Raw genomic sequence first — 55,003 nt, forward strand, 5'->3', positions numbered from 1 at the left:
ACGATTGACCTTAATGAACCGGCGTAAGGTGTAACCCATGTCCTGGCACACCTGTTACCTATGTCCCGGCACGGAACACGTACGCCGGAATGACGTAGAGGGAATATGGATTCCCTCGAACTATCTGACCCTCACCGTCAATCCGGCGTACGCCGGAATCCGCGGCGATCCCGCATGGCGAGCGATACCGGTTACCCAACGTCCTTCTTCGCCCGCCGGAACGGAAACATCTGCTGCTTAACGAACCCGTCGGGCATGTAATCGCCCACGACGCCGTATTTCTCCGGAAACTTCTTCGTCGACTTCACCGCCGTACCGAACAGGTAATCGAGGAACGCGTAATGCGCGGCGTAGTTCTTGTCGATAGCCTCGTCATCCGACGCGTGATGCCAGTGGTGGAAGTCCGGCGTGACGACGATGTATTTCAGCGGTCCCCACGGCAGATGAACGTTGGCGTGATTGAAGACGGCCTGGAAGCCGACCACGAGGATGTACGCATTCATCACGCCTTCGCTGAAACCGAGGACGTACAGCGGCGCAAGTACGAGCACGCGGGTGACGATGAGTTCCAGCATGTGCTGGCGCGAACCGGCCAGCCAGTCCATCGTTTTCACGCTGTGATGCACGGAGTGGAATCGCCAGAAGAACGGTATCTCGTGATACGCGCGGTGCGTCCAGTACTGCGATAGATCCGCCACCAGAATGCACAACAGAAGCTGTGGCACGAAATGGATATTGCGCACGAACTGCTGGAAGTCGCTGTTCGTCAGCCAGCCGAAGGCGTGGTGGATAAGGAAGTTCACGACCAGCAGCGCGAGGCCCACGATGAAGTGGTTCACCGCGAAATGCTTCATGTCCGTCTGCCACTCGAAGCGGAAAATGGACTGCCCTTTGTACAAGGGGAACAGCTTCTCGATAACGACGAAGATCAGCGTCGATCCGAGCAGGTCGAGGATGAACCAGTCCAGGCCGATATACGGGGTATGGTCGGGGAAGGCGCCCACCGGTACGCGGGACCCGCCGCAGGCGACGGCAATCACGACGATGGCGAAAACGCCGATGTTGAGATTGCGCTGGCGATTCAGGATGACGTTGGCGAGCGACATGCCGCCGGAAATCAGCAGCGCGCCGAGCAATAGCTGGCGCAGCACGTCGACCGAATACTTCGCGCGAAGCTGCGGCGTCGTCAGGTATTCCGGGTAGTGGAAGGCGGCGACCGCAAGCAGTGCGAGGATAGCCAGCGATAGCGCGATGGCGGTGCTGACCATCGCCTTGCCGGGCTTCAGTTCGCCGCTGCGGCCGAGAAGGCCGCGGGTTTCCTCGACGACGGCGCCCGCGCGTGTCACGGGCGCGACAGCCACCCGCCTGGCGAAGTCCCGTTTCTTTCCCTTGCTCATGTTCCTTCCTTCCCCAGTGGTGATCGAGGCGCCCGAATAGGCCGGTGCCCGTGGCCGCATATTAGCGTCATGGCACCTCAAGGACGCATCGCGTTCGCCCACGGGGGCTCGCGGGGTTTAAGCTCATGGCCTTCGCCCCCAACTTGGGGACTTCCGGACTCAACTGGCTTTGTCTCGATGGATTCCCTGATTTCGCTCGCCGAACGCCGTCTTCTCACTCCGGGTGGCCTGGCCGCCAACGATCTCGACCGCGTATTTTCCCAGTTGATGGGCCCGTCGATCGATGCCGCGGATATCTATTTCCAGCATTCGCGAAGCGAATCGTGGGTGCTGGAAGAGGGCATCGTGAAGGAAGGCTCGCATTCGATCGAGCAGGGCGTGGGCGTGCGCGCCATGTCGGGCGAGAAGACCGGTTTTTCCTATTCCGACGATATCGTCCTGCCGCAGCTGCTCGAAGCGTCGCGCGCGGCCCGCGCTATCGCCCAGGGCGGAGCGGGTGCCGGCCAGCCGCTGGCGCTGCGTAGCGGCCGGGGCCTGTACCCGGCCATCGATCCGGTCGAAAGCCTGCCGAACGAAGACAAGGTGACGCTGCTGCGCGAGGTCGACGCCTATGCCCGCTCCCGGGACCCGCGCGTGAAGCAGGTCGTGGTGAGCCTTGCCGCGACCATGGACACGATCCTCATCGCGGCATCCGATGGCACGCTGGCTGCCGATGTGCGTCCGCTGGTGCGGCTGAACGTGCAGGTGATCGTCGAGCAGGGTGGCCGGCGCGAGCAGGGTCATTCGGGCGGCGGCGGCCGCTACGGTTACCGCGAACTGATCGAGAACGGTCGCGCGCAGGCCTTCGCGGCCGAAGCCGTGCGTCAGGCCCTGGTGAACCTGGAAGCCGTCGATGCCCCGGCCGGCAGCATGCCGGTCGTACTCGGTCCCGGCTGGCCGGGCGTGCTGCTGCATGAGGCCATCGGTCACGGTCTGGAAGGCGATTTCAATCGCAAGGGAAGCTCGGCATTCGCCGGCCGCATCGGCCAGCGCGTAGCGGCCGAAGGCGTGACCGTGGTCGACGACGGTACGCTACCGGGTCGTCGCGGTTCGCTGTCCATCGACGACGAGGGCACGCCCACCGAATGCACGACGCTGATCGAGAACGGCATCCTGAAGGGCTACATGCAGGACAAGCTCAACGCACGGCTGATGGGCACGAAGTCCACGGGTAACGGCCGTCGCGAGTCGTTCGCGCAGTTGCCCATGCCGCGTATGACCAATACTTACATGCTCGCGGGCGAGCGCGATCCGGAAGAGATCATCCGTTCGGTGAAGAAGGGCCTGTATGCCGTCAACTTCGGCGGTGGCCAGGTCGACATCACCAATGGCAAGTTCGTGTTCTCCGCCAGCGAGGCCTATCTGATCGAGGACGGCAAGATCACCCGTCCGGTGAAGGGCGCGACCCTGGTCGGCGCCGGTCCCGAAGTACTGACCCGCGTATCGATGATCGGCAACGATCTGAAGCTCGACGAAGGCGTGGGCGTGTGCGGCAAGGACGGGCAGAGCGTGCCCGTCGGCGTGGGGCAGCCGACGTTGCGCGTGGATGCCATGACGGTGGGCGGTACGGCGGCCTGATCGCCGGTCGGCAACAAGCGCTTTTGATCCCTGTGGGAGCGCGCCTGCGCGCGAAAGCCCACAGGGCGAGGAAGACGGATATTCAACTCCGCAAGCCCGGTCTTCGGGCTGCGGATGCCACCCGCGCCGTCACCGCTTCGTAGGTTTTCGCGCGCAGGCGCGCTCCCACAGCGATCAAGTGCGCGGGGCCGGGCTCATTCCTGGGCTTTGTCTTCCGGGTCGTGGGCTTCCACGTCCACGTCCCCGTCCGCGTCGTCCTGTCCCTTCGCTTCCAGATCCTTCAGGATCTGATACAGCTCGCGGAACGCGTGCGGCGGCTTCGCCTTTTCCTTTTCGATACGCGCCTGCCGTATCAGCGAACGCATGTGCTGGCGATCCAGCTCCGGGTGCTGGTCGAACAGTTCGCCGAGGGCGACGTCGCCGTCTTCCATCAGGCGCTCGCGCCGGGCCTCGATGCGGTGCATGAAGGCGGCGTCCTCGCGCTGACGCTGGCGGTCTTCGCCCAGCGCGGCGCGGGCGTCGGTGAACGCCTCGTCGCCATGCTTGCGCATCTGCTTGGCGAGGAAGGCGAGCTGTCGCTTGCGGGCGATGTGCGCGGTGATTTTCCGCGTGCGGGCGATTTCGTCGACGATGTCGTCCGGCAAATTCAGCTTGGGAATGCGGCTGGGCGGCAGCTCCATGAGCTGGCCGGCCAGCTTCAGGATGTCGAGCGCTTTGCGGCGATTTTCGCTGCGGCCGCGCCCGAGGTCTCGTCCTTCGTCGTACGTTTCGTTCGTCACAGCGTATTTCCAGTCAGTTCGTCGAAGCCGGGCGCGTCGTTTTCGTAGGTGAAGCGGGGGATGACCTTGCCGTCGATCTCGACGGTTTCGGCGAACATCCCCGCGGGACGTACCCAGAGTCCGTGGTCGCCGTAGAGGGCCTGGTAAACCACCAGCTCCTCCATGGTTTCGCTATGCCGGGCGGTGCCCAGCACGCGATACGGATTACCTTTGTAATGGCGGTAGAAGCCGCTGCGTACGGTCGTCAATGAAGGTTCCATGGCACCATGCGCGGCGCGGTTGCTTTTATTCGGGCCGCCAAGACCCCATTCTTGCGGTCGATGAGGCGTCGTAAGGACGCATTCTACCCGCCCCCCTTCAGGAAGCCCACGTGAGCGAAGTCGCAAGCATCGATACCAGTACGCAGGATCTCGACCGACTGGCCCAACTGGCCGAAGACGTGATCCGGCGCGCCCGCGCCGCCGGCGCGAGCCAGGCCGAGGTATCGGCAAGTATCGACGTCGGTCTGAACGTGAATGTGCGCCTGGGCGAGGTGGAAACCGTCGAACACACGCGCGACCGCGGATTCGGCCTCACGGTGTACTTCGGAAAGCGCAAGGGCTCGGCCAGTACCGCCGACCTGAACCCCGATTCGATCCAATCCACGTTGGAGCAGGCCTGTGCCATCGCCCGCTTTACCGAGGAAGACCCCGATTCCGGTCTGGCCGACGCGGCGCGCATGGCGACCTCCCAGCCCGACCTCGATCTTTGGCATCCCTGGAACATCGACGTGGCGGACGCCATCGTCCTCGGCCGGGAGATCGAGGACGCCGGTCGCGACCGCCCGGGCATCGACAATTCCGACGGCGCCAGCGTCAATGCCGGCCGCAGCATTTCCGTCTATGCCAACTCGCATGGCTTCGTCGGCCGGGAGCGCGGCACCCGCCATTCGCTGTCCGTCGCTCTGATCGCCGAAGACGAGCAGGGCATGCAGCGCGACTACTGGTACGACAGCGTCCGCAACGCGGGCGATTTCATGCAGGCCGCCGCGATCGGTCGCAAGGCGGCGGAACGCACCCTGTCGCGCCTGGGTTCGCGCCGCCTGTCTACCCGCCAGAGTCCGGTGCTGTTCGCGCCGGAGGTCGCCCGTTCGGTGCTCGGTCACCTGCTTGGCGCGGTCAGCGGCGGTTCGCTGTACCGGCGTTCCAGCTTCCTGCTCGACCATGTCGGCAAGCAGATCATGCCTTCGTGGATGCGGATCGAAGAAAAGCCGTTGCTTCGGCGCGGCCTCGGTTCCTCGTCGTTCGATGCCGAAGGTGTCGCTACGCGCGAGTCGCCGCTGATCGTCGATGGCGTACTCCAGCGCTACATCCTCGGCAGCTATTCGGCCCGCAAGCTTGGGCTGGAATCCACGGGCAACGCCGGCGGCGTGCACAACCTGGTCGTGCGGTCTGGCGAAGACGACTTCGCGGGGATGCTCCGCCGGATGGGAACGGGGCTGCTCGTGACCGAGGTAATGGGGCAGGGCGTGTCCATCATCACGGGCGACTACTCGCGCGGTGCGGCGGGTTTCTGGGTCGAAAACGGCGAAATCGCCTACCCCGTCGAGGAGATCACCATCGCCGCCAACCTGCGCGACATGTACGCGAACCTGGTGGCGGTCGGTGCCGACGTCGACCCCCGCTCGCACATCCTGACGGGCTCGCTCCTGGTCGAGAAAATGACCATCGCGGGCGAATAGATCGCGGCGACTGCCGGAGCCGGTTTTTCGCCGGGGGTAGTACAAGGGTGAAGGGCCGCCTCGGGCGGTCCGGGGGATTTTCCCTCTTCGTTGGCTTCTCGCCCGCGAAGCGGGTTCCCGCCAGGCCGGCCCCGTGTTGCGGATGTTCTTGACACGGCCCCTGCGACTCTCGAAAGTGTCTGCGAATCTATCAAGGGAGTCGCCGCACCATGAGTACGCCGTCAGACCAGATTCCACCGGCTCCACCCCCGTCCTACGACCCGCCGCCCGCGTCGGGCACGTCGACCGACGATCGCAATATCGCGATGCTGACCCATCTCTCGGGCATCATTTTCAGCATCATCGTTCCGCTGATCGTATGGCTGATCCATAAGGACCGCGCCGAAAAGGCTTACCTCGTCACCGAGGCGAAGGAAGCACTGAATTTCCAGATCACGGTCCTGATCGGTTACGTCATCTGCTGGGTTCTCACCTTTGTCGTCATCGGGGCCTTCCTGACACCGCTGCTATGGATCGCGAATCTTATTTTCTGCATCGTGGCCGCGATAAAAGTCAGTCAGACCGGAACCTACAAGTACCCGTTCGCCCTGCGACTGGTGGCCTGACCGTTTCATCGCTCCGACAAAAAGCCCGCCCTGGCGGGCTTTTTGCTATCTGCCTTTTGTGCAGGGATCGCGGTCAAGTCCGGTCCTACAGCTATGATGGCTCCTGCCGATAAGCAGGCAGACCGTTCGGTTCTGTTCCCAGGGGGGGAGTCATGACTACGACGCACATGCTGGACCAGGCGCGCGCCATTCTTGCCGTGGCGGACGCGAAGCTCGAAAAGTTGCGTAACGTCAGGCCCTACCTGATCGATCTGTCGCTGCGCGAGAATCCGGTGGGTTCCGCGATCGGGCAGACCCTGGCCGACAAGCTGGCCATCCTGCCGAAACTGCGTGAGTTCGGGTTTACGAATATCTCGCTCGGCACGCTCGATTACGCGATGCCCGACGAACTCGAAGTCGACGACGACTTCATGATGTACCTGCGCGACAACCATATCGACATGACCGGTTGCTTCGCATTCACGGCCATGGGCATCGCCGCGCCGGACGGCACGTTCACGCCGGATGCGTCGCAGCTGAAGCTCGCCGCCTATACCGTGCCCAATACGGTGCACGAAATTTATCTCAGCAAGCTCGGCATGCAAGGCAACTACGACCTGCCCACGCTTCGCCGCAGCCTGCCCGTCAGTGTCCAGTGGCTGCATGACAACATGCGCGGCGACAACGGCGGCAAGCCCCGCATCCTGATCAACATCGTGGACGGTTGCGACGCGTTTTCCGAATCGCTGGAAACGACCTGCGAAATCCTCGCGCTTCTCGCGACGTTGCCTATCGAAGGCATCACGATGGAAGACGATCGGGGTACCTATCTGCCATTCCAGGTCGGCGCTTACGTCGCCGTGGCGCGTAACTATCTGCCGCCGCCATTCAAGATTCTTGTCCACGTGCATTCGGGCGCCGGCTTCGAAAACGCCTCGGTGATGGAAGCGTTGCTCAACGGAGCGGATGGTGCATGGGGCGGTCTGCCGAAGCGGGCGGCGGTGATCGGTCACGCGTCCCTCGCCGAGTTGATCGCCAATCTCGTGCGCGTGGGTAATCCCTATATGCGCACCTACCGTCTGGACCAGTTGCTGCCGCTGGCGACGGGATTGCAGGAACTCGACGAAATGGCGCCGGTTCCCGACGACCTGCCCATCGTTGGCCACAACGCTTACCGGCTGTCGCTGAGCTTCTTCGCGCAGCGTGCCGATCGCTTCATGGATCTGCCTCCGGAAGCCATCGGCGGAACCTACGGTTATCGCGTCTGTCCGGTGATAAGCGATTCGCCCGTGTTGGCCGGCCGGCTGGCCGAAGTGACCGGCAAGCCCCCATCGATATTCGGTAGCGACGTGACGACCCAGATGATCCGCCTCATGCGTCGCGATCTGCGCGCGGGCGAGCGTATCGATTACGACGAGCCCACGGCACTCATGACGTTGTACGAGCGCGCATTGGCCAGTCTGCCGTTACCTGACGTTGCGGCCTGAAACCTGAGGGGACATCCGGATGAGCGAAGCGATCGGGTTCGAGATTGAAAACGATCTGGCCGTCTATAAGACGCTGCTGGAATCGACCCAGGCCATTCCCTGGAAGATCGACTGGGACTCGAAGAGCTTCTCCTACGTTGGACCGCAGCTGGAGAGCCTGCTCGGATGGGAGTGTTCGAGCTGGGTCAGCGTCCAGGACTGGGTCGATCGCATGCATCCGGAAGATCGTGCGTGGGCGGTGGATTATTGCATCGCGCAGTCGATCGCCGGCGTGGATCACGAAGCCGACTACCGGGCACTGACGAAGGGCGGCGACTACATCTGGATTCGCGATGTGGTGCATGTCGTACGCAAGCCGGATGGCACGGTCGATTCGCTGATCGGTTTCATGTTCGACATCAGCGAGCGGAAGCAGACGGAACACCGGTTGCTTGCGCTGCAGAAGGAACTGGAGGAAATGTCGTTCAAGGACGGACTGACCGGTGCTGCCAACCGCCGCCGCTTCGACCTCGTCCTCGATCGCGAATGGGCCGATGCCCGGCGCAGCCGCGAACCGATCTCGATGATCATGCTCGATATCGACTACTTCAAACAGTACAACGATCACTACGGCCACTTGCAGGGCGATGCCTGCCTGAAGCAGATCGCCGCGCTTCTGTCGGGCGCGGCGACCCGCCTGCGCGACTTTTACGCGCGCTTCGGTGGCGAAGAATTCGCGATGGTGCTTCCGGAAACCGACGAGGCGTCGGCGCATGCCGTCGCAAGCCGTTGCCGCGAGTTGATCGCCCGCGCGGCCATCGGCCACGGGGCGTCACCTTTGGGCAGTGTGCTTACCGTCAGTATTGGCGTCGCCACCGCGATACCGGGTCGCAACGACGAACACTTCGCGTTTCTCGATCTGGCGGACCGGCGTCTGTACGAGGCGAAACAGCAAGGTCGCGATCGCATCGTCTGATCGACGAGGCGGGGCCTGTCAATGCGCGCGCTGCGCCGCGTAGCGTGCCAGGTCGGCCAGCCATGCACCGCGTTCGCCCAGCGGTTCGATAGCGGTGAGCGCCGTGCCGATCAGTTCGTCCAGATGCGCGCGCGATGCATCCATACCGATGATCGACGGGAACGTGGGTTTGTCGGCTGCCGCATCCTTGCCGGCGGTCTTGCCGATCACGGACGCATCGCCTTCGACGTCGAGGATGTCGTCGCGGACCTGGAAGGCCAGGCCGACCGCATGGGCGTAACGGTCCAGCCCATCCAGCAGGGCGGTATCGTCGCAGCCGGCGGCCAGCGCGCCCATACGCACCGAAGCGCGGATCAGTGCTCCGGTTTTGTAAGTATGCATGCGCTCAAGTTCCGTCAGGGTGAGCGTCATGCCCACGGCGGAAAGATCGAACGCCTGGCCGCCAGCCATGCCTTCCGCGCCGCACGCGGCCCCAAGGACCCGGAGCATGGTCAGGCGAGATACGTCGGATGCATCGGGCACGGGCGTGGCCAGAATTTCGAAGGCCAGCGCCTGCAAGGCGTCGCCCGCGAGAATGGCCATGGCTTCGCCGAACACGATGTGGCAGGTCGGGCGACCGCGGCGCAGGGCGTCGTCGTCCATGGCTGGCAGGTCGTCGTGCACGAGCGAATAGGCATGGATAATTTCGACGGCGCAGGCCGGCGCGTCCAGCAGGGGCGCATCGCAGCCGAACGCGTGGGCCGCCGCGTAGACCAGCAAGGGGCGCAGCCGCTTGCCGCCGCCGAGCACGGCATAGCGCATGGCACGGTGCAGCTCGACGGGAGGTACGTCGTCGCCGGGAAGCGCGCGCGCAAGAGCCGAATCCGCCCGCGCGATAAGCGCCTTCAGCGGACCCGGAAGATCAGTCGTTGTGGGGCTCAAAGGGCGTGGCGCTTTCGGGAGCTTCAGGGTCTAGCAGCAGGCGAACGCGCAGTTCGGCCTGTTCCAGCGCGGTCTGGCAATGGCGATAAAGGCCGATGCCGCGCTCGAAGGACTGCAGGGATTCGTCGAGACTGAGTTCGCCGCCTTCCATGCGCGCCACGAGCTGTTCGAGTTCGTCGAGCGAATGTTCGAACTCGGCGATCGAGGACGTGGGAACGGCGGACGAGGAGGACTTCGACATGGGCGACAAACTAGCTCACGCAGGCTTTCTAATCAATCGTCGGACTGCCATGACGGACGTCCGCCCGACGCCGCGAACAGCGTTTCGCCCGCTTCCGAGGTCCACCGGTCGGCTATCGCGACCAGTGTTTGTCCGGCATAGATAAGCGGACAGCGCGGACGGAGCCACGGCGGCATGGCGCCTTGCTGGAACAGATCGCGCAGGTCGCGCGTGTGCCGGTCGCCGTCGGGCTTCAGGCGTTCGCCGCCGCGGCGCACGCGTACGGTCAGCGGCTGTGCGAGCGTGCCGGTCGTCAGACGCAGGGTGCCGCCGCCGGGCAGGGGTAGGGGCTCGCCCGACCAGGACGCTTCCCAGGAGGCGTCGACGGGGCGTTGGCGAGGCATCGCCCACAGCCGCGAACGCCACACCCGCACCTCGGTTCCTCCCCAAGCCACGCAGGGCAGGCGCTCGACGCCGGCTTCGCGAATCTGCCGTTCCAGGGCTTCGCGTTGCCCCGTGGTCGGCGCGGTAAGGCCTGCGTCGTGAAGCCAGTGGTCGAGCAGCGGAACGCGCAGTGCGGGATGCAGTTCCAGCCAGCCGATCGCATCGAGCGTGCCGTCGCGCGCGCGCAGGCGATCCAGTTCGCCAAGCCATTGCGTGCGCAGGAAGTCGGCCGCGTCGGCGCACAGGCCGGCGCTGTGGGTCAGGCTCGCGGCGGTCTGGGGCCAGTGGCGCGCCAGTGTGGGCACGATGCTGGCGCGCAGGAAGTTGCGTGCCATGCGCGGATCGTCGTTCGACGGGTCGTGGATGGTACGAAGTTCGTTGACGCCCGCGTAGTCCAGCAGGACGGCGCGAGGCAGGTCGAGCAGCGGCCGCCATAACGCGCCCGTGCCGAACGGTCGCAGCGAACGCATGCCCGCGAGTCCCTCGGGGCCCGCGCCGCGCAGCAGTTTCAGCAGCACCGTTTCGACCTGATCGTCGCGATGATGGGCAAGCGCGATGCGTTCTCCCGGGCGCATCGCGGTCGCGAACGCGCCATAGCGCGCGCGCCGGGCAGCCGATTCCACGCCTTCGCCGCGAGTCAGGTCGACCGATACGCGCACGCGTTCGAAGGGGACATCGATCGACGTGCAGAATCGCGAGCAGTGTGCGGCCCACGCCGCGCTGTCGGCTTGCAGCCCATGGTCGATGTGCAACGCGCGCAGCGGTGGCGCATCGGTCAGCGACGCCAGTGCGTGAAGCAGCGCGGAGGAGTCGGGACCGCCGCTGTACGCCACGAGCAGTGGCGCGGGCTCCATCGCCGTCAGGGCCGCGGCGAGATGATCGACGAGCGCGTGCGTCATTTCTTTCGCGCGCTTAGCCGCACGTAGATGTGCTTGCCGTTGCCGATCTGGCGCTCCTCGGTATCGAACACGCCGATGCCGTTGATGAGACCGCTGAGTTTGCTGTAGCCGTAGTTGCGTGGATCGAACTCGGGCGATTGCTTGTTGATGATGCTGCCCGTCGCGCCGAGGTGCGCCCAGCCGGTGTCGTCCGACGCGGCTTCGATGGCGTTGCGGAGCAGGTTCATCAGCTGCGTATCGCCACGCAGTTCCTTGGCGCTGCGCCGCTTCGGCGCTTCGGTCGTGTCGCCCTCGGTGGGGCGGGTCAGCACTTCGGTGTAGACGAATTTGTCGCAGGCCGTGCGGAAGGGTTCCGGCGTCTTGCTCTCGCCGAATCCGTACACGATGCGTCCGGACTCGCGGATGCGCGATGCCAGCCGCGTGAAGTCGCTGTCGCTGGATACGATGCAGAAGCCGTCGAAGCGTTCGGTGAACAGCAGATCCATCGCGTCGATGATCATCGCGGAGTCGGTCGCGTTCTTGCCCGAGGTATAGGCGAACTGCTGGATGGGCTGGATCGAATGTCGCAGCAACGCGGCCTTCCATCCCCCGAGCTGGGCACCGGTCCAGTCGCCGTAGATGCGTTTGACGTGCGCCGTACCGTACTTGGCGATTTCCGCCAGCAAACCTTCGACGATGGCAGGGCGTGCATTGTCGGCATCGATCAGGACGGCGAGCTTCTGCGTGGTCTCACTGGCCATGGGAGGACTTCCGCGCTTGGAGTGCGACCGATGTTACATCGGGTTTTGTGACGATCGGCGGTTGGTTGTGAAACGCACGAAGCTGCTAGGCGGGTCTCTTCCGTCGCTCCTGCGCAGGCAGGAGCCCAGCGCGATGCGATGGGTTGTCGCGACATGGTCCATTCGCGCTTCCAAGGCCAGATCGTGAGCGATGAGGTTATGTCGAACGTGGTCGCCCTGGGCCCCTGCCTGCGCAGGGGCGACGGTGGGGCTATCGTGCGCGCACTCAGCCTTCGGTAAACGCACCATACCCGCGCAGGCGCTCGTAGCGCTTCTGCAACAGCGTTTCGACCGGCAGCGTTTCCAGTTCGTCGAGCTGGTTCAGCAGTACGGCCTTCAGGCGGATCGCCATGGACTGGGGATTGCGATGCGCGCCGCCCAGCGGTTCGCGCACGATCTTGTCGATCAGGCCGTTCTCGAGCAGGCGCGGGGCGGTGAGACCCATGACCTCGGCGGCGTCCTTCGCCTTGTCGGCGCTCTTCCAGAGAATGGAAGCGCAACCTTCCGGCGTGATGACCGAATAGGTGGAGTACTGCAGCATCAGCGTGCGGTCGCCTACGCCGATGGCGAGCGCGCCGCCGGAGCCGCCTTCACCCGTGACGGTGCAGACGATAGGCACCTTGAGCTCCGCCATCTCCAGCAGGTTCCGCGCGATGGCTTCGGACTGGCCGCGTTCTTCCGCGTTGATGCCCGGCCATGCGCCGGCGGTGTCGATGAAGGTCAGCAGCGGAATGCGAAACCGCTCGGCGAGCTTCATCAGGCGCAGCGCCTTGCGGTAGCCCTCGGGGCGCGGCATGCCGAAGTTACGCTTGACCTTCGATTTCGTGTCGCGGCCCTTCTGGTGGCCGATGATCATGACGGAACGGCCGTTGATGCGACCGATGCCGCCCACGATGGCCTGATCGTCCGCGAACATGCGGTCGCCCTTCAGTTCGTGGAACTCCTCGCAGATCGCCTGGATGTAGTCGAGCGTGTACGGGCGGCCGGGGTGACGCGAAAGCTGGCTGACCTGCCATGGCGTGAGGTTGCGGAAGATCTCGTTGGTCTTGATCTTCAGCTTCTCGCGCAGCCGTCCCACCTCCTCGTCGATGTTGAACGCCTGTCCGGAACTGGCGTGACGAAGCTCTTCGATCTTCGCTTCCAGTTCTGCGATGGGTTGTTCGAAATCGAGGAAATTGGGGTTCATGGGCAACGGTGGTTCGGGAAGACCCGACAGTATACCGGGTGCCACGGAGTGCCGGTGTGCGCCAGGGTACGGTAGGGCTGGTCCGACATAAGTTATTGAACGCACTGCTTTCGGGGTGGCAGTGAACCGAACGGGCACGCCCTTGAGACACCAGCGATGGCGCCCTTGGTCGAATTGCAGGCGAACCCTGAAACTGCCGTGAGCTGAAACCTTGACGGCAGTAGGGGCCGCCCAATACCCGGCACCATTTTGCTGCAATGCAGCTACCCGGACGACGTCTCCGGGTTTGCAGGTCTTAATGCCGGCCCCACCGGCACCCCTCTATTTTTCAGTACGAGAAACTATCGATGAAGATCACATGGATGTCGGCGCGTACCACGCGCCTTGCGGCCGTGGCCGCCCTTTCACTCGCAGCTTCGAACGCAGTCATCGCACAGGTCGGGTTAAATGAAAACGTGCCGCCTTGTCCTTTCGAAGGAATCGATTCGCCGGGCTATCCCGCGCGCTGTGTCCTCACCCGTAATGGCGATTTCGAAACGGGTGCCTTCGCTCCCTGGATGGCGCAGGCCGGCCCAGGCAACCTCGATGCGCCATTCGCCGGCTCGTACGAGGGATCGAAGGTCGTCACTTTGAACGCGCGTGGCGACAGGATTTCGCAGGTCGTCATCCTGCCCGCCGGTACGAGTCATCCCGGTGGCCACCTGTCGACGTATTTCCAGCGCCTGTCCGCCCGGGCATCGGGTCCGGAGACGGCTCGACTGCGCATGACCGCGACGCTGATGGTGCAGGGCGAAGAGGCTACTCGCGTACCGCTCATCAACATCGAGTCGGATATCGGGAACAGTGGCTGGCAGGTGATGCAGGAGCGTGTACCAGGCAAGGGCATTCCGTACGAGCCGCTGATCATTCTTGTCGAGATCGAACGCATCGACAACGCCGTGTCCACGCGCCTTTTGATCGATGACGTTCGGCTGGATCAGGAGCGCCAGCCCATCCGCTGATCCGCGTAGATAGTTTTCCAACCCATTGCAGAGAATACCCAATGAAGAACTTATGCATGTCCGCGCGTCGCAGGTCCGCAGTCCGGCCAGCTCCGGCTGAGTGCTGTGCTTACCCATCCGGACAGGGAACGTCCCCTGTTCTCGCGGACCTACGACGTCAATCACGGCTGGGAACTCGCGACAGGACGCTTCGATGATGCCGTTTTCCCACAGCCCGCCACGCTGAAAATCACTATCGAACGCATGGATGGCAACGGGCAGTCGCTGCTCTATACGGATCGTTCGTCTCCCCGTCGGCGAGACCTGACCCTCGCGATTTGTTCGCAACGGGCGCATCCAGCGATGGGCAGTCATCGCCGGATGCGCCACTTTAATGAAGTATGTTTGTTCAAGCGACAGCGCTTGCTACTGTTGCGCGGGCGACCTCGGCAGAGGCGTAGGAGAGGCAGGCAGCGCACGTCAATCGTGCCGCCCGTAGCGCGTGGCGCTGATTCAATCCCCTTGCGCGTCGGTATACGGCGCGTCGTGCCGCCGATCGGCGTGCGCGTACCTGCTATCGAGGTGGTTTCATGAATCATCGCTCTTATCTTTGTGCTCTGACGCTTGGCGTCGTGTTCGCGGGCGCAACGCCTGCGTATGCGGCGGAACCCCTTCCGCCCTTGCTGGCCTGTCCACCGGTCGCATGGTCTTCCGATGTGGATTATCCGAAGCTTTGCGAGGTGCCTCTGACCAATGCCGGCTTCGATACCGGCGATCTCATGGGTTGGGAGCCCACCCCAACGTTCGACAGCGCCGGAAACGTCGTGCCGTCGCATCCGCGCGTATCGATGATGGATGGGCAGTCAGTACTGGAACTGCCCAGCACCAGCGACGGAGCGCGGCAACGCATCCCATTGCCCGATCTTTCGATGCAGGGAATGAACGACTCCGCTTTGATCCTCCGCTTTCGAATCCGCGCCACGAAGGAGGAATCGGACGCACTCAGCATCGGCGTCATACGTGACTATGAAGGTTCGGGAGGCATATATTTTCAGTACGACCTGGTCGATGCCGGGCCGCGGTGGAAGGAGGTCTATGTGCCTTTCAGCGCGCTGGATGCCGATGGCTACCGGCGCCTGACTCTCCAGATGATCAATAGCAGTGACGACACAAATCGCATTTATGTGGATGACATTGCTGTGATCCAGGAGACGGGGACCGTGCCGCTTATGTAATCGGTGGGGGTTGCCCGGGAAGAGACGATGCTTCCCGGGTATCGGTTTCGCCCCTCAGTCCGCGGGGCGTACCAGTCTTACATCGGCTCCGAGAATGCCAGGCATGCCGCGTAGTACGCGAATAAGATCGGGCAGGGCGCGCACGCGCCATGCTTCGCCGAGTTCGATATCGGCCTGGGCGGTTTCGTTGCGATAACCGCTAAGGAGCAGAGGCGTACGGCCGCCACGGTATCCGGCGATGGCCTGCCGCAGTTGTTGCACGAAGTCGGGTCCGATGCCGTTGACGCGCAGTCGCAGCAGCCGCGAGTAGTGTTCCAGCGCATCGCTCAGCGAATACGCTTTTTTTGCACGCAGCTGATAGCCGCCAGCGAAGTCGTCGATACGCAGGCCGCCTTCGACGATGATCATGTTGTCGCGGGTAAGCAGGGGCGCCGACTCGGTGAACACTTCGCGGAAGAAGCTGACTTCCAGCAGCCCCGTGGAGTCTTCGATCTGTACGAACGCATCGCTGTCGCCGCGTTTGCGCATGCCGACCACCATGCCGGCGACGGTCCACGGCGTGTCCGGGCCGCGGCGGAAACGGTTGGCGTTTTCGTCGTCGTCGGAGCGGCGCGGCTTCGGTGGCTGGTATCGCGAGGGGATTTCGCCGATCGGGCAACTGGACAGCTGCGACAGCGCATCCTGCCAGGGATCGGTGGGATGGCCGGACAGATAGTGTCCGAGCGTTTCACGCTCGCCCTGAAGCAATTGTTCCAGCGGCCACTCCGGTACGGAGCCCGATAGTTCGATGATGCTGGGCGCTTCCGCCTCGCCGAACGCGGAGCCGAAAATGTCGACCTGACCCGATGCGCGGTTCTTTGCTTCCTGGTCGGCCGCGCGCATCGCTTCGGGAATATGCATGACCAGCGTGGCGCGGTTCTCGCCCAGCGCGTCGAGCGCACCGGCCTGCACCAGTGCCTCCATGACGCGCTTGTTGAGCTTGTTCGATCCCACGCGCTGGCAGAAATCGACCAGTCCGCGATAAGGGCCGTGCGCGTTGCGCTCGGCGACGATCTCTTCGCATACGCCCTGGCCGACGCCCTTGATGGCGCCGAGTCCGTAACGCACGACCTTCGGCTCTACCGCTTCGAACATCCATGCCGACGCATTCACGTCCGGCGGCAATACCTTGATGCCGATGGCGCGGGTTTCGTCGAGAAAGGTAACGACCTTCTCGGTGTTGTCCATGTCCGACGAGATGGTCGCGGCCATGAATTCGGCGGGGTAGTGCGCCTTCAGCCACGCGGTCTGGTAGGAAACCAGCGCGTACGCTGCGGCGTGGGATTTGTTGAAGCCGTAGCCCGCGAACTTCTCCATGAGGTCGAAGATCGCATCGGCTTTGCTTTCGCTGATGCCATCCTTGCCGGCACCTTCGCGGAAGACCGCGCGGTGCTTGATCATTTCCTCGGCTTTCTTCTTACCCATCGCACGACGAAGCAGATCGGCGCCGCCCAGCGTGTAACCGCCGACGATCTGCGCCATCTGCATCACCTGCTCCTGGTAGACCATGATGCCGTAGGTCTCGCGCAGGATGGGCTCGACGCGCGGATCGGGGTATTCGACCGGTTCGCGTCCATGTTTACGCGCGCAGAAGCTGGGGATCAGGTCCATCGGGCCGGGGCGGTACAGCGCCACCAGGGCGATGATGTCCTCGAAACGGTCGGCCTGCGCGTCCTTGAGCATGCCCTGCATGCCGCGCGATTCGAGCTGGAAGACCGCGACGGTCTGCGCCTTCTTCAGCAACGTATAGACGGCCGGATCGTCCAGCGGCAGCGACTCGATGACAAGCGGTTTTTCGTCCGTCTTCGCGCGACGCACGTTGATGGCCTTCACCGCCCAGTCGATGATGGTGAGCGTGCGCAGACCCAGGAAGTCGAACTTCACCAGGCCGACGGCTTCGACGTCGTCCTTGTCGAACTGGGTCACCACGCCTTCGCCGCCCGCTTCGCAGTACAGCGGCGCGAAGTCGGTCAGGGGCGTGGGCGCGATAACGACGCCACCGGCGTGCTTGCCGGCGTTACGCGTGAGGCTTTCGAGGCTGAGCGCCAGATCGATCAGCGTCCGCGATTCTTCGTCGTTGTCGTAGAGGTCGCAGAAATCCTTGACGACGCGGTCGGTTTCTTTCTTCGATTTTTCCGAGCGGCCGAGCGCATCGGAAAGCGTGAGATCGAGCGGGCGGTTCGGAATCAGTTTGGCTAGCTTGTCGACCTGGCCGTAACCCATGCCGAGTACGCGACCGGAGTCGCGCAGCACGGCCTTCGCCGCCATCGAGCCGTACGTGATGATCTGGCTGACGTGATCGCGACCGTATTTGCGTGCGACATAGTCGATGACTTCGTCGCGACGGTCCATGCAGAAGTCGATGTCGAAGTCGGGCATCGACACGCGTTCGGGATTCAGGAATCGCTCGAACAGCAGCTCGAACTGCAACGGGTCGAGATCGGTGATCTTCAGCACCCACGCGACCAGCGAGCCCGCACCGGAGCCTCGACCCGGACCGACGGGAATGCCGTTGTCCTTCGCCCAGCCGATGAAGTCGGCCACGATCAGGAAGTAGCCGGGGAAACCCATGCCGATGATGACGTCGACTTCGCGGTCGAGGCGCGTCTGGTAGTCCTCCAGCGTGCGTCCGGCGGCCATCGGGTGTTGCGCCAGGCGTTCCTCGAGACCTTTCTGCGCTTCGGCGCGGATGAAGGTATCGAGCGTATGGCCTTCGGGCACGGGGAAGTTCGGCAGGTAGTACGTGCCGAAGTCCAGTACGAGGTTGCAGCGCTTCGCGAGTTCGACCGTGTTTTCCAGCGCTTCGGGAATGTCGGCGAACAGCGCCTCCATTTCCTCCGGCGTCTTGAAATACTGTTCGTCGCTGTAGTCGTGCGGCCGCTTGGGGTCGGCGAGGACGCGGCCCTGGTGGATGCATACGCGCGCTTCGTGCGATTCGAAGTCGCTGCGCTGCAGGAACCGTACGTCGTTGCTGGCGATGACCGGCAGCGCGAACTCGCCGGCTAGTGCGAGCGCCGCCTTGGTCCAGAGTTCTTCGCCGTCGCGGCCGGTGCGGGTCAGTTCGAGGTATAGCCGTTCCGGAAACAGCCGGCGCAGCGGTTCCAGGCGCAGGTGCGCCGCGGGTAATCCGCTGCCTTGCGCGATGCGCGCTACTTCGCTTTCGCGTCCACAGATGGCGATAAGGCCACGGACGCTTTCCGGATGCATCCAGCTGGCATCGACCAGCGCGCGTCCGCCATGCTGGCCTTCACGCCATGCGCGGGAAATCAGGCGCGAGAGGTTCAGATAACCGTCGCGGTCCTGGCAAATCAGCGTGAGGCGCCACGGCCGCGGATCGTCGGGGCTGGAAACCCAGATGTCGCAGCCCGCGATCGGTTTGATCCCGGCCGCCGTCGCCGCCTTGTAGAACTTCACCAGCGCGAACAGGTTGTTCTCGTCTGTCAGCGCGACAGCCGGCATGCCGGCGCGCACGCAGGCAGCGACCAGCTGCTTGATGCGGATGGTCGAGTCGACCAGCGAGTATTCGCTGTGCAGGTGGAGATGGGCGTAACGAACAGACATGGGAAGGCGCCGGAAGGGCAGAGGCAAGGCTACCCGGCTGGGTCGGTCGGGACAAGAATTGACTTCCTGGCCGGGTAGACGAATTCCCTACATATAACGGGATCTCAGCGTGTATGCGCTTCCGGGTGTTCGATGAACCACAGGCCCGCGAACAGCTTCGCGTCGATCGAGAATCCCTCCGCCGCGCGGGCGAACAGCCATGCGCCCGCTTCCGAGCGTGGCACTTCGTGGACGACGATGTTCTCCGACTCGTCGCCACCGCCAGGACCGACCTTCACCAGATCCCAGGCGCGGGCGAAGGCGATCATTTCGGTGCTCATGCCCGACGAGGAGGGGCCTTCGTGTACGAAATCGATGCGACCGCAGGCATAGCCGGTTTCTTCTTCCAGTTCGCGACGCGCGGCGAGCAGGACGTCCTCGTCTTCCTGATCTTCGAGGTCGCCTACGAGGCCCGCGGGCATTTCGATGGTGTTCTTCAGGATCGATACCCGGTACTGCTCGACGAAGATGACTTTGTCCTCGGGCGTCACCGCCAGGATGATCACCGCTCCGCCCGGATTGTTGCGCTCGACGTATTCCCAGCGTCCGCGTTTCTTCAGCGTCAGCCACTTGCCCGCATAAAGCAGCTCCACCGGCGCGCTGGCGTCATCGGGAATCGGTGAGGCGTGGGGCAGGGGGCTGGTCGGCATGGCATGGCGCTCCGTGAGGTGATGGCGGGAATTATGACGGGGGATTTATCTCTGGGGTGTGACCGGGAGAGAGGCTTTCAGATCAACGCGCGAAGCCGGGACCGCGTCAACGGCCCGAACCGCAGCCGCTCGCAAAGCTCGTCGAGCGTCGAAGCCTCGCCACGACGGCGGATAAGCGCATCGGCCGTTTCGGCTACCGCGATATCCAGCGCAATGCGGGTCAACCGGCGGCACAGGCGGGCCTGATCGGCGTGTTCGCGCAGCCGGACGGCACATGCCGCCGCGCCGCGAATGCGCAGGAACGGCACTTCGTCGATGCGTTCGAGCACGCTGTCCAGATCGCCGAAATGGGCCAGCAGCGCGGCGGCCGTCTTGGCGCCGACGCCGGGCACGCCGGGAATGTTGTCCACGGCGTCGCCGCATAGTGCGAGATAGTCGGCGACCTGATGCGGATGCACGCCCAGCCGGTCGAACACGCCGGCCGCGCCCCAGCGCATGCCGCGCGCGAAGTCCCATTGTTCGTCGCCTTCGCCCAGCAGCTGGCCGAAATCCTTATCGGCCGAGACGATGACGCCGCGGAAACCATGGGCGCGCAGGCCCCACAGCGCGCTGCCGATAAGATCGTCGGCTTCGTACTGGTGGTCGTTCAGTACCGTGAGTCCGAGCGCTGCCGAGATTTCCCGGCATAGCGCGAACTGACGCACCAACTGCGGCGGCGGAAGCTCGCGATTGGCTTTATAGGCCGGATAGATGGCGTTGCGGAACGAGGTGGTCAGCGAGGCGTCGAAGGCGACCGCGATGTGTTCGGCGCTGGTTTTTTCCAGCAGTTCGCAAAGAAAACGCGTAAAGCCGTGCACGGCGTTGACCGACTCGCCTTCGCGATCGTGGAACTCGTCCGGCATCGAATGCCAGGCGCGGAACACATAGAGACTGCCGTCGACCAGATGGACGACGGACGAATCGGTCACGGTGTCCATTCGCTCACGATCCCGTCGACGGAGGGGCGGTCGCGGTCCGGTGTGTCCATCGTCGCCGTGCCCATGTGCACGAAGCCGACGACGTGCTCGTTGTCGGCAAGGCCCAGCAGCGCCGCGACATCGCGGTCGTACGCCGCCCAGCCGGTCAGCCACTGCGCGCCGAAGCCGAGTGCCTGCGCACCCAGCAGCATGTTGTAGGCAACGCAGCCTGCGCTGAGGTTCTGCTCGAACTCCGGCACCGTGCTGTCGCGATGGATGTGGGCAACGACAACCAGCACCAGGGGCGCGAAGGTGTAGCGGTGACGTTCTTTCTCCCGCTTCGACTCAGGCATATCCGGGTGCTTCGCCAAAGCCATCGCCGTGAGTTGCGCGCCGAAGGCCAGTTTGGCGTCGCCACGCAGCGTCAGGATGCGGAAAGGCACCAGCTTGCCGTGATCGGGCACGCGGACGGCGGCTTCGAGCAGCCGGGCCAGCGAGGCGGCATCGGGGGCAGGTTCGCCGAGCTGGCGCGACGGGACGGAATGACGGGTATTGAGGAGGTGGAGGTCGTCTGCGGTCATCGGCTCAGTGTACCCGGCTTGGGACCGCCCCTCGACGTGGCGGGCACGCTACCATGGCCCGAACGGGCGGGAGGAGTCCTGGTATGCCGATGACTGTGGGCGCGTTGCGCGAGACTGCGAAAGGCGAGCGACGGGTGGCTTTGACGCCGGAGACGGCGCGCAAGCTGGTGGCCCGTGGGTTGGCCGTCATTTTCGAACACGACGCCGGGCGCGAGGCGGGCTTTCCCGACGCGACTTATGTCGCCGCCGGTGCTACCCCCGCCGATGCGGCCGACGTGGCGGCGCGAGCCGACTTGTTGCTATGCGTCCAGCTTCCTCCCGCCGACCGTCTCACGGCCCTGCGTGCCGGTACGGCCATCGTCGGCCAGTTGCGCCCGAATGCGGCACACGACCGGCTCGAGGCACTCGGCGAGCGCGGCGTTACGGCTTTTTCGCTGGAACTCCTGCCGCGCACCACGCGCGCCCAGGCGATGGACGTACTGAGCTCCCAGGCGGCCGTAGCCGGTTACCGGGCCATGTTGATCGCGGCCGAAGCGGCGCCGATGTTCTTTCCGATGCTGACCACGGCGGCGGGTACGATCCGGCCGGCGAAAGTGTTGGTGATCGGCGCTGGCGTGGCCGGTCTGCAAGCTATCGCTACGGCGCGGCGTCTGGGTGCGCAGATCGAGGGTTACGACGTTCGTCCGGAAACCCGCGAGCAGATCGAATCCCTGGGCGCGCGTTTTCTCGACCTGGGTGTCAGTGCCAGCGGCAGCGGCGGTTATGCGCGCGAGTTGTCGGCAGAGGAACAGGCCGCGCAGCAGGCCGCCCTCGGCGAGCGGCTGCGGGTTTTCGATGTGGTCGTAACGACAGCCGCCGTGCCCGGCAGACCGGCGCCGAAGATACTCACGGCGGCGATGCTGGAAGGGATGAAGCCCGGCGCGCTGATCGTCGACCTCGCCGCCGAAAGCGGCGGCAATTGCGTGGCGACGGTGCCGGGGCAGCGTGTGAATGTCGGCGGGGTGACCGTGCTTGGTCCACTCGACCTGGCGGCCGGCGCACCGCTGCACGCGTCGGAAATGTATGCGCGCAACCTGCTCAACTTCGCCGGTCTGCTGGTGCGCGACGGTGGGTTGTCACCGGATTTCGCGGACGATCTTGTCGCGGCGACGTGTGTGAATCGTGTCGGGGAAAAGCAGCCGCAGTTGATCTGACGTTAGAGGGATATTTCTATCCCTCACCGTGGCCCCCGCGCAGGCAGGAACGGTGGCGATAATGTTCGTTGCTTTACGCTCAACCGCCCGGTGGCGGAGGCGGCCGACGACCATGCCCATCCGGACTGGGACCGTCCGGAGGCGGCGGACCGTCGGGCGGCGGAGGCAGGACACTGTTCGGCCCCAGACTGTCGATCCACTTGCGCCGGTCGTCCGGCGACTGGTTCTCCCACTTCCGCATCAGCGCCTGACGCTGGTCGGGCGGAAGCTGGCGAAAACGATCGAACGCGGCATGCAGCTGATCGCGTTGCTGCGGCGTCAGATCGTGGAATTTTTTCATGTTGCGGCGCGCTTCTTCGCGCTGCTCCGGCGACATCTGTTGCCAGCGGACGATGCGTTCGCGGATTTCGGCGCGCTTGTCTTCCGGCAACGTCGCCCAGCGCGCCGCCTTCTCCAGCATGTGTTGCTGGCGACGGGGCGGAAAGTCGTCCCACTCCTTGGAAAGCGGCGCGAACATCTGGCGTTGGTCGGGCGTCAGCGTGCTCCACGGGCGCGGCGGAGGCGGCGGGCCGCGCTCTCCGGGCGGGGGCGGAGGCGGACGATCCTGCGCCAACGCGATAGCCGGTGCGAAAGCGACAAGCAGCAGCGCGAGAATGGCGGCAAGGATGGAGGGGCGCATGGTTGTCATCGGGTCGGGGATGCCGCGCGCTGGTCGGTTGCGAGCCATCCGTAGAAATCGAGGTTCTGGTACAGCGCCGGATCGGCACTGTCGGCATCGGGCGGCAGGTCGCTGTCCGCTTCGACGGATTGCACCGCCTTGGTCGGGGCGCTGGACGAGCCCGTGAGCGGTTGCCAGAGCATCAGCGAAGCCAGTGCAACCACGGCGAACGCGCCCGCTGGCAGCAGCATGCGTCGCGTTGCATGGGCCTGCGGCTTGTCGAGTGCGTTGCGCCGGGCCGCGCGCAGACGGCCGGCGGTCGCCGGATCGACTTCACTGCTGGCGCGCAGGTAAAGCTCGCGTGCCCTGCGTTTGATGTCTTCGTCGCGCTGGCTCATCGCCATGCCTCCAGTTGATCGCGCAGCGCGTGCATCGCGCGCGAAAGATGAGTTTTCACACTTCCGTCAGAGCAACCCATGGCCGCGGCGGTTTCCGCGACGTCCAGGCCTTCCAGCACCCGCAACATGAACGCTTCGCGCTGGCGGCGCGGCAAGGTGCGTACCGCTGTCGCGATGTCGTTGTAAGCCTGCGCGTCCTGCAACTTCGCCGATGGATCGGGACCTTCGTCCGCGGGCTCCCATGCGGGAAGTTCGTCGCCATCGTCGTCCTTCCCGCCCCCCAGCCAGCCCACCACGATCGAGCGGACTTTCCGGCGGCGCTGCAGGTCGACGATACGTCGCCGCAGGATGCCCCAGAACAGCGGGGTCCATTCCTCGGCGGGCTTGCCGCTGTAGTGCTGTACCAGCCGCATCATGGCGTCCTGTACCGCGTCCAGCGCGTCTTCGCGATTGCCGAGATTCAGTTCGGCCATGCGCCAGGCGCGCCGTTCGACCTGGGCAAGGAAGGCATCCATGCTCCGCGGAACCTCGCGGACAACGTCCAGCAAGGTGCTGTCGAGGGCGATCCCGGCATTCATCGCTTCCGGTTCCGCCTTATCGGGTTCCGCATCCTCATGCTCCATACGGGTCGAACTCTCCGGTTAACGCGGTTTAGGGCCGCCGGTTGACGTGCCTATCGTCTCCCGCGGTGCCCACGTATGATCGGTGGGAGACGGACAGACTACGGGGAGTGGGCATGCTCGACGGGTTTCTGGCGCTATACATCTTCATGTTGGCGGCATTTACGGGGTATGAAGTCATCGCGCGCGTGCCGGTGATTCTGCACACCCCGCTCATGTCCGGTTCGAATTTCATCCATGGCATCGTCGTGATTGGGGCGATGATAGCGCTGGGCAGGGCCGAATCCCCGCTGGAAATTACGATCGGCTTCGTCGGTGTGCTCCTTGGCGCCGGCAATGCGGTCGGCGGCTATGTCGTTACCGGGCGCATGCTGGAAATGTTCCGCGCCAGCCGGGAGAAGCGCTCATGACGGACTGGTTCCCGTCCGTCATCCAGGCTTGTTACTTCGCTGCGGCGCTTCTTTTCATCCTCGGACTCAAACGCATGAGCTCGCCGCGCACCGCGCGCGGCGGTATCGGCTGGGCAGGTGTGGGCATGCTGCTCGCCGTGGCGGCCACGCTGTTCCTGCCGGGTCTTAAGCATCGCGAACTGATGCTGCTGGCGCTGGTGCTGGGTACGCTGGCCGCATGGTGGTCGGGACGTCGCGTCGCGATGACCGCCATGCCCGAAATGGTGGCGCTCTATAACGGCATGGGCGGTGGCGCCGCGGCCGCCATCGGTGGCGCCGAACTCTACGGTTATGCCTCGCATGTCGTGCATCTGCTCGGTGGCGGTACGTACGCCGTTGCCGGTTACGACCCGCCGTCGACCGCGCATCTGGCGCTGGCGCTGGTGGGCTCGCTGATCGGCGCCGTGAGTTTCAGTGGCTCGCTGGTTGCCTTCGGCAAGCTGCAGGGCTGGCTTGATCGCCGCTTCGTATTCGCCGGGCAGCGCACGGTCAATGCGTTGGTTCTCATTGCCGCGCTGGCCATCGGCATCTGGCTCGTGGTGGGTCGGCTCGACGCCACGGCGATCACCGTCTTCTTCGTGCTGTCGCTGGCCCTCGGCGTGATGATGACGCTGCCGATCGGCGGCGCGGACATGCCGGTGGTGATCTCGCTTTATAACGCCCTTACCGGTCTGGCCGTCGCCTTCGAAGGCTTCGTGCTCGGCAACGAGACCATGATCATCGCGGGCACGGTCGTCGGCGCGGCGGGTACGCTGCTCACGCAGTTGATGGCGCGGGCGATGAATCGCTCGCTCGGCAACGTGCTGTTCGGCAGTTTCGGTGTCGCTTCCGGCGAGGCGAAAGCGATCGATGGCGCGCAGAAGCCCATCGACGCCGCGGACGTCGCGGTGATGATGGCTTACGCGGAGCGCGTGGTTATCGTGCCTGGTTATGGGCTCGCGGTGGCCCAGGCCCAGCACAAGGTCTGGGAGCTGGCGCAACTGCTTATCGCCCGTGGCGTGAAGGTCCGTTTCGCGATCCATCCGGTCGCCGGCCGCATGCCGGGCCATATGAACGTGCTGCTGGCCGAAGCCGGCGTGCCTTACGACCTGATCGCGGATATGGACGACATCAACCCGGAATTCCCGGCGGTCGATGTGGCGCTGGTGATCGGCGCGAACGATGTGGTCAATCCTGTCGCGAAGACCGACCCGGGATCGCCGATCTACGGTATGCCGATCCTGGACGTGGAGGCGGCGAAGAACGTCATTGTGATCAAGCGCGGCAAGGGCACGGGCTTCGCGGGCATCGAGAATGCGCTGTTCTATGCCGATAACACGCGCATGTTGTACGGCGACGGCCAGGCGGCGGTCGCCGAACTGATTACGGCGACGAAGGCGATCGACGCCTGAGCGGCCACGCGGCCAGCGCGGCAAGGGCCGCGCCGGCCAGGTGGAACGCCAGCTCGCGCGGGCCGATAGACAGGCGTGCGAGTTCCAGAAGCATCTTCGGGCCGGCGTCGCGGAGCGCGTCGGCGAATCCCACGCCCATGAGGCCGGCGATCATCGCGGCGGCGACCAGGCACGTGGTGTAGAGGCTTGCGAGCAGTGTCGCGGCGGCGGCCAGCAGCGCGCCGTATCCGCCCTGGGCCTTCAGCCAGCGGCGCACGATAACGCCGAGTATCCAGCCGACGGGCAGCGCCAGCAGGGGCAGGGCCCGTCCGTAGAACATGGACGGAAGCGTCCACAGCGCGCCGGCCGCCAGTCCGAACATGGCGGCGCACAGAGCGGTGAACAGCTGGCCCGGCAGGGCGCGCAGACGATCAGACGGCATCGGTGGCCTGGGGGCTGGCTGGCACGGGCGGAGAATTCCGTAGGCGAAAAACGGCCATCATAACCCGGTCGGGGATTCGCCGCCTTGAGAAGCGGCCGGATGCCCCGATTTAGCGATTACGCCCTCTGGCGTCATAATGATCGACTTTGCGGCCGCGACGCGGCCTCATCAACAGGACAGGCATGAGCGGTTTCAGTCTCAGCAGCGAGCCCTTCACACTGGAGCGAGATTGCCAGGCGGTCATGGTGCCGCAGGGCGAAACGGTCACGCTGCCGGCAGGGCAGATTGGCTACATCACCCAGGCGCTGGGCGGCAGCTTCACGGTTTATGTGGAAGGCAACCTTTTCCGTATCGCCGGCGACGACGCCGACGCGCTGGGCAAGGAACCCCCGAAGCCGATCGAACTGGCCGAGGGCGCCAGCGACGACGATGTGGAAAAGCTCGTGTGGCAGCAACTGCGCACGTGTTTCGATCCGGAAATTCCTATCAACGTCGTCGAACTGGGTCTCGTCTACGACGTGAGCCTGGAACACGGCGACGACGGCGCGCGCAAAGCCTACGTGAAGATGACGCTCACCGCGCCCGGTTGCGGCATGGGCGACATTCTCGTCGACGACGTGCGCACGAAGCTCGAACTGATTCCCACCGTGAACGAAGCGGATGTCGATCTGGTATTCGATCCGCCGTGGAACCATTCGATGATGTCGGATGCGGCGAAACTCGAAACGGGCATGCTCTGATCCGTTTCCCACGCTCCCGCAAGTGCGGATAACGTGAACGAATGCATGCGACCTAGGGTAATCCCTAGATAGTTACCGACGTAATGATGCGTTAGCTTGTGTCCCGGCGCTTGGTTGGGAGGCCGGTGCGTCGATTCCGTTACGTGGGCCCCTGTCGCCCACGGCGTTCATCTTTACGTCCACGACGTTCCTCTACGGAAGAAAGGGGAAGGAGCGTCATTACGGGCGGACACGGGATCGCTAGGCAAACATCATCCGCGCGACGCGCGGTTCTTTACGTTTGGATGTGGTCCGTGCGGCCGCAATGGCCGTTGCTTGCCCATCCTCTGGAGGAGGGACGTAATGCCAAGTCATGTTCGCTTGAAACTGCTGGTCGCAGCACTCGGCGTCACCGCCGCAACGGTCGCCAGTGCGGCTACCGAGCAGCACCTGCAGGCACAGTCGCTGGGCGTCGCACCGACGAATCAGCTCGTCGCGCGCCTGGGCCTCAGCGCCGACAACGCTTTCGTAGCGAAGAACTCGCTGCCCACCGCAAGAGGCACGCAGACGGTCCGCATGCAGCAGACCTTCAAGGGTGTGCCGGTGTTCGGCCGCAGCCTTGCCGTCGAACAGGACGCGCAGGGTAATTCGCTCGTCGCCAACGGTATCGTCGCGCAGGATCTGGGCATCGATATCGCTTCCGTGTCGCCGAAGATCGACGGCGCCGCGGCACTCGCGATCCTGCAGCGTCAGTCGCGTGCGCTGACTCTTTCGGCAGCGGCCAGCATCGGGAACACGAAGGCCGATCTCTACGTTTATCCGGTCGAAGGTGCGCCGGCGCGTCTGATCTACCTGACCTCATATTTCACTGGCGGCGATCATCCGTCGCGTCCCACCGCGATCATCGATGCCAACACCGGCGAAGTGATCCAGCAGTGGGAAGGTCTGACAACGGCCGATTACCTGGCAACGGGTCCCGGCGGCAACGCGAAAACCGGACAGTACCAGTACGACGGATCGTCACAGGCCCATCCGAAGCTGCTTGTGTCGCAGTCGGGTACGACATGTACCGCGCAGAACGCCAACGTGAAGACCTACAACCTCAACCACGGCACCAGCGGCGGTACGTTGTGGAGCTTCACCTGCGCGTCGGGCAGCAGCGGCGACGCCATCAACGGCGCCTATTCGCCGATCAACGACGCCCACCATTTCGGTGGCGTGGTGCATGACATGTATGTGGCATACACCGGTGCGGCCCCGTTGAACCAGGTGCTGCTGATGAATGTGCATTACAGCACCAGCTACGAGAACGCGTTCTGGGACGGCACGTCGATGAACTTCGGCGACGGCGCAAGCACGTTCTATCCGCTGGTGTCGGTCGACGTGACCGGTCATGAAATCAGCCACGGTTATACCGAACAGCACTCGAACCTTACCTACTCCGGACAGTCCGGCGGTATGAACGAGGCTTATTCGGACATCGCCGGCGAAGCCACCGAGTACTACGACCGCGGCAGCAACGACTTCCTCGTTGGCGCCGACATCTTCAAGTCGAGTACCGGCGCGTTGCGCTATATGTGCAACCCGACCCAGGATGGGAGTTCCATCGACAACGCCGCGAACTACACGAGCAGCCTCGACGTGCATTATTCGAGCGGCGTGTACAACAAGGCGTTCTGCCTGCTGGCCAAGACGAGCGGCTGGGATACGTCCAAGGCGTTCAAGGCTTTCGCCCGCGCCAATGCGCTGTACTGGACGGCATCCAGTACGTTCAATTCGGGTGCCTGCGGCGTTGAAAGTGCGGCGACCGATCTGGGCTACACCAAGGCCGATGTCACCGCCGCCTTCACGGGCGTCGGCGTCAGCTGCACGGGCGGTGGCGGTTCGGGTGGTGCGCTGTCGAATGGCGTCGCCAAGACCGGCCTTGCCGGTGCGACGAGCGCTGAACTGAACTACACCGTCGTGGTTCCGGCGGGTAAGAACCTGGTGATCAAGATCTCCGGCGGTACCGGCGATGCGGATCTCTATGTGAAGTTCGGTTCCGCTCCGACGACGAGCAGCTATGGTTGCCGTCCGTACCTCACGGGCAACAACGAGACCTGCACGTTCTCGTCGAGCCAGGCTGGTACGTATTACGTCAAGCTTCGCGGTTATGCCGCGTTCTCGGGCGTATCGCTGGTTGCAACCTGGTAAGTAGCGGTTAGTGAGAGGAAGAAACCCGGGTGGCGACACCCGGGTTTTTTTTGTTCTTCACGTCTTTTCGGGGGACGGCTCGGCTTTGCCCTCGCTTTCGCGCTGGGACGTCTCGGGGAGAGCCGTCGGCCACCACCCTCGACGCTCCGGCTTCACCGTCGCTCGGGAAGGGAGAGCCGCTGCGCGGCTTTTGTTCTATGGCTGCGCCCCGTCGCGCCCGCGCTGCGGGCGGGGGTTTTCGATTCGGCATCCCTGCCTCAGCGAAAACGGCGGACCGTCCAGGTCCGCCCCCTGCGGGCCTTTTCCGCCCGCCGCGCTCGGTTGCGCAAGTCGCGTCGAGGGTGGTGGCCGACGGCTCTTCCGAACGCTGCGGTCACGTGGAGGAAAGCATGGCGTTGACGCATGGCCAGGTGACCGCATGCCGGTCCCGTCCCAACACGTGCTCGGCTCGTGCTCGCCCTATAGCAAACGCAGCCTGCCCGATGCACGAGCGTGAGGCGGTGAAGCTGCTGGTAACACGAGCCGCGCGGCGGCTGTCCATCCGTAGTGCGTGAAGAGCCTTGTGGCTTTTTTTGTAGGAGCTCGCTTGCGGGCGAAAGCCAACAGGGCGAGGAAGCCTGATGCTCACATACGATAGCCCGATCTACGGGCTGCGGACGCCACGCGCATCTTCTCCGCTTCGTTGGCTTTCGCCCGCAAGCGAGCTCCTACAAAAAAAAGCATGGTAGCTAGGGCGAGGTCGTGTCCGGATGCGTGGCATAGCTACTCATTTCGTTTAAGCGAACCGACCAACTTGTTCCATGAAGAAAATTAATGTGGCAGCTCCCACGGAAGAAGGAGTTGCCATGTTGCGATTTATCGTCTGCCCGACTCTCTTGCTTGCATGCGTCATCGCGCAAGCCACATCGCCCGATGCACCCCATCGCGCGATCGTCCATTTCGACAATGCGACATCGGCTCGCCAGGCGGCCGTCAATACATCGAGGACATTCGGTGCGCGTACGGGGCAGCATGTTACCCACGTGCGTACGCTGGCCGCTGGCGGCGAATTGTTCGAGTTGTCGGATGCCGCGTCGCTGGAGCGGCTTGCCGAAGGGCGCGGCGTAGTCGAGGTGGAGCCCGACATCTACCTGCAACCGTTGCTCGTTACCAACCCGCTATGGAAGCGGCAATGGGCACTCAACGATGCACGCGTCGGCATCGACGCGGAAGTTGCATGGAAACGCACGCGTGGAGAAGGAGCAGTCGTTGCCGTGCTCGATACGGGCATCGTTCCGCATCCGGAATTCGATGGACAGCTACTGGGTGGTTACGATTTCATCAGCGATGTCGATGAGGCGCGGGACGGCGGCGGTCGCGATGCGGATCCCACCGACGAGGGCGACTGGAACGAAATCGGCGAATGTCGCGCGCGTCAGTTCATTCCCTCGTCATGGCATGGTTCGCATGTCGCGGGCATCGTTGCCGCACGGCAGAACGATGGGCTTGGGATGACCGGTATCGCGCCGGCTGCGAAAGTGCTTCCGGTGCGCGTACTCGGCAAATGTGGCGGGGCGACGTCCGACATTGCCGATGCGATCGTCTGGGCGGCGGGTGGCAAGGTCGCGGGAGTACCCGCGAACAAGCATCGTGCGGATGTCATCAACCTGAGCCTCGGTACGCCGCGTGCCTGTGGGAAAGCATTCGCCAAAGCGATCGCTCGTGCACGGAGTCGCGGAACCGCGGTTGTCGCTGCTGCGGGCAACGCCACGGAAAACGTTTCGACGTCGTCGCCGGCCAATTGTGCGGGTGTGGTTTCGGTGGCCGCGCTGGCGCGACAGGGCGACGTGGCGTGGTATTCGAATTACGGCGCCGATGTGACACTGGCCGCGCCGGGCGGTTCCAATAGCGGCGTGAAGTACGACGACATAGTGTCGACAGTGGACACCGGAGAACGGCAGCGCACCCGGTCCGGATACGCGTACTACCCGGGCACGTCGATGGCCGCGCCGCATGTGGCGGGTCTGGTGGCCTTGATGCGGTCCGTCGATCCGAAGATCGACGTGGATGCGGTGACGCGCCAGCTGGTGGACAACGCGCGTCCATATCCGGGGCGTTGCCCGGAAGGATGTGGCGCGGGGCTGGCGGATGCGGGGGCGACCGTCGACGCGGTTTACGAAGATCGAGCCGCCGCCCGTTTCGACTGAATCAGGTGGCTTCGAAACGATTCGCGTCGCGGTTCTTGCGCACCTGGGCCGGGTCCCATATCCGGCCGTTCATCGCGATGTAGACGCCTTCGTCCAGCGTCTGCACCGCACCGACGGCGCAACCGATGTTGAACACGGCGTCCGAGCCCTGGAAGCGCGCGGGATTCAATGCGCCGGTAAGCATGATGACTTTGCCCGGGATGCCTTTGAGAACCTGGGCCGTCTCTACCATGGTGTCGGTGCCATGCGTCACCAGCACGTGCCGGTGCGGCTGCGCTTCGATGGTGCTGCGGATCAGCGCGCGATCTTCGTCCGTGACGTGCAGGCTGTCCTTGCGCAGGATGGGAATGACGTCGAAGCGGAAGGTAACCCCGAGCTGGGTCAGGATGTCGCCGATCTGCGGCGCACCGATCTGGTAATCCGACTTGTCGTCGAAATAGACCTTGTCGATGGTTCCGCCGGTGGTGATGATCGTGAGCTGTTGCATGGTGGCCTGGGGGAAGCTGGGAGGCAGGCGGGGAGTTTACCTGATGGAGGGAGTGCGCCGGATGGACGTGCCACCGTTACTAGCCCTCACCGTCGCTCCTGCCTGCGCAGGAGCGACGGTGAGGGCCGGGAGCGGTTCGGTTTCTGCTGCTGACCGGGTTGCCACATGCCGGTTTGCCGAATGTCGCCTATCTTCGCGGCGCTACAAAGCCTTCGCCACCCGCTGGCCACTCGCTACCCGATCCCCCGCGAGCATCGCATCGTCGGTACCCTCGGGCACCACGAGGCGGTCGAGCCCATGCGCCAGGAACCGCCGGCAGGCGGCCGCGGGGCGGGGATCGCCGTGTTCGGCGGCCCAGCGTGCCGCGCGTACCAGCAGGGCGGCGGCCATCACGCGCGAAAGCGTGAACGCGACACCGCGCGCGCATGCTTCCATGCCAGCGCGATCGTTGTGTAGCGACGTCAGGAGGCGTTCGACATTATCGAATGTCTCATCGATCGCCGCGCGTTCCTGACCGGTGCCGTGGTTGTCCAGCAGTTGTTCGATCGCAGCGCGCACCGGTTGCAGACCCGCGGGACCCAGGGCACGCAGCGTGTCCAGCGAAAGCACGTTGGTCGTGCCTTCCCATATCGAATAGATCTGGGCGTCGCGAAGCAGCTGGGGCAGGCCGGTATCTTCGATGTAGCCGGCACCTCCGAAGCATTCGATGGCTTCGGAGGTAATGCGGACGGCCATTTTTCCGGTCCACAGCTTGGCAAGCGGCGTCAGCAGGCGAAGCAGGGCGGGTTCGTGCGCGGCGGCCAGTCCTTGCTCGACGCGTCCGTGCAACTCGACGACGAAGAAGGTGAGGGCGAAAGCGCCTTCGAATTCCGCCTGCAGGTCGGCCAGCGTGCGGGCATGCAGCGGCTGGTCGATGAGGCGCGCGCCGAAGGCGCTGCGCTTCGTGGCGTAGTCGCGGGCGAGCGCGATGGCCCGGCTCATGCTGGCGATGGCGCAGACCGCGTTCCACGTTCGCGTGACGTTGAGCATCGGGGTGATCTGCCGGACACCATGATCCAGCGGTCCGACCGGGGTTGCCGGCAGGCCGTGGAGATGGATTTCCGCGGTGGGAAGTTCGCGTGTACCCAGCTTGTGCTTGAGACGATCGATCGTGATGTCGCGCCAGGCACCGCGCTCGTCCTTGGTCTCGACGTAAAACAGTGCAAGAGCGGATGTGCCGGGACCGGCGCCTTCCGGCCGCGCCAGCGCCAGCGCCGCTTCGCCGATAACGGCCGAGCTGAACCATTTGCGCCCATAAAGACGCCATTGGCCGTGATCGTCCAGACGCGCGATGGTTTCGGTATTCGCGACATCGGAGCCGCCGCGCGTCTCCGTCATCCACTGGCCGGACAGCCAGAAATCGGCAGGGTCGCGGCTCAGGAAATGCGGTAGCGCTCGTTCGGTCAACGCGCGATTGCCCGAGGCTTTCAGCGCCGTGGCGGCGCCGTCGGTCATGGCCAGCGGGCAGGTATAGAACTCGCTGGCCACGTGATAGAGGTATACGCGGGCGAACTGTTCGATGCGTGCGTAGGGCGAGTCGGCGTGACCGGCTGCCAGCAGGCCGTGACGTGTCGTGATGCCCGGTCCTTCCTCCCATGCGGGAGTCAAAGCGATGCGATCGACGCGGCGCCCCCATGCATCCCATTGCGTCAGGACCGGTTCGGTCCGCGGCGTCATTTCGCGCCGGTGCCAGGCCATGGTGGCGTAGTCGCCAAGCGCATCCAGATCCGGTTCCAGCGCATCGAAGCGATCGCCCGGCAGGGCGCGCCCGAGATATGCATGCAATACGCGGTCGTTACGGTAGGTATGCGCGAGTTTCGGCGCGTCCTGCAGAAAACCCATGGGTATCTCCGTCGCGGGATCGAGTCAGGCCGTTAGCGTGCGCCTCCCTCATCGTCGCGTCTATCCCATGGAGACGATCAGCGACGGCGCCGGACGCCCGCGCCCAGCGTGCCGATAAGCAGCAGGGTCAGCACCACTTCGATCATCGCCAGCCAGCGGTCGGCGGGCGAACTCCAGGTTTCCGATACGCCATGGCAAAAATAGAAAAGCGCGAGCGTGCCGACCCAGAGCAGGGCGCGGGTGACGTTGGGCAGGGCGAACAGCGGCAGCAGCAAGGGAACGACGGTGAGCGCCAGCGTCAGGAGCGGCGACATCGTTTGCGGCGGGTAAAGCCACGCATACCAGACGACCTGCAATACGAGCAGGGCAGCCCAGGCGTACAGGCCGACGCGCTGGGTCGTTGTCGTGGGTGTCGTCATGCCGGGGTTCCCAGCCGGCGCGCCACATCGGCAAGCCGTTTGCCCAGTGCGCGCGCGAGTTCGCGCTCGTGTTCGGTGATGCCGTTGTCGCCACGCGGGCCGGCGACATGGCTGGCGCCGTAAGGCGAACCGCCGCTTACCGTCGTGCTGAGCGCGGGTTCGGTGTAGGGCAGGCCGACGATCAGCATGCCGTGATGCAGCAGGGGCAGGGCCATCGACAACAGCGTCGATTCCTGTCCGCCGTGCATGGTGCTGGTCGAGGTGAAGACGCAGGCCGGCTTGCCGGCCAGTGTGCCGGAGGCCCATTCGGCACCGGTGGTGTCCAGGAAATGCTTCAGCGGCGCCGCCATGTTGCCGAACCGGGTCGGGCTGCCCATGGCGAGGCCGACGCATTCGGCCAGGTCCTCGCGCGTGGCGTACGGAGCACCCTCGTCGGGCTCGGGCGGCTGGGCCAGTTCGGTGACCGGCGCCACGGGCGGTACCTGGCGCAGGCGGGCGCTCATGCCCGGTACTTCGCCGATGCCGCGCGCGATCAACCGGGCCAATTGGGCCGTATGGCCGCTTCGGCTGTAGTAAAGAACGAGGATCTCGTGGGGCATGGGATGTTTGGGTGCGTACTGGCGAATGCGCTAGTCTCGCAGAAGTTAACGTTTCTGTTTCATTCCGGGCCGGAAAGGATCGACATGGCTTTGCGCTTCAACCGCGACCGCGTGCTGAGTTTCACGCGTTTCACCTGGCTTCGTTTCGTCGACGATAAGTGCTTCGAGACGGCCGGCGCGCTGTCGTACACCACGCTGGTGTCGCTCGTGCCCCTGACGGTGGCGGTGTTCGCTATCCTCTCCGCGTTCCCCGTGTTCGCCGAATGGCGCGGCAGCCTTGCCAATTACGCCTTCGAAAACTTCGTGCCCGCGGCCGGCCTGAAGGTGCAGGAATACATGCTTGCCTTCGCGGACAAGGCCAGCCAGCTCACCGGCATCAGTATTCTGGTGATGCTGTTCAGCGCCATCACGATGATGATCAGTATCGAGGACCGCCTCAACCGCATCTGGCGCGTACGCAAGTCGCGCGGATGGACGTCGCGTCTGCTGCTGTACTGGGCATCGCTCACGCTGGGGCCGATCCTGGTCGTGGGTGGCCTGGTGCTGACGTCGTACATCACCGCCTTCCCGCTGATCAACGAAGCGGCCAGTCAGTTCGGGCTGCCGCGATTGCTGAACATCCTGCCGTTCGTGATCACGTTCGTGACGCTCTGCCTGATGTACACCATGATTCCGAACCGCCGGGTATCTTACCGGCACGCTGCGATGGGGGCGTTGCTCGGTGCCATCCTGTTCGAAATCGCGCGATGGGGTTTCACGCTGTTCGTACGCAATGCGCCCACGTATCAGGAAATCTATGGGGCACTCGCCGCCATTCCGATTTTCCTGCTCTGGATTTACCTGTCCTGGATCATCGTGATCCTCGGTGCATCGATCGCCGCGTCGATTTCCGCTTTCGAGTACGTGATGCCGCACGAGGCCTTGCCCGAAGGCGCGGAATTCCTCGGCCTGCTGGTGGTGTTGCGTCACTTCGTCGACGCGCAGCGCGCCGGCGACAGCCTGGATCCGGCGATCGTGCGTGTGCGCGAACCTTATCTGCAGTCCAGCGCCATTACCTGTTACTTCGAAGACCTCCAGCGTGCGGACATGATCCAGCGTGGCGAGGCCGGTGGCTGGCTGCTGTCGCGCAGCCTGGACAGCACCGAACTGTTGCGCGTCTATCGCTGCACGCAGTACCGCCTGCCACTACGGCCCCGCGAGCAGGTGGAGGCCCTGGGTATCTACCTCCCCGCCGACCTGCTCGCATTGCTCGACGCGTTGGCGAGTGCGCTCGACGCGACGCTCGGCGCGCGGCTCGATCAGCTCTTCCCTCCTTCCGTCATACCTGTTCCAACCGAGGATTCCGTTACATGAAATTCCGATTGTTCGCCCTGTGCGCGCTTGCTGCGCTGGTCGCGCCCGTCATGGCGGAAACGGCCAGGAAGCCCACGCTGAAGATCGCCACGCTGGATGGCAAGACGTTCGATCTCGCGGCGAAACGTGGTCACTGGGTCATCGTGAATTACTGGGCGACCTGGTGCGTGCCGTGCATCAAGGAAATGCCGGATATTTCAGATTTCGTCGCCAGTCATAAGAACGTTACCGCCATCGGCCTCGCTTACGAGGACACGGACAAGAAAGACATCGTTGCCTTCCTCGACCAGCACAAGGTTGTCTATCCGATCGCACAGCTCGACATCGGTAACCCGCCGAAGGATTTCGATGAGCCGCGTGGCCTGCCGACGACTTACCTGATCGCTCCCGACGGGCATGTTGCCCAGCGCTTCGTCGGCCCCGTTACATCGCAGAAACTCGCCGAGGCTATCGCCAAGGGGAAGTAGCCATGAAAGCCGTCCGTTTCCTTATTCGCGGTCGTGTGCAGGGCGTTTTTTTCCGGGCGTCCGCACGCGACGAGGCCATACGTCTGAAGTTGACGGGGCATGCGAGGAATCTTGTGGACGGCAGTGTGGAAGTAGTCGCCTATGGCGACTCGCTGGCCATCGACCGGCTTGAATCGTGGCTGCACGAAGGGCCGCCTTCGGCGGACGTCGTGGAGCTGTATCGCGAGGATATCGACGCCGGCGATGCGCCGGCGTCGTTCGTCACGAAATAAGCTCAGTCCTTCGGACCGTTCGCGTTCGCGGGGCGTGCGACGAAGTTCACGGGCAGCACGCTGCCATCGGCCAGGTGGAAATTCACGACGACCGTGTCGCCGGCTTTCACCGGTTTGCCGGCATCCATCAACATCACGTGGTAGCCGCCCGGCGCAAATTTCGTCGTGGACTTCGCCGGCAGGTCGACGCTTTTCAACATCTCCATGCGGCCCATGCCGCCATCGGTGCTGCTGCGATGGAGCATCGCGTGACCGTAAGCGGGGCTGTCGGTGTCGACGATCTTCAGTGTGTGATCGGAATCGTTCGCGAAGTCCACGTAACCGCCGGCAGGAAGTGTGCCGGGGAGTACGCGAATCCATGCGTTGGTTGCATGTACCGACGCGGCATCGTTCGCTTGCGCGCCAAAGCAGAGGGTCAGGCCGGCGAGGGCGACAATGAGACGGGTCTTCATGACTTGGCTCCGAGTCCGATGAGCAGGTGCAGATCGTGGACGATGTCGTCCTGCGCGGCGGAAGGCGTTGCCAGAAGGCGTGCCTTGCCGTCGCGATCGAAAATATAGATGGCCGAGCTGTGGCTGACGTCGTATGCGCCATCGCCGCGATCGGGCTCGCGAGTGAACGCCGAACGGTAGCGTTTGGCCAGGGCTTCGGTGTCGCGTTCCGAACCGATCAGGCCGACGGCGCGCTTGTCGAATGCGTTGACGTAGGCATGCATGATCTCGGGCGTGTCGCGCGCCGGATCGACGCTGACGAAAAGGATGCGCGCATCGTCCGCAGGCGCGCCCAGACGCTGCATCACGACATGCAGCTGGGTCAACGTCAGCGGGCATACGTCGGGACAATGCGTATACCCGAAGTACATCAGCACGACCTTGCCCTTGTAATCGGCGCCGGTCACGGCATGTCCGTTGTCGTCGGTCAGGCGGAAGTCGAGATCGGGAAGGTGTCCGGACACATCGGTCAGGCGCCATTGCGGTTGCGCATCGCGTTGGCAGCCGGCCAGTGCGAACGCCATTGCGAACAAGGCCATCAGGGCAACGGCACGGACCGGGCGGGACAACTTCATGCGACACTCCTTCAGGCAACCGTCGAAGGATACGCCAACCGTGCGATCCCCCGGAACATCAGCGAAAGGAAAGCGGCTCCATGCGACAACATGTCAGCGGCGGTCTTGCCGCCATCGTGGCTCTCGCCGGTGCCAGTGCCGTGATCCTGGGTGCCTTCGGCGCCCATGCCCTGCGTGGCGTGGTCGACGATGCGGGACTGGCGGTCTGGAAGACCGGTGTCGATTATCACTTCTGGCATGCGTTGGCGTTGCTGGGAGCGGTCGTGGGATTGCCCGATGGCAGGGCGCGGCGATTCGCTATCGCGGCTTTTGCCGTGGGCATCGTGCTGTTTTCGGGAAGCCTTTACGCGCTGGCGCTGGGTGCGCCGCGAGCGATGGGTATCGTGACGCCGTTCGGCGGCGTGGCGTTTATCGCTGGGTGGATCGCGCTGGGGCTGGCGTTGCGGCGGCCCGGATAAGGCGCTTTGGATTTCTGTGGGAGCGCGCCTGCGCGCTCCCACAGGTCTGCGGTGGTCTTCCAGGTCTGCGGTGGCCGTCAGCTTTCTCGATCTTCTGGCTCTTCGTTTTTCTCGGCCTTCAACCGGCCAGCCTTGCGCAACGCATCGCGCAACACGTACTCGATCTGCGCGTTCACGCTGCGCAACTCGTCTTCCGACCAGCGCTGCATCGCATCGAGCACGGTTGTGCTGATGCGTAGCGGATAAGCTTTTTTCTCGTTCGCCACGCGTCGGTCAGCTGTACAGCGAGCCGGCGTTGACGACGGGCTGCGTGGAACGATCGCCGCACAGCACGACGAGCAGGTTCGAAACCATGGCCGCCTTGCGCTCTTCGTCGAGTTCGACCACGCCTTGCTCGCGCAATTTGTCGAGCGCCATGGCAACCATGCCCACGGCGCCTTCCACGATGCGTTCGCGTGCGGCGACGATGGCATTGGCCTGCTGGCGTTGCAGCATGGCCTGCGCGATCTCCTGCGCGTAAGCCAGATGACTGATGCGCGCTTCGACCACCTGCATGCCGGCCTTCATCAGGCGTGCTTCGATCTCGTCGCGCAGGTGTCCGTTGACGATCTCGCCATGGCTGCGCAGCGAGGGCTTGCTGTCGTCGTGTGCATCGTACGAATAACTCTGTGCCATCTGCCGGAGCGCCGATTCGCTCTGGATGAGGACGAAGTTCTCGAAGTTATCCACGCAGAAGACGGCTTCGGCGGTATCGACGACCTGCCAGACGACGATGGCGGCGATTTCGATCGGATTGCCGTCGGCGTCGTTGACCTTCAGTTTGCTGCTTTCGAAGTTGCGCACGCGCAGGCTGACGGGGCGGCGGCTATAGAACGGATTCGTCCAGCGCAGGCCTTCGATGCGTGCCGTACCGGCGTACTTGCCGAACAGTTGCATGACCTGCCCCTGGTTGGGCTGGACCTGAAAAAGCCCCTTGGCCAGGAAGCCGGCGAGGATGAACAGACCCGCGGCCAGGAAGAAGGTGGGCGGCGCGGCCTGGTTACCGGAAGTCGCGAGCTGTGTCGCGCCCCCGAGGCCGCAAAGCAGCAGTACCAGAAGGACCGGAATGCCGGGAAGGGAAAAAGCGGAACGTTCGTTCATGGCGCAACCCCCAGTTGGACGGGGAAAGTAGATATCAATTTGATATCTACTTCAAGTGCCGCCGCGGGTGCATGGATCGACGGTCATTTCCCCCCGGCTGCGCCACCCGCGATGATTATCGAGGGAGAGGGTCCGGGCATATCCATCAGGTTCGACCCGGGCAGGGCTTTCTCGATGCGGATCTTGCCCAGCACATTCATGGCGGCGAAGAACTTCCACGGATCGCCGTTGCCGATACCCAGCGCGAGATGAGTGGCGTCGTAGCGTCGCTGGGCGGAGTCGAAACTGACCCAGTTGTGCCCCAGCCAGACCTGGACCCAGGCGTGCGGAACGAATACCCGGTTCGCGCCGCCGAACCGGTCCGCATACACCACGCCGGTAATGACCCGGGTCGGGATGCCCTGCGATCGCGCGAGCGCGGCGAGCAGCACGGCGTGTTCGGTACAGTCGCCCCGATGCGTATGCAATGTTTCCAGTGCGGAGGCGTAGCCGACATCCATACCTTTTTCGGGGATATACGCCGTGACAAAGCTACGAAGCCGGCGGATGCGTTGCAGATCGCTGGAAGCATCGCCGACCGCGGCTTTTGCCGCGGCGATGATTTCGGGGTCGTCGGACTGCACCCAGGCATTGGACGCGGTGTCTTCCGGCGAAGGCGGCGCTTCGACGCGACCACGGGCGAAACCGACGTCGAGCTGCCACATGCCATCCCCCATGTCGGTCACGTGCTGCTCGTCCGTTTCCGCGAAGGGCTGGGGGAAGTCGCCGCGGATCGACGCGATATAGCGCATCGGCGCGCTACGCAGGTTCGGCGTCAGCAGGCGGGGAGATTCGATCATCGCCGCGCGCAGCAAGTCCACATCCTGATCGGGCGCCATGGCGCAGTGCTCGTCGCATTCCAGCATTTCCAGGCGGAACCCGAGCAAGGGAGAAATACCCCGGCGAATCCGGCCGTTATCGTCCAGCCAGATGTCCAGCACGTGATCGCTCCGCGCTCCGGCGAGCGTCTGGCGCAGATGGTGCAGCGTTGCCTGTCCGTTCGGCATGTCGACCACTTCGTCGCCCACGACCACGATATCCACGTCGGCGACCTGTTGCCGGATCGCGTCGAAACTACGCATCTGGTAACGCGTGCCGGCCTTCCATCCGCCGGCAAGCATGGCCAGGCGCTGCCCTTCGGCGAGAGCGGCACCCGTGGGCCAGATCAACAGGTTGACGTGGGATTGGCCACCGACGTCGTTGGCGACCTGGAACGAGCCGTCGTCGAGACGGGTGCCTTCGACACGGTTTTCGCGCGAGGACATTTTCGTTTGCGCGTAGAAGGCAAGCGGAGAGCCCTGCGTGTTTTCGACGCTGCGTATCTCGGTATGAATCGCCAGCGGCGTTCGCGCCCGGGTAAGGCGGAAGTCGAGCGTCTGCAGGGTGGTCACGCGGTCGCCGGCGATATCTCGGTCGATCGTGAGGTGACCCACCTTGCGGCCATCCATGAGCACGGTAAGCCACGTACGCTCGGCCCGGGACAGTGTCGGGACCAGGCACAGGAGGACGGCGAAAACAGCAATACTGCATCGCATGGCCGCGGGTCCGGGTTGTGTGGGGACGGCTCCATGACAGCACGTTTACAAACGCAGTCAATACCCCCCGGCCCCACATCCGGCGACCGGCTAGAATTGGCGGCATCTTTTCCCGGAGTTCCACCCATGAAGTCGTTCGGCACCCCGCACTCCGATAACGCCCTGCGCGTCCTCCTGCTGGGCTCCGGCGAGCTGGGCAAGGAGGTGGCCATCGAGCTGCAGCGCTTCGCCATCGAGGTGATCGCCGTCGACCGCTATGCCAATGCACCGGCCATGCAGGTGGCCCACCGCAGTCACGTGATCGACATGCTGGACGGCGCTCAGCTCCGCGCGGTGATCGAATCGGAGCGTCCCGATCTCGTCATGCCCGAGATCGAAGCCATCCATACCCCCACGCTGGTGGCCATGGAGAAGGAGGGCCTGCGCGTCATTCCCACCGCGAAGGCCGCCTGGCTGACGATGGATAGGGAAGGCATCCGCCGGCTGGCGGCGGAGGAACTCGGCCTGCCGACCTCCCCGTACCGCTTCTGCGATACCCGGGAAGCGTTCCGCGAGGCGGTCGCCGCACTGGGTACGCCCTGCGTCGTCAAGCCGGTCATGAGTTCGTCCGGCAAGGGGCAGAGCGTGATCCGCAAGCCGGAAGACGCCGATGCCGCCTGGGAGTATGCCCAGGCGGGCGGCCGCGCCGGTCGCGGCCGCGTTATCGTCGAAGGCTTCATCGACTTCGACTACGAAATCACGCTGCTCACCGTCCGCCATCGCGACGGCGTGTCGTTCTGCGCGCCCATCGGTCATCGGCAGGAAGATGGCGACTATCGCGAATCCTGGCAGCCGCAGCCCATGAGCGACCGCGCACGTGCCGAAGCCGAGCGCCAGGCGGATGCCGTCACGGGCGCGCTGGGCGGGTGGGGTGTGTTCGGCGTGGAGTTCTTCGTGCGCGGCGACGAGGTCATCTTTTCGGAGGTTAGCCCGCGTCCGCACGATACCGGACTGGTCACGCTCATCTCGCAGGACCTTTCGGAATTCGCGCTGCACGCACGCGCCATCCTCGGTCTGCCGATTCCGGCTATTCATCTGTTCTCGCCCGCGGCGTCCTGCGCGGTACTCGTCGAGGGCGACGGTGTCGCCCCGACCTATCACGGCGTGGCCGATGCGCTGGTCGAGCCGGACACGATGCTGCGTATCTTCGGCAAGCCGGAAGTACATGGCCGCCGCCGCATGGCGGTGACGCTGGCGCGCGCGGCGGATGTCGAAACGGCGCTCGAAAAAGCCAAGCGCGCGGCCAGTCGCATTCGCGTCGAAATCTAGGCGTTTTTCCTGATCGCCCGATTATCGGGCGATCGATCGTTCGTCCCGCAAGAAGCTAAGGAAATCTCATGGAAGCTCCGGGTTTCGCACACTGGCTGATCGTACTCGTCGAAATATCGGCGGCGGTCCTCCTGCTGTTGTTCGCGATGTTCGTGCTGCTGCTGGCCGTGGTCTGGTTCGTCGATCGCAATCAGACGGCCAACGCCGTACTGCGCAACTATCCGGTCATCGGACACTTTCGTTACGGCTTCCTGCGCCTCGGCGAATTCTTTCGCCAGTACCTGTTCGCGATGGATCGCGAAGAAATGCCGTTCAATCGCGCCGAACGCACATGGGTGTATCGCGCGGCGAAGAACGTCGACAACACGGTGGCCTTCGGATCGACCCGCGATCTGCGTGCCGAGGGTGTCCCGTTCTTCGTCAATGCGCCGTTTCCCGAACTGGCCGAAGCACACGTCGAACCCCGTCCCGTCACGATCGGGCCGTACGCGCGCGAGCCGTATTCGCACGCGGCGTTCTTCAATATTTCCGCCATGAGTTTCGGTGCGCTTTCGGCGCCGGCGGTGAGTGCGTTGTCGCGTGGTGCCGCCCGCGCGGGCATCTGGATGGACACGGGCGAGGGTGGTCTGGCGCCGTATCACCTGGAAGGCGGCTGCGACATTATTTTCGAGATCGGCACGGCGAAGTACGGGTGTCGCACGGCGGATGGCCGTCTGGACGACCATCGGCTGAAGGAAATCTGCGCGCATGCGCAGGTGAAGATGGTAAGCATCAAGCTGGGGCAGGGCGCGAAGCCCGGTCTCGGCGGATTGCTTCCCGCGTCGAAAGTCACGCCGGAAATCGCCGCGATCCGCGGTATTCCCGTCGGCAAGGATTCGCAGAGTCCCAACCGCCACACCGACATCGGCAATGTGTCGCAGCTGATGGATTCGATCGCGCACATCCGCGAACTCACCGGCAAGCCGACCGGATTCAAGGCGGTGCTGGGCGATGTCGACTGGATTCGCGCGCTGTGCGACGAGATATGGAAGCGCGGCATCGAAAGCGCGCCGGACTTCATTATCGTCGACGGTTCGGAGGGCGGCACGGGCGCCGCACCGCAGACCTTGATGGAGGGCGTGGGCCTGCCTTTGCACGAATCCCTTCCGGCGCTGGTCGACACGCTGCTGTCCAAAGGGTTGCGCGAACGTATCAAGGTCGTCTGTTCGGGCAAATGCATCACGGCGTACGACGTGGCGTGGGCGCTGGCGATGGGCGCGGATTTCGTCAATTCGGCACGCGGTTTCATGCTGTCGCTGGGCTGCATCCAGTCGCTGCAGTGCAATCGCAATACCTGTCCCACGGGTATCACGACGCACGATCCCCGGTTGCAGCGCGGACTGGTCGTCATGGACAAGAGCGAGCGCGTTTATCACTACGCCACCAATCTCATGTATGAAGTCGGTGTGATTGCCCACAGTTGCGGCGTGAAGGAGCCGCGCCAGCTGCGTCGCGAGCACTGCCGGGTCGTCGGCAACGACGGCATGTCGATCTCGCTGACGAAGCTGCACCCGTACCCGGTCCGCCCGCCGGCCTGATTGACGTATGTTCCAGGAAGCATGCCGTCCGAGAGGTAAACGTGGGAGCTTGCGCCCGGAATGGCTCCGGATGCCGGTGTTAAGCTTTTCAGCTGAAACGGAATCGGAATAACCATGAGCGGACGTCGAGACAACAACGACCACGGCCAGCGCGGCCGCACCGAGCCCACGCTCGGGCGGCTCGACGACCTCGATTCGCCGGCGCCGGTGGACGACGGACTGCCGAAGATCGTCGTCGACGAACCGCGTCGCCGCGCACCGGGTGCACCGCCTCCGCGTCGCTCCGGCGGCGGTAAGCGCGGCTGGCTGCTGCCCGTGCTTGTCCTGGTCCTGATCGGCGGCGGAACCGTTTTGTGGCTGCAGCAGGATCGCCTGCGCAACCTGGTGCCCAGTACCGAACTCAACGACGTGCTCGGTCAGGCTAACCAGGCGCTGGCCGCCGGACGGCTGGACGGTAGCGATGGCGACAGCGCACGCGAACTCTTCGAAAAGGCCCGCGCCCAGCAGCCGGACAACGATCAGGCCCGCGATGGCCTGCGCCGGGTCGGGCAGGCCGAAGTGGCGCGTGCCGATGCGGCGCTTACCGCCGGTCGCTACGACGAAGCCGAAACCGCTCTCAACGCCGCGCGCGAACTGCTTGGCGGGGGCAGCGATGTCGAGCGTCTTACCCAGCAGCTGGCGCAGGCGCGCAATCCGCAGGCGCAGACGGAGACGCTGATCGATCAGGCGCAGACGGCGTTCGCGGCCGGTAAATTCGACGGCGACGACGGCGCGGGTGCGCTTTATCGTCGCGTGCTCGATGCCGACAAAACCAATACCGTCGCGGCACGCGGCCTCGACAAGGTTGGCGATGCGCTGGCGGCACAGGCGCGTCAGGCGATTGCCGCGGGCGACAAAGCGAAAGCCGATGCGCTGGTGGATCGCATCGCCGTGCTCGTGCCCGGCTATGCCGAACTTCCGTCGTTGCGCGCCTCGCAGGCCGAAACGAAAAAGCAGGACAACCAGGCCGTCAACGACCTGCTCCAGCAGGGTGGCGATGCTCTGCGTGCCGGACGCTTCACCGGCGATGGCGACGACAACGCACTGGCCCGTTTTCGCGCGGTGCTTGCCACCGATCCGGAGAACGCCGCGGCAAAGGCGGGTCTGGGGCAGATTGCCCAGGCGCTGATCGTGCAGGCCAATGCGGCGCTGGACAGCAACGACAACACCCAGGCCAGCCATTTGCTGGACGAGGCCGAAAAGCTCGCGCCCAAGTCCGCCGAACTGGCCGCCACGCGCTCGCGCCTGCCAGGTCGCACGAAACCGTCCGCGCCGGGCACCGGCACCGCGGCGGCAGGCAACGCCACCCCCGAGGCGTCGATGGCCGTGAGTCCCGAGCAGGCGGCGCGGGTCGCCAGCATGGTCCGTCAGGCACAGGCGGCGGCCGGCCGGGGCGACATCATGACGCCGCCCGGCGAAAGCGCGTACGACCTCTATCGCGGCGCGTTGGCGATCGACGGCAACAACGACGCGGCACGCGCGGGTCTGCAAAGCCTGCCTTCGCAGGTCGAGCGTCAGTTCCAGCAGGCGCTTGGCAATGGCAATCTGCCGCGCGCGGAAGACCTCTTCGGAACACTGGCCGATCTGGCGCCCGGCGACACCGGCCAGGTCGATCTTCGTCGCCGACTCGCCAGTGCCTGGATCGACCAGGGACTGGAGCGCGCTTCGGCGGGCGACCAGTCGAACGCGTTGCAGGCCCTGGAACATGCGCGCCGGCTGGAGCCCAACGATCCGCGGCTGCAAATGGCCTACTCTCGCGTGGGCAGGGCGCACTGACCCGGCATGACGGTTTTCGTTATCGGTGCATCGAGCCAGATCGGTCATTTCTTCCTTCCGCGAATCGTGGCGACGGGTCGCGACGTAGTCGCGCTCAGTCGTCAGCCGCACCTATCGACACCCTCGGTGCGTTGGCTTGCGGGCGCGCTTCCCCATATGCCCGATGTCGGCGAGGTCGAGGCCATCGTCAGTTTCGGTCCGCTCGATGGACTGGCGACGTGGTTGGCCGATGCTTCTCTTGCCGGTACGCCGCATGTCGTCGCTACCGGCTCGATGAGCGCGGAAACCAAGAAAGCATCGGCGATGGCTGCCGAGCGCGAACTGTCCGAACGGTTGCGCGCGAGCGAGGTATTGCTGGCCGAAAGCTGCGACCGGCGTGGCATGCCTTGGACGGTGTTCCGTCCGACGCTGATCTATGGTGCTGGCATGGACAAGAGTCTGACGGCGCTGGCGCACCGGGCCTGTGCAACCCACGTTTTCCCGCTACTCGCTGGCCGGGGTCTGCGCCAGCCGGTACACGCCGACGATATCGCGGCGGCGGTCGTCGCGGCCGTCGAGCGGGACGGAGCGCGTCGGCGCATCTTCCAGATCGGTGGTAGCGAGCGGTTGACCTCGGGCGACATGTTCCGTCGCGTCCGCCGCAGCTTGTCCGCAACCACGTTGCCGCTGCCCGTGCCGCGTACTGTCCTGCAACTGGCAGCTCGTCTGCTACCGGGAATTCGGGGGGCTATCGATCGTCTCGATAACGACCTGATCGCCGACAATGCCGACCTGATCGACGTTCTGGGGGTCGTTCCGAGACCTTTCGCGCCCAGCTCCGCCACCTGGCGGCTACCCGATCCGGCACCGCGCGCCACCGCTTAGCCATCATCCGTTCAGATGGGCGCCGGGCTCATGCCCCTATCATCCCTTCCATCTCTTTCCCGAAGGCAACTCCGCGTTGGCATTCCTGAACCGCCTCGGCTCCATCCTGCGTGTTAGCTGGCCATGGCTGCGCATTCCGTTCTGGCTCGTCATGGGCCTGCTATTCGGTTTCCTCCTGCCCTATACCCTGATCCTCAACGCGCGCCTGCAGGATCGTTTCAACGACCTGGTATTCGCCGTGCCCACGCGCGTCTATGCGCGTCCGCTGCCCATCGAGCCGGGCCGGGCGATGACGCCGGCCGCGCTGGAACTGGAACTGACCTTCGCCGGCTACACCACCTCGGGCGGTGGGCAGGTGCCCGGCAGTTACGCCAAGGATGGATCGCGTTTCACGATTGCCTCGCGCGGTTTCGCCGGACCGGATGGCGGCGAGCTGCCGCACCGCATCCGCGTCGGGCTGGGCAACGGTCAGATCACCTCGCTGGTGGACGTCGCCAACGGCAAGCCGATGCAGGAAGCGCACCTCGATCCGGCGCGTATTGCCACGCTGTATGGCGCGCAGCAGGAAGAGCGTCGCATCGTGCGTCTGGACAACGTGCCGCCGCTGCTCGTCTCGGGGTTGCAGGCCGTCGAGGACCGTGACTTCAAAAATCACATCGGTCTGGACTTCTCCGCGATCGCGCGGGCATCGTTCGCCAATCTGCGCGCGGGCCATACGGTTCAGGGCGGATCGACACTGACCCAGCAGTTGGTGCGCAACCTGTTCCTCGAGCGCGACCAGAACATGCTGCGCAAGGTCAACGAGGCGATTCTTTCGCTGTTGATGGAAGCCCACTACAGCAAGGGCCGCATCATGGAGGCCTATGTCAACGAGGTCTTCCTGGGGCAGCAGGGCAGTCAGGCCGTGCACGGTTTTGCTGCCGGCGGCGAGTTCTATTTCGGGCGTCGCCTGGAAGATCTGCGTCCGCAGGAGATCGCGCTGCTCATCGGCATGGTGAAAGGGCCGAGCTATTACGACCCGCGCCGTTATCCGGACCGTGCGCTGTCGCGCCGCAACCTCGTATTGCAGCAGTTCCACGACACCGGTCTGATGGACGATGCGGCGCTGAAAACCGCGCAGGCCACGCCGCTGGGTATCAGCAGCAATGCACAGCTGCCGCACAACCGTTTCCCCGCTTTCATGCAATTGGTACGCGCGCAGATCACGGCGGACTTCGACGAGGCCGCGTTGCGCGACGGCAGCCTGAGCATCTTCACGACGCTGGATCCTGCCGCGCAGCTCTATACCGAGCAAGCCATCGTCACGACGGTGAAGTCATTGGGCAAGCGTGGCGAAGCCGCGCAGGCCGCGGCCGTGGTCACCGATATTTCCACGGGCCGGGTGCTCGCGGTGGTCGGCAGTCGCGATCCCGGCGACCAGGGCTTCAACCGCGCGCTCGACGCACGCCGTCCCATCGGTTCGCTGGTCAAGCCGCTGGTGTATCTGGTCGCGCTGTCGCAGCCGTCGCGCTGGTCGCTGGCGAGTATCGTCGACGACTCCCCGATCAACATGCGTCAGCCCGACGGCACGCCGTGGACACCGAAGAACGACGATCGCGAAGTCCACGGGCAGGTGCCGATGGTCGACGCGCTGGTGCATTCGTGGAATCTTGCGACGGTGAATCTAGGCATGGCCGTGGGCGTATCGCGGATCAAGGCCTTCCTCGAATCGTTCGGGCTGGAAGACGTCAATCCGAGTCCGTCCCTGCTGCTCGGCGCCGTGGATCTTTCGCCTCTGCAAGTCGCGCAGCTTTACGAATATGTCGCCGCAGACGGCCATGCGCTGCCGCTGATCGCGGTACGCGGCGTGATGGATAACAAGGGGCAGGCGATCAAGCGTTACGAGGTCAAGGGCGGTAACGGCGAATACCAGACCGCAGCGCGCCTGACCACGTGGGCCATGCAGCAGGTCGTCACCAGCGGTACGGCGGCGGCTATCGGCAATTCGGGGCTTTCCTGGCTGCACGCCGCCGGCAAGACCGGCACCAGCGACAGTCAACGCGATAGCTGGTTTGCCGGTTTCACGGGCGAACATCTGGCTATCGTCTGGATGGGCCGCGACGACAACAAGCCCACGGGCCTGTATGGCGCCACGGGTAGCATGCGCGTCTGGCAGGAACTGTTCCGCAAGCTCCCGACCCGTCCGCTGTCGACGGCGCCGGGCGAGGGCCTGGAAATGGCCTTCGTGAACCCGCAGAGCGGAAAACGGACGGACCCGCAGTGCGAAGGCTCCCGGCAACTCCCGTTCGTGACCGGTTACATGCCCGATCAGGAAGAGGGCTGTTTCTGGCAGCGATTCAAGGGTATGTTCGGCGGCGGTGATGCCGAACCGGCGCCTCCCGTTCCCAGTAATCCTACGGATTGACCATGCATCGTTTTCGTTTGTGCGCTCTTGCCACCGTCACCCTGATCGCCGCCTGCAGCCAGCCCGCGCCGCCGCAGGCCACCCGTCCCAGCAAACCGAATTACGACATCGTTGCGCAGATCCGCGCGGCGGGTGAGCGCGAAAAGTCCACCATCGACGTCGCGCCGCTGCGCGATCCGGGTGTGCAGGGCCTGCAGCAGTCGGCGCAGTCCGACGAGCGCGCCGGCCGCTATCCGGATGCGGCCGCCAAGCTCGATTCCGCCCTGAAGCTGGCGCCGGAAGCGCCGGAAATCATCCAGGACCGTGCGGAAGTCGCGGTGCGCATGCAGGACTATCCGCTGGCGGAAAAGCTGGCGCGTCAGTCGTACCAGCTGGGACCGAAACTCGGCAGCCTGTGCGCGCGCAACTGGCAGACGGTGGTCGAGATGCGCACGCAGGCCGATGATGGCGCCGCTGTTGCGAAAGCGCGTCAGGAGCTGACGAAGTGCCACGTGGCGGGGCCGAACCGGTTCTGAAGTAAGAGCGAATCCTTGGCGCGGGAACGTACTTTCGTGCGCCCCGCTGCAGATTCCGGCGTGCGCCGGAATGACGGAGAGGCGTATTGGGTTGCGCATAGCAACCTGCATCATTCCCTCATCGTCATCCCGGTGCACGCCGGGATCCGCAGCGATGACGTAGGGTTGGCGAGAGCGCTACATGCGTGCGTTCTTAATCCTGGCGAATCTTCCGCCCATGCGCATGCACCGTATCCACCAGCACCTTCACGTTCTCCGGGTCCACTTCCGGCGTGATGCCGTGGCCCAGGTTGAACACGTGCCCGGGGTGGTTGCCGAAGCTGTCCAGTACGGCGCGCGCTTCGCGTTCCACGATCTCGGGGCTGGCGCGTAATACCGCCGGATCGAGATTGCCCTGCAACGCGACGCGATCGCCGACGCGGCGGCGTGCTTCGCCGATGTCGATGCTCCAGTCGATGCCCAGGCCGGTGCAGCCGGTATCGGCGAGCGCTTCGAGCTGGCCCATGGCGCCCTTGGAGAAGAGAATCACCGGCAGGTCGCGGCTGGCGGCATCGGCCTTCAGTGCATCGACCACTTGCGACATATAGCGCAGCGAGAATTCGCGGAAAGGTGCGGGGCCGAGCAGGCCGCCCCAGGTGTCGAAGATCATCAGCGCCTGCGCACCGGCGTTCGCCTGGGCGATGAGGTAGACGGCGACGGAGCGCGCCACGGTATCCAGCAGCCGGTGGGCAAGCGCGGGTTCGTTCCACGCCAGCGCTTTCACGCGCGCGAAATCGCGCGATCCTTCGCCTTCGACCATGTAACAGGCCAGCGTCCACGGACTGCCGGAAAAACCGATCAGCGGTACGCGGCCATGCAATTCCTGGCGGATCAGCCGTACGGCGTCCATGACGTAGCGCAGCTCGCCGTCCATGTCGGGAACGGCCAGCCGTTCGATGTCGGCCGCACTGCGGACAGGGCGCGCGAAACGCGGACCTTCGCCGTTCGCGAAAGACAGGCCGAGACCCATCGCATCGGGAATGGTGAGGATGTCGGAGAACAGGATCGCCGCGTCCAGATCGAAGCGTTCGAGCGGTTGCAGCGTGACTTCGCAGGCCCGTTCCGGATTCGTCGCCAGGCCCATGAAGCTGCCCGCGCGGCCGCGGGTTTCGCGGTATTCCGGCAGGTAACGGCCCGCCTGACGCATAACCCAGATGGGCGTGGTATCGACCGGTTCGCGGCGCAGTGCGCGCAGGAAGCGATCGTTGACGAGAACCTCATCGGCCATGCTCGGACTCCAATCCCTGACTGAACATTACTTTGAAACCTCGTTTGATCTGCGCGTCGCGGGCTTTCGCGAACGCGGCGAGCGCGGCATCGCGCTCCAGGTAGACGTCGCGCTTGAGCGTTGCCTTTCCACCCTGCACGCCGGATTCCCGGTACAGCGTCCAGCCGCCCAGGAGATCCTGCTCGAGCACGATCTGGACGTAACGCGGCGCCTCGGAGGCGACGTCGGACACGGTTTGCATGTAGATGCGCATGAAAGGGTTCGGTCTGGCGCAGGACCTGCCATTGTAGGTGGTCGCCCCTCGCCGCGCACGCCGGCCCGGATGGCGGCCTAGCCGAGTACCGCCAGTACGTCGCGCTCGTCGACGCCGGCGACGATTTCAGCGGCGCCGACGCCCCGCCACAGGATGAGGCGCAACGTTCCGGCGGTGTTCTTCTTGTCCAGCCGCATCAGGGATAGCAGGCGTTCCGGCGAATGACCTTCAGGCATCGCGGTCGGCAGGCCCAGACGCTCCAGCAGTGCGACGAGTCGATGCGTATCGCCCTCGCGCGCCATGCCAAGGCGCTCGGACAACCGCGCTGCCAGGACCATGCCGATGGCGACGCCTTCGCCATGCAGCAGTTCGGTGTAATTGCCCGCCGTTTCCAGCGCATGGCCGAACGTGTGGCCCAGATTGAGCAGGGCGCGCTCGCCCTGTTCGGTTTCGTCGCGTGCGACGACGCCCGCCTTATAAAGACATTTGCGCGCGATCGCCTCCGTCAGCGTGGCCGATTCGCGCAGCGACAGCGCATCGGCGTGGGCTTCGAGCCAGTCGAAGAACGGCACGTCGCCGATGGCGGCAGCCTTCACCACTTCCGCGAGACCCGCGCGGTATTCGCGCTGCGGCAACGTATCTAGTGTGTCGATGTCGGCCACGACGGCGCGCGGCTGATGAAACGCGCCGACGAGATTCTTCCCGGCCGGCAGGTTGACGCCGGTCTTGCCGCCTACCGACGAATCCACCATGGCGAGAAGGGTGGTCGGGACCTGGATGAAGTCGATGCCGCGCATCCAGCAGGACGCGGTAAAACCGGCAAGATCGCCGACGACGCCACCGCCGAGTGCTATCACGCATGCATCGCGCGTGGCGCCAAGTTTTCCCAGTGCTTCGAGCGCAAGGCCGACGTTGGCGAAGGTTTTATTCGCCTCGCCATCTCCGATCAGAAAACTCGACCACGTGAATCCTTCCAGCCCGCGCGCCAGCGCATCCAGATACAGGGGCGCGACGGTCACATTGCTGATGACCAGGACGTGGCGGCCGCGAATGCGCTCCCGCCAGCGTGCCGAATCGGCCAGCAGGCCGGCACCGATCCATACGGGATAGCTGCGTTCGCCCAGAGCGACATCGACGGTTTTCATGGTGTGGGACGGTTCCAGTGCTGGTCGATCGATGCGATGGCTCGCGCCGCCGCGTTTTCGACGTCTTCGTGGCGACCCGGAAAGGCGAGGTCGGCCAGTTCGTTGTACAGGGGCAGCCGGTCGGTGGAGAGCGTTTCCAGACGCGTGCGACGGTCGGGCACGGCAAGCAATGGCCGTTGCCGGTCGTGTTGCAGGCGGTCGATCTGTTCGTCGACGGATACCTGCAGCCACACCACGAAACCACGTTCGCGCAGCACGCGGCGATTGGCCGGATCGAGCACGGCGCCCGCGCCGGTGGCGAGCACGACGCCGGTGCGAAGGCTAAACTCGTCCAGATGCGCGCATTCGCGTGCCCGGAAGCCGGCCTCGCCTTCGCGCTCGAAAATCGTGGATACGGTGAGGCCGCAGCGTGCTTCGATCTCGATATCGAGATCGACGAAGGGCATGCCGTAGTGCTCCGCCAGTCGTCGACCGATGGACGTCTTTCCGGCACCCATGGGACCGACCAGGAACAGGTTACGCGAAGGATTCATCGAGCCATGCTAACAACAAGCGACCAGCGGATGAACGAGCCGGTGCTCATTGCCGGTGCCGGAGACGTCGGCGGACGGCTTGCGGCGCTGCTCGCGGGGCAGGGGCATACCGTTTACGCGCTCCGTCGCGGCGAGGCGATTTCGACGGGGAACGGAGTGCGCTGGCTGCGTGGCGACCTGACTCGCCCGGACACGCTGCGCGACCTGCCTGCCGTGAAACGCGTGGTATTCGCGGCGACACCGGATGCGCGGTACGAAGCGGCTTATCGCGCGGTGTTCGTCGATGGTTTCCGTCACCTGCTCGACGCGCTGGCCCCGGCGTCGCTCGAACGCGCGGTATTCGTCTCGTCCTCCGCGGTTTACGGCGAACACGATGGCGCGTGGGTCGACGAGGATACGCCGCCCGATCCGCCCGGATTCAACGGGCATGTACTGCTGGAAGCGGAACGCTGGCTGGCGACGCGGGATGTCGCGGGTATCGCCGTGCGTCTTGCCGGGCTGTACGGGCCGGGGCGTATGCAGCTTTTCCAGAACCTGCGCGACGGTAGCGCGCGGGTGCCGCGTGGCGGTCATGTTTTCGCGAACCGTATCCATGTCGACGATGCGGCGGCCGCGCTGGCGCACGTGCTGGCGCTGGACGATCCGGCGCCGGTTTATCTGGGTGTCGACGACATGCCGCTGCCGATGGATGTGCTTTACGACCATATCGCGGGGTTGCTCGGGGTGCCGCCTCCGGAGGAGGGGCCGGGGCCGCGTGGTATCGGGAATAAGCGGTTGAGCAATGCGCGGCTGCGGGCGAGTGGGTTTCGGTGCCGGTGGCCGGATGCCCGGGTGGGGTATACGGGGTTGCTGGGGGAGTGAGGGCTCCTTCTTCATCGCTTCGTAGGCTTTCGCGCGCAGGCGCGCTCCCACAGAGAGCCAACGCGCACCTGATCCTTGTGGGAGCGCGCCTGCGCGCGAAAGCCTACGAAGCGGCTAAGCGGGAAAGGTGGGACGTCGCCGCCCATCCAGCCTGACGACGACATCCGCCATCCCCGGAAGCACCCGCAACGCGAGCTTGCTCACCCGCTCGTAATGCTGAAGAAACCGCTCCATGGCCACATCGTCCATAGCCTGCGGCGCGCCACGCGCATGCAGCGCTTCCTCGGCTTCCCCCCGCCATGCCCGTACCACGTCCCACGAAGGCGCCAGCAGCAATGCAAGCGCGTCGATCCGGTCCCAGACAGGCAGGTAATCGTCGATCCGCGAATTGACCCAGAGCCTCCAGCTCGCATCGACATCCTCGTTGCGTTCGAGGTCGTTGACCGGCGTGGCGAGCGACACCTCGTCCTCGGGCGTCACCCCGAGACACCAGCCTTCCAGCACGATCAGCCGCGGCGCCTTCGTCACCAGCGGCCACCGGTCGCGCGGCGCGCGGTCGTCTATGCCCTTGTCGAAGCGGGGCAGCGCGACCGGATGGTCCGGCGACGCATGTGGCAGCCGGTCGAGCGTGTCGATAAGCAGGGGCAGGTCGTGGGTGCCCGGTACGCCGCGTGTCTTCAGCAGCGGATGGACACGCCGCGACAAAGCCTTGCGTTCGGTGCGGGTCAGGTAGACATCGTCGATCGACAGCACTACCGCCGGGCCGTCCCGTTCGTTCGCCAGCGCGGCGATGGCCGCCGCCAGCGTGCTTTTGCCGCTGCCCTGCAAGCCGGAAACACCCAGGACGAAGGGCCCGTCATGGAGGGCGATGGCGTCGCCCAGCTGCGACATCAGCGTCGCGGCGAGCGTATGGGCCTGCGTGCTAGCATCGGTGGACTCCATGCAATAAGCATAGCCGGACCGTCATGCTCAACGCCGAGATCCTCGATACCTTCCGTTCGCTGCTGGACGAGGCCCGTGCAAGCGGCGACCCCGAACCCACGGCGATGACTCTGTCCACCTCCGACGGACAGGGGCGCATTCATTCGCGCATCGTGCTGCTCAAGAGCATCGACGAGCGCGGCCTGAGCTTCTTCACGAACTACGACAGCGCGAAGGGCGAGCAGCTTGCCGCGCATCCGCAGGTCGCACTGTGCTTTCACTGGAAGCAGATCCGAGAAGGCATCCAGGTGCGTTTCGAAGGACGGGTGGGCAAGCTGGGCGATGCGGAGTCCGATGCCTATTTCGCGAAGCGGCCGCGGGGCAGTCAGATCGGCGCGTGGGCGTCGAAGCAATCGCAGACGCTGCCCGATCGCGCCACGTTCGAAGAGCGCGTCGCGCGCTACGAACGCGAATTCGCCGGCCGCGACGTGACGCGTCCCCCGCACTGGGGCGGCTATCTCGTCGAGCCGGACCGGGTCGAGTTCTGGTACGGGGCGACCTTCCGTC

The 55,003-nt window shown here is 64.6% G+C and carries 55 protein-coding genes (1 of these 55 cut by a window edge); 25 read left to right on the forward strand and 30 right to left on the reverse strand.

Annotated elements, in window-relative coordinates; genetic code table 11:
- Positions 1-191: 191 nt before the first annotated feature.
- A complete protein-coding gene (locus EC912_RS18575) occupies positions 192-1,397 on the reverse strand; it encodes a sterol desaturase family protein (protein WP_132147352.1) in 1,206 nt (401 codons plus the stop codon).
- Between the two features lie 177 nt (positions 1,398-1,574).
- On the opposite strand from EC912_RS18575, the gene tldD reads away from it, so the two are divergent.
- Complete coding sequence (tldD, locus tag EC912_RS18580; protein WP_132147355.1) at positions 1,575-3,014, forward strand: metalloprotease TldD; 1,440 nt, start codon at positions 1,575-1,577, stop codon at positions 3,012-3,014.
- 194 nt (positions 3,015-3,208) lie between these two features.
- Here the strand turns inward: tldD and yjgA are convergent, their stop codons facing one another.
- Together yjgA and EC912_RS18590 are read right to left on the reverse strand one after the other, a co-directional pair.
- The gene (gene yjgA / locus EC912_RS18585) at positions 3,209-3,793 is read right to left on the reverse strand and encodes a ribosome biogenesis factor YjgA (protein ID WP_132147358.1); all 585 of its coding nucleotides are present in this window, start codon (positions 3,791-3,793) and stop codon (positions 3,209-3,211) included.
- The gene (locus EC912_RS18590) at positions 3,790-4,053 is read right to left on the reverse strand and encodes a DUF1653 domain-containing protein (RefSeq protein WP_132147361.1); all 264 of its coding nucleotides are present in this window, start codon (positions 4,051-4,053) and stop codon (positions 3,790-3,792) included. The genes yjgA and EC912_RS18590 overlap by 4 nt, the downstream gene beginning before the upstream one ends.
- Before the next feature lie 110 nt (positions 4,054-4,163).
- Here EC912_RS18590 and pmbA point away from each other — a divergent pair, with 110 nt between their 5' ends.
- The 4 genes from pmbA (at position 4,164) to EC912_RS18610 (ending at position 8,539) form a co-directional block, all read left to right on the forward strand.
- Positions 4,164-5,513 (forward strand): metalloprotease PmbA, encoded by a 1,350-nt coding sequence (pmbA, locus tag EC912_RS18595; RefSeq protein WP_132147364.1) that lies wholly within the window; start codon positions 4,164-4,166, stop codon positions 5,511-5,513.
- Positions 5,514-5,722: 209 nt separating this feature from the next.
- Positions 5,723-6,118, forward strand: a complete 396-nt coding sequence (locus EC912_RS18600; protein ID WP_132147367.1) for a DUF4870 domain-containing protein — start codon at positions 5,723-5,725, stop codon at positions 6,116-6,118.
- Between the two features lie 152 nt (positions 6,119-6,270).
- Positions 6,271-7,584: a homocitrate synthase gene (locus tag EC912_RS18605; protein ID WP_132147370.1), complete on the forward strand. Its 1,314-nt coding sequence runs from the start codon at positions 6,271-6,273 to the stop codon at positions 7,582-7,584.
- Positions 7,585-7,603: 19 nt separating this feature from the next.
- Positions 7,604-8,539 carry a GGDEF domain-containing protein gene (locus tag EC912_RS18610; RefSeq protein WP_132147373.1) on the forward strand — a complete coding sequence of 312 codons (936 nt, stop codon included), beginning with the start codon at positions 7,604-7,606 and terminating at the stop codon, positions 8,537-8,539.
- Between the two features lie 18 nt (positions 8,540-8,557).
- On the opposite strand, the gene ispA is transcribed toward EC912_RS18610, so the two are convergent.
- From ispA to EC912_RS18635, 5 genes are all read right to left on the reverse strand, one after another.
- The gene (gene ispA, locus EC912_RS18615; protein ID WP_132147376.1) at positions 8,558-9,460 is read right to left on the reverse strand and encodes a (2E,6E)-farnesyl diphosphate synthase; all 903 of its coding nucleotides are present in this window, start codon (positions 9,458-9,460) and stop codon (positions 8,558-8,560) included.
- A complete protein-coding gene (locus EC912_RS18620; RefSeq protein WP_132147379.1) occupies positions 9,441-9,701 on the reverse strand; it encodes an exodeoxyribonuclease VII small subunit in 261 nt (86 codons plus the stop codon). Before EC912_RS18620 ends, ispA begins: the two co-directional genes overlap by 20 nt.
- A gap of 32 nt (positions 9,702-9,733) precedes the next feature.
- A complete protein-coding gene (gene tilS / locus EC912_RS18625) occupies positions 9,734-11,023 on the reverse strand; it encodes a tRNA lysidine(34) synthetase TilS (RefSeq protein WP_132147382.1) in 1,290 nt (429 codons plus the stop codon).
- Positions 11,020-11,763: an NYN domain-containing protein gene (locus EC912_RS18630; RefSeq protein WP_132147385.1), complete on the reverse strand. Its 744-nt coding sequence runs from the start codon at positions 11,761-11,763 to the stop codon at positions 11,020-11,022. The genes tilS and EC912_RS18630 overlap by 4 nt, the downstream gene beginning before the upstream one ends.
- A gap of 265 nt (positions 11,764-12,028) precedes the next feature.
- Positions 12,029-12,988 carry an acetyl-CoA carboxylase carboxyltransferase subunit alpha gene (locus tag EC912_RS18635; protein WP_132147388.1) on the reverse strand — a complete coding sequence of 320 codons (960 nt, stop codon included), beginning with the start codon at positions 12,986-12,988 and terminating at the stop codon, positions 12,029-12,031.
- A gap of 347 nt (positions 12,989-13,335) precedes the next feature.
- Between EC912_RS18635 and EC912_RS18640 the strand changes: the two genes are divergently transcribed.
- Both EC912_RS18640 and EC912_RS18645 read left to right on the forward strand, forming a co-directional pair.
- The gene (locus EC912_RS18640; RefSeq protein ID WP_132147391.1) at positions 13,336-13,989 is read left to right on the forward strand and encodes a hypothetical protein; all 654 of its coding nucleotides are present in this window, start codon (positions 13,336-13,338) and stop codon (positions 13,987-13,989) included.
- A gap of 695 nt (positions 13,990-14,684) precedes the next feature.
- Positions 14,685-15,203: a hypothetical protein gene (locus EC912_RS18645; RefSeq protein ID WP_132147394.1), complete on the forward strand. Its 519-nt coding sequence runs from the start codon at positions 14,685-14,687 to the stop codon at positions 15,201-15,203.
- 54 nt (positions 15,204-15,257) lie between these two features.
- Here the strand turns inward: EC912_RS18645 and dnaE are convergent, their stop codons facing one another.
- The 4 genes from dnaE to EC912_RS18665 form a co-directional block, all read right to left on the reverse strand.
- Positions 15,258-18,803, reverse strand: a complete 3,546-nt coding sequence (gene dnaE / locus EC912_RS18650; protein ID WP_132147397.1) for a DNA polymerase III subunit alpha — start codon at positions 18,801-18,803, stop codon at positions 15,258-15,260.
- Positions 18,804-18,907: 104 nt separating this feature from the next.
- Entirely contained in the window at positions 18,908-19,492 is a 585-nt protein-coding gene (locus EC912_RS18655; RefSeq protein WP_132147400.1) for an NUDIX hydrolase, read from the reverse strand.
- Positions 19,493-19,569: 77 nt separating this feature from the next.
- The gene (locus EC912_RS18660; RefSeq protein ID WP_132147403.1) at positions 19,570-20,469 is read right to left on the reverse strand and encodes a 5'-3' exonuclease; all 900 of its coding nucleotides are present in this window, start codon (positions 20,467-20,469) and stop codon (positions 19,570-19,572) included.
- Positions 20,457-21,029, reverse strand: a complete 573-nt coding sequence (locus EC912_RS18665) for a nitroreductase family protein (RefSeq protein ID WP_132147406.1) — start codon at positions 21,027-21,029, stop codon at positions 20,457-20,459. Before EC912_RS18665 ends, EC912_RS18660 begins: the two co-directional genes overlap by 13 nt.
- A gap of 83 nt (positions 21,030-21,112) precedes the next feature.
- Between EC912_RS18665 and EC912_RS18670 the strand changes: the two genes are divergently transcribed.
- Positions 21,113-22,222, forward strand: coding sequence for an NAD(P) transhydrogenase subunit alpha (locus tag EC912_RS18670; protein WP_132147409.1), 1,110 nt, complete (start codon positions 21,113-21,115; stop codon positions 22,220-22,222).
- Positions 22,223-22,301: 79 nt separating this feature from the next.
- Here EC912_RS18670 and EC912_RS18675 read toward each other — a convergent pair whose 3' ends face one another.
- Genes EC912_RS18675 through EC912_RS18685 form a run of 3 tightly spaced genes read right to left on the reverse strand, consistent with a single transcriptional unit; the run spans position 22,302 to position 23,856 of the window.
- Positions 22,302-22,901: a DUF3106 domain-containing protein gene (locus EC912_RS18675; RefSeq protein WP_132147412.1), complete on the reverse strand. Its 600-nt coding sequence runs from the start codon at positions 22,899-22,901 to the stop codon at positions 22,302-22,304.
- A gap of 5 nt (positions 22,902-22,906) precedes the next feature.
- Positions 22,907-23,278 (reverse strand): hypothetical protein, encoded by a 372-nt coding sequence (locus EC912_RS18680; RefSeq protein WP_132147415.1) that lies wholly within the window; start codon positions 23,276-23,278, stop codon positions 22,907-22,909.
- Positions 23,275-23,856: an RNA polymerase sigma factor gene (locus tag EC912_RS18685; RefSeq protein WP_132147418.1), complete on the reverse strand. Its 582-nt coding sequence runs from the start codon at positions 23,854-23,856 to the stop codon at positions 23,275-23,277. The genes EC912_RS18680 and EC912_RS18685 overlap by 4 nt, the downstream gene beginning before the upstream one ends.
- Before the next feature lie 158 nt (positions 23,857-24,014).
- Here EC912_RS18685 and EC912_RS18690 point away from each other — a divergent pair, with 158 nt between their 5' ends.
- Both EC912_RS18690 and EC912_RS18695 read left to right on the forward strand, forming a co-directional pair.
- Positions 24,015-24,308: an NAD(P) transhydrogenase subunit alpha gene (locus EC912_RS18690; protein ID WP_132147550.1), complete on the forward strand. Its 294-nt coding sequence runs from the start codon at positions 24,015-24,017 to the stop codon at positions 24,306-24,308.
- On the forward strand, positions 24,305-25,738 hold the full coding sequence (locus EC912_RS18695) for an NAD(P)(+) transhydrogenase (Re/Si-specific) subunit beta (RefSeq protein ID WP_132147421.1): 1,434 nt from the start codon (positions 24,305-24,307) through the stop codon (positions 25,736-25,738). Before EC912_RS18690 ends, EC912_RS18695 begins: the two co-directional genes overlap by 4 nt.
- On the opposite strand, the gene EC912_RS18700 is transcribed toward EC912_RS18695, so the two are convergent.
- Entirely contained in the window at positions 25,710-26,159 is a 450-nt protein-coding gene (locus EC912_RS18700; RefSeq protein ID WP_243649353.1) for a hypothetical protein, read from the reverse strand. The two genes, EC912_RS18695 and EC912_RS18700, sit on opposite strands and share 29 nt — an antisense overlap.
- A 182-nt stretch (positions 26,160-26,341) precedes the next feature.
- Between EC912_RS18700 and sufT the strand changes: the two genes are divergently transcribed.
- The 3 genes from sufT (at position 26,342) to EC912_RS18715 (ending at position 31,257) form a co-directional block, all read left to right on the forward strand.
- On the forward strand, positions 26,342-26,899 hold the full coding sequence (sufT, locus tag EC912_RS18705) for a putative Fe-S cluster assembly protein SufT (RefSeq protein ID WP_132147424.1): 558 nt from the start codon (positions 26,342-26,344) through the stop codon (positions 26,897-26,899).
- A 342-nt stretch (positions 26,900-27,241) separates the two neighbouring features.
- A complete protein-coding gene (locus EC912_RS18710) occupies positions 27,242-29,071 on the forward strand; it encodes a M4 family metallopeptidase (protein WP_132147427.1) in 1,830 nt (609 codons plus the stop codon).
- 845 nt (positions 29,072-29,916) lie between these two features.
- Positions 29,917-31,257 (forward strand): S8 family peptidase, encoded by a 1,341-nt coding sequence (locus EC912_RS18715; RefSeq protein ID WP_165973668.1) that lies wholly within the window; start codon positions 29,917-29,919, stop codon positions 31,255-31,257.
- Between the two features lies 1 nt (position 31,258).
- Here the strand turns inward: EC912_RS18715 and EC912_RS18720 are convergent, their stop codons facing one another.
- From EC912_RS18720 to wrbA, 4 genes are all read right to left on the reverse strand, one after another.
- Positions 31,259-31,744: an asparaginase domain-containing protein gene (locus tag EC912_RS18720; protein ID WP_132147433.1), complete on the reverse strand. Its 486-nt coding sequence runs from the start codon at positions 31,742-31,744 to the stop codon at positions 31,259-31,261.
- 201 nt (positions 31,745-31,945) lie between these two features.
- The gene (locus EC912_RS18725) at positions 31,946-33,625 is read right to left on the reverse strand and encodes an acyl-CoA dehydrogenase family protein (RefSeq protein WP_132147436.1); all 1,680 of its coding nucleotides are present in this window, start codon (positions 33,623-33,625) and stop codon (positions 31,946-31,948) included.
- Positions 33,626-33,702: 77 nt separating this feature from the next.
- The gene (locus EC912_RS18730; RefSeq protein WP_132147439.1) at positions 33,703-34,044 is read right to left on the reverse strand and encodes a DUF2069 domain-containing protein; all 342 of its coding nucleotides are present in this window, start codon (positions 34,042-34,044) and stop codon (positions 33,703-33,705) included.
- Positions 34,041-34,643, reverse strand: a complete 603-nt coding sequence (gene wrbA, locus EC912_RS18735; RefSeq protein ID WP_132147442.1) for an NAD(P)H:quinone oxidoreductase — start codon at positions 34,641-34,643, stop codon at positions 34,041-34,043. The genes EC912_RS18730 and wrbA overlap by 4 nt, the downstream gene beginning before the upstream one ends.
- A gap of 84 nt (positions 34,644-34,727) precedes the next feature.
- Here wrbA and EC912_RS18740 point away from each other — a divergent pair, with 84 nt between their 5' ends.
- From EC912_RS18740 to EC912_RS18750, 3 genes are read left to right on the forward strand one after another with little or no spacing between them, the layout of a single operon-like run.
- On the forward strand, positions 34,728-35,996 hold the full coding sequence (locus EC912_RS18740; RefSeq protein WP_132147445.1) for a YihY family inner membrane protein: 1,269 nt from the start codon (positions 34,728-34,730) through the stop codon (positions 35,994-35,996).
- Positions 35,993-36,463: a TlpA family protein disulfide reductase gene (locus tag EC912_RS18745; protein ID WP_132147448.1), complete on the forward strand. Its 471-nt coding sequence runs from the start codon at positions 35,993-35,995 to the stop codon at positions 36,461-36,463. Before EC912_RS18740 ends, EC912_RS18745 begins: the two co-directional genes overlap by 4 nt.
- Positions 36,464-36,465: 2 nt before the next feature.
- Entirely contained in the window at positions 36,466-36,735 is a 270-nt protein-coding gene (locus tag EC912_RS18750; RefSeq protein WP_132147451.1) for an acylphosphatase, read from the forward strand.
- 2 nt (positions 36,736-36,737) lie between these two features.
- Here EC912_RS18750 and EC912_RS18755 read toward each other — a convergent pair whose 3' ends face one another.
- Complete coding sequence (locus EC912_RS18755) at positions 36,738-37,187, reverse strand: copper chaperone PCu(A)C (protein WP_132147454.1); 450 nt, start codon at positions 37,185-37,187, stop codon at positions 36,738-36,740.
- A complete protein-coding gene (locus EC912_RS18760; protein WP_132147457.1) occupies positions 37,184-37,801 on the reverse strand; it encodes an SCO family protein in 618 nt (205 codons plus the stop codon). Before EC912_RS18760 ends, EC912_RS18755 begins: the two co-directional genes overlap by 4 nt.
- Positions 37,802-37,881: 80 nt before the next feature.
- On the opposite strand from EC912_RS18760, the gene EC912_RS18765 reads away from it, so the two are divergent.
- Positions 37,882-38,259: a DUF423 domain-containing protein gene (locus EC912_RS18765; protein ID WP_132147460.1), complete on the forward strand. Its 378-nt coding sequence runs from the start codon at positions 37,882-37,884 to the stop codon at positions 38,257-38,259.
- Between the two features lie 77 nt (positions 38,260-38,336).
- Here the strand turns inward: EC912_RS18765 and EC912_RS18770 are convergent, their stop codons facing one another.
- From EC912_RS18770 to EC912_RS18780, 3 genes are all read right to left on the reverse strand, one after another.
- On the reverse strand, positions 38,337-38,525 hold the full coding sequence (locus EC912_RS18770; RefSeq protein ID WP_132147463.1) for an Arc family DNA binding domain-containing protein: 189 nt from the start codon (positions 38,523-38,525) through the stop codon (positions 38,337-38,339).
- A gap of 7 nt (positions 38,526-38,532) precedes the next feature.
- Positions 38,533-39,399 carry an SPFH domain-containing protein gene (locus EC912_RS18775; RefSeq protein ID WP_132147466.1) on the reverse strand — a complete coding sequence of 289 codons (867 nt, stop codon included), beginning with the start codon at positions 39,397-39,399 and terminating at the stop codon, positions 38,533-38,535.
- Positions 39,400-39,482: 83 nt separating this feature from the next.
- Positions 39,483-40,973, reverse strand: coding sequence for a transglutaminase-like domain-containing protein (locus EC912_RS18780; RefSeq protein WP_132147469.1), 1,491 nt, complete (start codon positions 40,971-40,973; stop codon positions 39,483-39,485).
- A gap of 126 nt (positions 40,974-41,099) precedes the next feature.
- On the opposite strand from EC912_RS18780, the gene purT reads away from it, so the two are divergent.
- The 6 genes from purT (at position 41,100) to EC912_RS18810 (ending at position 49,456) form a co-directional block, all read left to right on the forward strand.
- Complete coding sequence (gene purT / locus EC912_RS18785; protein WP_132147472.1) at positions 41,100-42,281, forward strand: formate-dependent phosphoribosylglycinamide formyltransferase; 1,182 nt, start codon at positions 41,100-41,102, stop codon at positions 42,279-42,281.
- Positions 42,282-42,349: 68 nt separating this feature from the next.
- The gene (locus EC912_RS18790) at positions 42,350-43,858 is read left to right on the forward strand and encodes an FMN-binding glutamate synthase family protein (protein WP_132147474.1); all 1,509 of its coding nucleotides are present in this window, start codon (positions 42,350-42,352) and stop codon (positions 43,856-43,858) included.
- Positions 43,859-43,972: 114 nt separating this feature from the next.
- The gene (locus tag EC912_RS18795) at positions 43,973-45,673 is read left to right on the forward strand and encodes a tetratricopeptide repeat protein (RefSeq protein ID WP_132147477.1); all 1,701 of its coding nucleotides are present in this window, start codon (positions 43,973-43,975) and stop codon (positions 45,671-45,673) included.
- Positions 45,674-45,679: 6 nt separating this feature from the next.
- Positions 45,680-46,537, forward strand: coding sequence for an SDR family oxidoreductase (locus EC912_RS18800; RefSeq protein ID WP_132147479.1), 858 nt, complete (start codon positions 45,680-45,682; stop codon positions 46,535-46,537).
- 76 nt (positions 46,538-46,613) lie between these two features.
- Positions 46,614-48,941 carry a penicillin-binding protein 1B gene (gene mrcB, locus EC912_RS18805; RefSeq protein WP_132147482.1) on the forward strand — a complete coding sequence of 776 codons (2,328 nt, stop codon included), beginning with the start codon at positions 46,614-46,616 and terminating at the stop codon, positions 48,939-48,941.
- A gap of 2 nt (positions 48,942-48,943) precedes the next feature.
- Positions 48,944-49,456: a tetratricopeptide repeat protein gene (locus EC912_RS18810; RefSeq protein WP_132147484.1), complete on the forward strand. Its 513-nt coding sequence runs from the start codon at positions 48,944-48,946 to the stop codon at positions 49,454-49,456.
- Positions 49,457-49,649: 193 nt separating this feature from the next.
- Here the strand turns inward: EC912_RS18810 and hemE are convergent, their stop codons facing one another.
- The 4 genes from hemE to EC912_RS18830 all read right to left on the reverse strand — a co-directional run bounded on the left by hemE (position 49,650) and on the right by EC912_RS18830 (position 52,654).
- Positions 49,650-50,723, reverse strand: a complete 1,074-nt coding sequence (hemE, locus tag EC912_RS18815; RefSeq protein ID WP_132147487.1) for a uroporphyrinogen decarboxylase — start codon at positions 50,721-50,723, stop codon at positions 49,650-49,652.
- Positions 50,713-50,976: a hypothetical protein gene (locus tag EC912_RS18820; RefSeq protein ID WP_132147490.1), complete on the reverse strand. Its 264-nt coding sequence runs from the start codon at positions 50,974-50,976 to the stop codon at positions 50,713-50,715. Before EC912_RS18820 ends, hemE begins: the two co-directional genes overlap by 11 nt.
- Positions 50,977-51,053: 77 nt before the next feature.
- Positions 51,054-52,121: a 3-dehydroquinate synthase gene (gene aroB, locus EC912_RS18825; RefSeq protein WP_132147493.1), complete on the reverse strand. Its 1,068-nt coding sequence runs from the start codon at positions 52,119-52,121 to the stop codon at positions 51,054-51,056.
- Complete coding sequence (locus EC912_RS18830; RefSeq protein WP_132147496.1) at positions 52,118-52,654, reverse strand: shikimate kinase; 537 nt, start codon at positions 52,652-52,654, stop codon at positions 52,118-52,120. The genes aroB and EC912_RS18830 overlap by 4 nt, the downstream gene beginning before the upstream one ends.
- A gap of 6 nt (positions 52,655-52,660) precedes the next feature.
- On the opposite strand from EC912_RS18830, the gene EC912_RS18835 reads away from it, so the two are divergent.
- Positions 52,661-53,515 carry an NAD-dependent epimerase/dehydratase family protein gene (locus EC912_RS18835; RefSeq protein WP_343137426.1) on the forward strand — a complete coding sequence of 285 codons (855 nt, stop codon included), beginning with the start codon at positions 52,661-52,663 and terminating at the stop codon, positions 53,513-53,515.
- Between the two features lie 114 nt (positions 53,516-53,629).
- Here EC912_RS18835 and EC912_RS18840 read toward each other — a convergent pair whose 3' ends face one another.
- A complete protein-coding gene (locus EC912_RS18840; protein ID WP_132147499.1) occupies positions 53,630-54,457 on the reverse strand; it encodes a kinase in 828 nt (275 codons plus the stop codon).
- 23 nt (positions 54,458-54,480) lie between these two features.
- Here EC912_RS18840 and pdxH point away from each other — a divergent pair, with 23 nt between their 5' ends.
- Positions 54,481-55,003, forward strand: the 5' portion of a protein-coding gene (gene pdxH, locus EC912_RS18845; protein WP_132147502.1) for a pyridoxamine 5'-phosphate oxidase. The gene runs 65 nt beyond the window's last position; only the first 523 of its 588 coding nucleotides appear in the window; it begins with the start codon at positions 54,481-54,483; its stop codon lies off the right edge, out of view.

Origin of the sequence: Luteibacter rhizovicinus (assembly GCF_004342265.1) — a bacterium.
Classification (GTDB): Bacteria; Pseudomonadota; Gammaproteobacteria; order Xanthomonadales; family Rhodanobacteraceae; genus Luteibacter; species Luteibacter rhizovicinus_B.

What these genes read in the sequence shown, in the direction of transcription:
- EC912_RS18775 (WP_132147466.1), bottom strand. Translation starts at nt 39,399, where the DNA reads ATGAACGAACGTTCCGCTTTTTCCCTTCCCGGCATTCCGGTCCTTCTG.
- EC912_RS18750 (WP_132147451.1), top strand. Translation starts at nt 36,466, where the DNA reads ATGAAAGCCGTCCGTTTCCTTATTCGCGGTCGTGTGCAGGGCGTTTTT.
- EC912_RS18840 (WP_132147499.1), bottom strand. Translation starts at nt 54,457, where the DNA reads ATGGAGTCCACCGATGCTAGCACGCAGGCCCATACGCTCGCCGCGACG.
- EC912_RS18590 (WP_132147361.1), bottom strand. Translation starts at nt 4,053, where the DNA reads ATGGAACCTTCATTGACGACCGTACGCAGCGGCTTCTACCGCCATTAC.
- purT (WP_132147472.1), top strand. Translation starts at nt 41,100, where the DNA reads ATGAAGTCGTTCGGCACCCCGCACTCCGATAACGCCCTGCGCGTCCTC.
- EC912_RS18690 (WP_132147550.1), top strand. Translation starts at nt 24,015, where the DNA reads ATGCTCGACGGGTTTCTGGCGCTATACATCTTCATGTTGGCGGCATTT.
- EC912_RS18730 (WP_132147439.1), bottom strand. Translation starts at nt 34,044, where the DNA reads ATGACGACACCCACGACAACGACCCAGCGCGTCGGCCTGTACGCCTGG.
- EC912_RS18680 (WP_132147415.1), bottom strand. Translation starts at nt 23,278, where the DNA reads ATGAGCCAGCGCGACGAAGACATCAAACGCAGGGCACGCGAGCTTTAC.
- EC912_RS18745 (WP_132147448.1), top strand. Translation starts at nt 35,993, where the DNA reads ATGAAATTCCGATTGTTCGCCCTGTGCGCGCTTGCTGCGCTGGTCGCG.
- EC912_RS18755 (WP_132147454.1), bottom strand. Translation starts at nt 37,187, where the DNA reads ATGAAGACCCGTCTCATTGTCGCCCTCGCCGGCCTGACCCTCTGCTTT.
- EC912_RS18630 (WP_132147385.1), bottom strand. Translation starts at nt 11,763, where the DNA reads ATGGCCAGTGAGACCACGCAGAAGCTCGCCGTCCTGATCGATGCCGAC.
- EC912_RS18760 (WP_132147457.1), bottom strand. Translation starts at nt 37,801, where the DNA reads ATGAAGTTGTCCCGCCCGGTCCGTGCCGTTGCCCTGATGGCCTTGTTC.
- EC912_RS18820 (WP_132147490.1), bottom strand. Translation starts at nt 50,976, where the DNA reads ATGCGCATCTACATGCAAACCGTGTCCGACGTCGCCTCCGAGGCGCCG.
- EC912_RS18685 (WP_132147418.1), bottom strand. Translation starts at nt 23,856, where the DNA reads ATGAATGCCGGGATCGCCCTCGACAGCACCTTGCTGGACGTTGTCCGC.
- EC912_RS18810 (WP_132147484.1), top strand. Translation starts at nt 48,944, where the DNA reads ATGCATCGTTTTCGTTTGTGCGCTCTTGCCACCGTCACCCTGATCGCC.
- EC912_RS18710 (WP_132147427.1), top strand. Translation starts at nt 27,242, where the DNA reads ATGCCAAGTCATGTTCGCTTGAAACTGCTGGTCGCAGCACTCGGCGTC.
- EC912_RS18660 (WP_132147403.1), bottom strand. Translation starts at nt 20,469, where the DNA reads ATGGACACCGTGACCGATTCGTCCGTCGTCCATCTGGTCGACGGCAGT.
- wrbA (WP_132147442.1), bottom strand. Translation starts at nt 34,643, where the DNA reads ATGCCCCACGAGATCCTCGTTCTTTACTACAGCCGAAGCGGCCATACG.
- EC912_RS18830 (WP_132147496.1), bottom strand. Translation starts at nt 52,654, where the DNA reads ATGAATCCTTCGCGTAACCTGTTCCTGGTCGGTCCCATGGGTGCCGGA.
- EC912_RS18715 (WP_165973668.1), top strand. Translation starts at nt 29,917, where the DNA reads ATGTTGCGATTTATCGTCTGCCCGACTCTCTTGCTTGCATGCGTCATC.
- EC912_RS18765 (WP_132147460.1), top strand. Translation starts at nt 37,882, where the DNA reads ATGCGACAACATGTCAGCGGCGGTCTTGCCGCCATCGTGGCTCTCGCC.
- EC912_RS18610 (WP_132147373.1), top strand. Translation starts at nt 7,604, where the DNA reads ATGAGCGAAGCGATCGGGTTCGAGATTGAAAACGATCTGGCCGTCTAT.
- EC912_RS18620 (WP_132147379.1), bottom strand. Translation starts at nt 9,701, where the DNA reads ATGTCGAAGTCCTCCTCGTCCGCCGTTCCCACGTCCTCGATCGCCGAG.
- EC912_RS18790 (WP_132147474.1), top strand. Translation starts at nt 42,350, where the DNA reads ATGGAAGCTCCGGGTTTCGCACACTGGCTGATCGTACTCGTCGAAATA.
- EC912_RS18600 (WP_132147367.1), top strand. Translation starts at nt 5,723, where the DNA reads ATGAGTACGCCGTCAGACCAGATTCCACCGGCTCCACCCCCGTCCTAC.
- sufT (WP_132147424.1), top strand. Translation starts at nt 26,342, where the DNA reads ATGAGCGGTTTCAGTCTCAGCAGCGAGCCCTTCACACTGGAGCGAGAT.
- EC912_RS18835 (WP_343137426.1), top strand. Translation starts at nt 52,661, where the DNA reads ATGCTAACAACAAGCGACCAGCGGATGAACGAGCCGGTGCTCATTGCC.
- EC912_RS18720 (WP_132147433.1), bottom strand. Translation starts at nt 31,744, where the DNA reads ATGCAACAGCTCACGATCATCACCACCGGCGGAACCATCGACAAGGTC.
- EC912_RS18605 (WP_132147370.1), top strand. Translation starts at nt 6,271, where the DNA reads ATGACTACGACGCACATGCTGGACCAGGCGCGCGCCATTCTTGCCGTG.
- EC912_RS18795 (WP_132147477.1), top strand. Translation starts at nt 43,973, where the DNA reads ATGAGCGGACGTCGAGACAACAACGACCACGGCCAGCGCGGCCGCACC.
- EC912_RS18700 (WP_243649353.1), bottom strand. Translation starts at nt 26,159, where the DNA reads ATGCCGTCTGATCGTCTGCGCGCCCTGCCGGGCCAGCTGTTCACCGCT.
- aroB (WP_132147493.1), bottom strand. Translation starts at nt 52,121, where the DNA reads ATGAAAACCGTCGATGTCGCTCTGGGCGAACGCAGCTATCCCGTATGG.
- EC912_RS18635 (WP_132147388.1), bottom strand. Translation starts at nt 12,988, where the DNA reads ATGAACCCCAATTTCCTCGATTTCGAACAACCCATCGCAGAACTGGAA.
- EC912_RS18575 (WP_132147352.1), bottom strand. Translation starts at nt 1,397, where the DNA reads ATGAGCAAGGGAAAGAAACGGGACTTCGCCAGGCGGGTGGCTGTCGCG.
- tldD (WP_132147355.1), top strand. Translation starts at nt 1,575, where the DNA reads ATGGATTCCCTGATTTCGCTCGCCGAACGCCGTCTTCTCACTCCGGGT.
- EC912_RS18675 (WP_132147412.1), bottom strand. Translation starts at nt 22,901, where the DNA reads ATGCGCCCCTCCATCCTTGCCGCCATTCTCGCGCTGCTGCTTGTCGCT.
- dnaE (WP_132147397.1), bottom strand. Translation starts at nt 18,803, where the DNA reads ATGTCTGTTCGTTACGCCCATCTCCACCTGCACAGCGAATACTCGCTG.
- tilS (WP_132147382.1), bottom strand. Translation starts at nt 11,023, where the DNA reads ATGACGCACGCGCTCGTCGATCATCTCGCCGCGGCCCTGACGGCGATG.
- EC912_RS18800 (WP_132147479.1), top strand. Translation starts at nt 45,680, where the DNA reads ATGACGGTTTTCGTTATCGGTGCATCGAGCCAGATCGGTCATTTCTTC.
- EC912_RS18655 (WP_132147400.1), bottom strand. Translation starts at nt 19,492, where the DNA reads ATGCCGACCAGCCCCCTGCCCCACGCCTCACCGATTCCCGATGACGCC.
- hemE (WP_132147487.1), bottom strand. Translation starts at nt 50,723, where the DNA reads ATGGCCGATGAGGTTCTCGTCAACGATCGCTTCCTGCGCGCACTGCGC.
- EC912_RS18665 (WP_132147406.1), bottom strand. Translation starts at nt 21,029, where the DNA reads ATGACCGCAGACGACCTCCACCTCCTCAATACCCGTCATTCCGTCCCG.
- EC912_RS18695 (WP_132147421.1), top strand. Translation starts at nt 24,305, where the DNA reads ATGACGGACTGGTTCCCGTCCGTCATCCAGGCTTGTTACTTCGCTGCG.
- EC912_RS18640 (WP_132147391.1), top strand. Translation starts at nt 13,336, where the DNA reads ATGAAGATCACATGGATGTCGGCGCGTACCACGCGCCTTGCGGCCGTG.
- EC912_RS18780 (WP_132147469.1), bottom strand. Translation starts at nt 40,973, where the DNA reads ATGCGATGCAGTATTGCTGTTTTCGCCGTCCTCCTGTGCCTGGTCCCG.
- EC912_RS18670 (WP_132147409.1), top strand. Translation starts at nt 21,113, where the DNA reads ATGCCGATGACTGTGGGCGCGTTGCGCGAGACTGCGAAAGGCGAGCGA.
- EC912_RS18740 (WP_132147445.1), top strand. Translation starts at nt 34,728, where the DNA reads ATGGCTTTGCGCTTCAACCGCGACCGCGTGCTGAGTTTCACGCGTTTC.
- EC912_RS18725 (WP_132147436.1), bottom strand. Translation starts at nt 33,625, where the DNA reads ATGGGTTTTCTGCAGGACGCGCCGAAACTCGCGCATACCTACCGTAAC.